The sequence below is a fragment of the Streptomyces xanthophaeus genome (assembly GCF_000725805.1).
GTDB lineage: Bacteria > Actinomycetota > Actinomycetes > Streptomycetales > Streptomycetaceae > Streptomyces > Streptomyces xanthophaeus.
In genome coordinates this window covers 107,887-163,545 of sequence record NZ_JOFT01000014.1, presented here as the reverse complement: position 1 = coordinate 163,545, position 55,659 = coordinate 107,887, and the positions used below count along the sequence as shown (strand labels likewise).

52 protein-coding genes, 3 tRNA genes and 2 pseudogenes (2 of these 57 cut by a window edge) are annotated in these 55,659 nt (G+C 71.6%); 34 read left to right on the top strand and 23 right to left on the bottom strand.

Annotated elements, in window-relative coordinates:
* The 9 genes and pseudogenes from gnd to IO30_RS0109585 form a co-directional block, all read left to right on the top strand.
* Window positions 1-644, top strand: the 3' portion of a protein-coding gene (gene gnd, locus IO30_RS0109625; RefSeq protein WP_031141287.1) for a phosphogluconate dehydrogenase (NAD(+)-dependent, decarboxylating). It extends 232 nt beyond the left edge of the window; 644 of the gene's 876 nt are visible here — the last part of the coding sequence; its start codon lies beyond the left edge, outside the window; the stop codon is at window positions 642-644.
* Window positions 645-737: 93 nt separating this feature from the next.
* Window positions 738-1,874: a DNA replication/repair protein RecF gene (gene recF / locus IO30_RS0109620; RefSeq protein WP_031141285.1), complete on the top strand. Its 1,137-nt coding sequence runs from the start codon at window positions 738-740 to the stop codon at window positions 1,872-1,874.
* Entirely contained in the window at window positions 1,871-2,395 is a 525-nt protein-coding gene (locus tag IO30_RS0109615) for a DciA family protein (RefSeq protein ID WP_031141283.1), read from the top strand. The genes recF and IO30_RS0109615 overlap by 4 nt, the downstream gene beginning before the upstream one ends.
* A 544-nt stretch (window positions 2,396-2,939) precedes the next feature.
* Window positions 2,940-4,786 (top strand): annotated as a pseudogene (locus IO30_RS40320) (ATP-binding protein).
* A gap of 145 nt (window positions 4,787-4,931) precedes the next feature.
* Window positions 4,932-7,457: a DNA gyrase subunit A gene (gene gyrA, locus IO30_RS0109605; RefSeq protein ID WP_237403515.1), complete on the top strand. Its 2,526-nt coding sequence runs from the start codon at window positions 4,932-4,934 to the stop codon at window positions 7,455-7,457.
* An 87-nt stretch (window positions 7,458-7,544) separates the two neighbouring features.
* On the top strand, window positions 7,545-8,093 hold the full coding sequence (locus tag IO30_RS0109600) for a DUF3566 domain-containing protein (protein WP_031141279.1): 549 nt from the start codon (window positions 7,545-7,547) through the stop codon (window positions 8,091-8,093).
* Between the two features lie 95 nt (window positions 8,094-8,188).
* Window positions 8,189-8,262, top strand: a tRNA-Ile gene (locus IO30_RS0109595).
* Window positions 8,263-8,417: 155 nt separating this feature from the next.
* A complete protein-coding gene (locus IO30_RS43230) occupies window positions 8,418-8,552 on the top strand; it encodes a DLW-39 family protein (RefSeq protein WP_208809277.1) in 135 nt (44 codons plus the stop codon).
* 123 nt (window positions 8,553-8,675) lie between these two features.
* Window positions 8,676-10,010 (top strand): hypothetical protein, encoded by a 1,335-nt coding sequence (locus IO30_RS0109585; protein WP_031141276.1) that lies wholly within the window; start codon window positions 8,676-8,678, stop codon window positions 10,008-10,010.
* Here the strand turns inward: IO30_RS0109585 and IO30_RS0109580 are convergent.
* A complete protein-coding gene (locus tag IO30_RS0109580) occupies window positions 9,997-11,313 on the bottom strand; it encodes a serine/threonine-protein kinase (RefSeq protein WP_031141274.1) in 1,317 nt (438 codons plus the stop codon). The two genes, IO30_RS0109585 and IO30_RS0109580, sit on opposite strands and share 14 nt — an antisense overlap.
* Before the next feature lie 44 nt (window positions 11,314-11,357).
* On the bottom strand, window positions 11,358-11,906 hold the full coding sequence (locus IO30_RS0109575) for a transcriptional regulator (RefSeq protein WP_031141273.1): 549 nt from the start codon (window positions 11,904-11,906) through the stop codon (window positions 11,358-11,360).
* Between the two features lie 161 nt (window positions 11,907-12,067).
* Here IO30_RS0109575 and IO30_RS0109570 point away from each other — a divergent pair.
* A tRNA-Ala gene (locus IO30_RS0109570) sits at window positions 12,068-12,140 on the top strand.
* Between the two features lie 87 nt (window positions 12,141-12,227).
* Here the strand turns inward: IO30_RS0109570 and IO30_RS0109565 are convergent.
* Complete coding sequence (locus tag IO30_RS0109565) at window positions 12,228-13,583, bottom strand: MFS transporter (RefSeq protein ID WP_031154576.1); 1,356 nt, start codon at window positions 13,581-13,583, stop codon at window positions 12,228-12,230.
* Window positions 13,584-13,832: 249 nt separating this feature from the next.
* On the opposite strand from IO30_RS0109565, the gene IO30_RS0109560 reads away from it, so the two are divergent.
* Window positions 13,833-14,312, top strand: a complete 480-nt coding sequence (locus IO30_RS0109560) for a MarR family winged helix-turn-helix transcriptional regulator (protein ID WP_031141269.1) — start codon at window positions 13,833-13,835, stop codon at window positions 14,310-14,312.
* Between the two features lie 115 nt (window positions 14,313-14,427).
* The gene (locus IO30_RS46860; protein ID WP_037893569.1) at window positions 14,428-14,976 is read left to right on the top strand and encodes a LysM peptidoglycan-binding domain-containing protein; all 549 of its coding nucleotides are present in this window, start codon (window positions 14,428-14,430) and stop codon (window positions 14,974-14,976) included.
* 79 nt (window positions 14,977-15,055) lie between these two features.
* On the opposite strand, the gene IO30_RS0109550 is transcribed toward IO30_RS46860, so the two are convergent.
* Window positions 15,056-15,760, bottom strand: coding sequence for a DUF5324 family protein (locus IO30_RS0109550; RefSeq protein ID WP_037893635.1), 705 nt, complete (start codon window positions 15,758-15,760; stop codon window positions 15,056-15,058).
* Window positions 15,761-15,935: 175 nt separating this feature from the next.
* Between IO30_RS0109550 and IO30_RS0109545 the strand changes: the two genes are divergently transcribed.
* Window positions 15,936-16,478, top strand: a complete 543-nt coding sequence (locus IO30_RS0109545) for a peptidylprolyl isomerase (RefSeq protein ID WP_031141264.1) — start codon at window positions 15,936-15,938, stop codon at window positions 16,476-16,478.
* An 82-nt stretch (window positions 16,479-16,560) separates the two neighbouring features.
* A complete protein-coding gene (locus tag IO30_RS0109540) occupies window positions 16,561-17,442 on the top strand; it encodes a rhomboid family intramembrane serine protease (protein WP_031141262.1) in 882 nt (293 codons plus the stop codon).
* 115 nt (window positions 17,443-17,557) lie between these two features.
* Here IO30_RS0109540 and crgA read toward each other — a convergent pair whose 3' ends face one another.
* Window positions 17,558-17,812 carry a cell division protein CrgA gene (crgA, locus tag IO30_RS0109535; RefSeq protein ID WP_030225155.1) on the bottom strand — a complete coding sequence of 85 codons (255 nt, stop codon included), beginning with the start codon at window positions 17,810-17,812 and terminating at the stop codon, window positions 17,558-17,560.
* Window positions 17,813-17,903: 91 nt separating this feature from the next.
* Between crgA and IO30_RS0109530 the strand changes: the two genes are divergently transcribed.
* From IO30_RS0109530 to IO30_RS0109505, 6 genes and pseudogenes are all read left to right on the top strand, one after another.
* Window positions 17,904-18,677, top strand: coding sequence for a DUF881 domain-containing protein (locus IO30_RS0109530; RefSeq protein WP_031141259.1), 774 nt, complete (start codon window positions 17,904-17,906; stop codon window positions 18,675-18,677).
* Window positions 18,649-19,410, top strand: a complete 762-nt coding sequence (locus IO30_RS0109525; RefSeq protein WP_051859360.1) for a class E sortase — start codon at window positions 18,649-18,651, stop codon at window positions 19,408-19,410. The genes IO30_RS0109530 and IO30_RS0109525 overlap by 29 nt, the downstream gene beginning before the upstream one ends.
* A gap of 89 nt (window positions 19,411-19,499) precedes the next feature.
* The gene (locus IO30_RS45900; protein ID WP_031141255.1) at window positions 19,500-19,676 is read left to right on the top strand and encodes a hypothetical protein; all 177 of its coding nucleotides are present in this window, start codon (window positions 19,500-19,502) and stop codon (window positions 19,674-19,676) included.
* Window positions 19,673-20,311 (top strand): aminodeoxychorismate/anthranilate synthase component II, encoded by a 639-nt coding sequence (locus IO30_RS0109515; protein WP_031141253.1) that lies wholly within the window; start codon window positions 19,673-19,675, stop codon window positions 20,309-20,311. Before IO30_RS45900 ends, IO30_RS0109515 begins: the two co-directional genes overlap by 4 nt.
* Window positions 20,290-21,135: pseudogene (locus tag IO30_RS0109510) on the top strand (class E sortase); the annotation flags it as partial. The gene IO30_RS0109515 and the pseudogene IO30_RS0109510, both read left to right, overlap by 22 nt.
* A 22-nt stretch (window positions 21,136-21,157) precedes the next feature.
* Window positions 21,158-21,892, top strand: coding sequence for a class E sortase (locus IO30_RS0109505; RefSeq protein ID WP_031141250.1), 735 nt, complete (start codon window positions 21,158-21,160; stop codon window positions 21,890-21,892).
* A 110-nt stretch (window positions 21,893-22,002) separates the two neighbouring features.
* On the opposite strand, the gene pknB is transcribed toward IO30_RS0109505, so the two are convergent.
* From pknB to IO30_RS0109475, 6 genes are all read right to left on the bottom strand, one after another.
* A complete protein-coding gene (gene pknB, locus IO30_RS0109500; protein WP_031141248.1) occupies window positions 22,003-24,051 on the bottom strand; it encodes a Stk1 family PASTA domain-containing Ser/Thr kinase in 2,049 nt (682 codons plus the stop codon).
* A gap of 206 nt (window positions 24,052-24,257) precedes the next feature.
* Window positions 24,258-25,724, bottom strand: coding sequence for a peptidoglycan D,D-transpeptidase FtsI family protein (locus IO30_RS0109495; RefSeq protein ID WP_031141246.1), 1,467 nt, complete (start codon window positions 25,722-25,724; stop codon window positions 24,258-24,260).
* Window positions 25,721-27,157 (bottom strand): FtsW/RodA/SpoVE family cell cycle protein, encoded by a 1,437-nt coding sequence (locus IO30_RS0109490; protein WP_031141244.1) that lies wholly within the window; start codon window positions 27,155-27,157, stop codon window positions 25,721-25,723. Before IO30_RS0109490 ends, IO30_RS0109495 begins: the two co-directional genes overlap by 4 nt.
* Before the next feature lie 31 nt (window positions 27,158-27,188).
* The gene (locus IO30_RS0109485) at window positions 27,189-28,652 is read right to left on the bottom strand and encodes a PP2C family protein-serine/threonine phosphatase (protein ID WP_031141243.1); all 1,464 of its coding nucleotides are present in this window, start codon (window positions 28,650-28,652) and stop codon (window positions 27,189-27,191) included.
* 147 nt (window positions 28,653-28,799) lie between these two features.
* On the bottom strand, window positions 28,800-29,303 hold the full coding sequence (locus IO30_RS0109480; RefSeq protein ID WP_031141241.1) for an FHA domain-containing protein FhaB/FipA: 504 nt from the start codon (window positions 29,301-29,303) through the stop codon (window positions 28,800-28,802).
* A gap of 10 nt (window positions 29,304-29,313) precedes the next feature.
* The gene (locus IO30_RS0109475; protein ID WP_031141239.1) at window positions 29,314-30,147 is read right to left on the bottom strand and encodes an FHA domain-containing protein; all 834 of its coding nucleotides are present in this window, start codon (window positions 30,145-30,147) and stop codon (window positions 29,314-29,316) included.
* Window positions 30,148-30,439: 292 nt separating this feature from the next.
* Between IO30_RS0109475 and IO30_RS0109470 the strand changes: the two genes are divergently transcribed.
* From IO30_RS0109470 to IO30_RS0109445, 6 genes are all read left to right on the top strand, one after another.
* Window positions 30,440-30,522: transfer RNA gene (locus tag IO30_RS0109470), tRNA-Leu, on the top strand.
* 190 nt (window positions 30,523-30,712) lie between these two features.
* The gene (locus IO30_RS0109465) at window positions 30,713-32,386 is read left to right on the top strand and encodes a sensor histidine kinase (protein ID WP_031141238.1); all 1,674 of its coding nucleotides are present in this window, start codon (window positions 30,713-30,715) and stop codon (window positions 32,384-32,386) included.
* 20 nt (window positions 32,387-32,406) lie between these two features.
* Window positions 32,407-33,054, top strand: coding sequence for a response regulator (locus IO30_RS0109460; protein WP_031141236.1), 648 nt, complete (start codon window positions 32,407-32,409; stop codon window positions 33,052-33,054).
* 52 nt (window positions 33,055-33,106) lie between these two features.
* Window positions 33,107-34,507, top strand: coding sequence for a DUF2252 domain-containing protein (locus IO30_RS0109455; RefSeq protein ID WP_031141234.1), 1,401 nt, complete (start codon window positions 33,107-33,109; stop codon window positions 34,505-34,507).
* Between the two features lie 69 nt (window positions 34,508-34,576).
* On the top strand, window positions 34,577-35,434 hold the full coding sequence (locus IO30_RS0109450; protein ID WP_031141232.1) for a J domain-containing protein: 858 nt from the start codon (window positions 34,577-34,579) through the stop codon (window positions 35,432-35,434).
* 58 nt (window positions 35,435-35,492) lie between these two features.
* Window positions 35,493-35,837, top strand: a complete 345-nt coding sequence (locus tag IO30_RS0109445) for a rhodanese-like domain-containing protein (protein ID WP_031141230.1) — start codon at window positions 35,493-35,495, stop codon at window positions 35,835-35,837.
* A 27-nt stretch (window positions 35,838-35,864) separates the two neighbouring features.
* On the opposite strand, the gene IO30_RS0109440 is transcribed toward IO30_RS0109445, so the two are convergent.
* From IO30_RS0109440 to paaA, 6 genes are all read right to left on the bottom strand, one after another.
* Window positions 35,865-37,013, bottom strand: coding sequence for an acyl-CoA dehydrogenase family protein (locus IO30_RS0109440; protein ID WP_031141228.1), 1,149 nt, complete (start codon window positions 37,011-37,013; stop codon window positions 35,865-35,867).
* 100 nt (window positions 37,014-37,113) lie between these two features.
* Complete coding sequence (locus tag IO30_RS0109435; protein ID WP_078904619.1) at window positions 37,114-38,283, bottom strand: 2Fe-2S iron-sulfur cluster-binding protein; 1,170 nt, start codon at window positions 38,281-38,283, stop codon at window positions 37,114-37,116.
* A complete protein-coding gene (paaD, locus tag IO30_RS0109430) occupies window positions 38,284-38,787 on the bottom strand; it encodes a 1,2-phenylacetyl-CoA epoxidase subunit PaaD (protein ID WP_031141224.1) in 504 nt (167 codons plus the stop codon).
* On the bottom strand, window positions 38,781-39,533 hold the full coding sequence (gene paaC, locus IO30_RS0109425) for a 1,2-phenylacetyl-CoA epoxidase subunit PaaC (protein WP_051902103.1): 753 nt from the start codon (window positions 39,531-39,533) through the stop codon (window positions 38,781-38,783). Before paaC ends, paaD begins: the two co-directional genes overlap by 7 nt.
* A 26-nt stretch (window positions 39,534-39,559) precedes the next feature.
* Window positions 39,560-39,844 carry a 1,2-phenylacetyl-CoA epoxidase subunit PaaB gene (gene paaB, locus IO30_RS0109420; protein WP_031141220.1) on the bottom strand — a complete coding sequence of 95 codons (285 nt, stop codon included), beginning with the start codon at window positions 39,842-39,844 and terminating at the stop codon, window positions 39,560-39,562.
* On the bottom strand, window positions 39,841-40,878 hold the full coding sequence (gene paaA / locus IO30_RS0109415) for a 1,2-phenylacetyl-CoA epoxidase subunit PaaA (protein WP_031141218.1): 1,038 nt from the start codon (window positions 40,876-40,878) through the stop codon (window positions 39,841-39,843). The genes paaB and paaA overlap by 4 nt, the downstream gene beginning before the upstream one ends.
* A gap of 225 nt (window positions 40,879-41,103) precedes the next feature.
* Between paaA and IO30_RS0109410 the strand changes: the two genes are divergently transcribed.
* From IO30_RS0109410 to IO30_RS0109400, 3 genes are read left to right on the top strand one after another with little or no spacing between them, the layout of a single operon-like run.
* Entirely contained in the window at window positions 41,104-41,712 is a 609-nt protein-coding gene (locus IO30_RS0109410; protein ID WP_324617552.1) for a DUF5819 family protein, read from the top strand.
* Window positions 41,697-42,899, top strand: a complete 1,203-nt coding sequence (locus IO30_RS0109405; protein ID WP_411572701.1) for an HTTM domain-containing protein — start codon at window positions 41,697-41,699, stop codon at window positions 42,897-42,899. Before IO30_RS0109410 ends, IO30_RS0109405 begins: the two co-directional genes overlap by 16 nt.
* A 56-nt stretch (window positions 42,900-42,955) precedes the next feature.
* A complete protein-coding gene (locus tag IO30_RS0109400; RefSeq protein WP_031141212.1) occupies window positions 42,956-43,714 on the top strand; it encodes a TrmH family RNA methyltransferase in 759 nt (252 codons plus the stop codon).
* A 45-nt stretch (window positions 43,715-43,759) separates the two neighbouring features.
* On the opposite strand, the gene paaN is transcribed toward IO30_RS0109400, so the two are convergent.
* Window positions 43,760-45,442, bottom strand: a complete 1,683-nt coding sequence (gene paaN / locus IO30_RS0109395) for a phenylacetic acid degradation protein PaaN (protein WP_031141211.1) — start codon at window positions 45,440-45,442, stop codon at window positions 43,760-43,762.
* A gap of 166 nt (window positions 45,443-45,608) precedes the next feature.
* Here paaN and IO30_RS0109390 point away from each other — a divergent pair, with 166 nt between their 5' ends.
* Complete coding sequence (locus IO30_RS0109390) at window positions 45,609-47,129, top strand: 3-hydroxyacyl-CoA dehydrogenase (protein ID WP_031141209.1); 1,521 nt, start codon at window positions 45,609-45,611, stop codon at window positions 47,127-47,129.
* A complete protein-coding gene (locus IO30_RS0109385) occupies window positions 47,126-47,713 on the top strand; it encodes a TetR/AcrR family transcriptional regulator (protein WP_031141207.1) in 588 nt (195 codons plus the stop codon). The genes IO30_RS0109390 and IO30_RS0109385 overlap by 4 nt, the downstream gene beginning before the upstream one ends.
* A 94-nt stretch (window positions 47,714-47,807) precedes the next feature.
* On the opposite strand, the gene IO30_RS0109380 is transcribed toward IO30_RS0109385, so the two are convergent.
* Window positions 47,808-48,413 carry an Lrp/AsnC family transcriptional regulator gene (locus tag IO30_RS0109380; RefSeq protein ID WP_234321724.1) on the bottom strand — a complete coding sequence of 202 codons (606 nt, stop codon included), beginning with the start codon at window positions 48,411-48,413 and terminating at the stop codon, window positions 47,808-47,810.
* A gap of 177 nt (window positions 48,414-48,590) precedes the next feature.
* Here IO30_RS0109380 and pdhA point away from each other — a divergent pair, with 177 nt between their 5' ends.
* The 3 genes from pdhA to IO30_RS0109365 are packed head-to-tail and all read left to right on the top strand — an operon-like array spanning window position 48,591 to window position 52,086.
* Complete coding sequence (pdhA, locus tag IO30_RS0109375) at window positions 48,591-49,727, top strand: pyruvate dehydrogenase (acetyl-transferring) E1 component subunit alpha (RefSeq protein ID WP_031141203.1); 1,137 nt, start codon at window positions 48,591-48,593, stop codon at window positions 49,725-49,727.
* A gap of 47 nt (window positions 49,728-49,774) precedes the next feature.
* Window positions 49,775-50,743 (top strand): alpha-ketoacid dehydrogenase subunit beta, encoded by a 969-nt coding sequence (locus IO30_RS0109370; protein ID WP_107065116.1) that lies wholly within the window; start codon window positions 49,775-49,777, stop codon window positions 50,741-50,743.
* Window positions 50,743-52,086, top strand: a complete 1,344-nt coding sequence (locus IO30_RS0109365) for a dihydrolipoamide acetyltransferase family protein (protein ID WP_031141199.1) — start codon at window positions 50,743-50,745, stop codon at window positions 52,084-52,086. Before IO30_RS0109370 ends, IO30_RS0109365 begins: the two co-directional genes overlap by 1 nt.
* A gap of 78 nt (window positions 52,087-52,164) precedes the next feature.
* Here the strand turns inward: IO30_RS0109365 and IO30_RS0109360 are convergent, their stop codons facing one another.
* The 4 genes in view from IO30_RS0109360 to IO30_RS0109345 are tightly spaced (at most 45 nt apart) and all read right to left on the bottom strand, a layout consistent with a single transcriptional unit that may run on beyond the window.
* On the bottom strand, window positions 52,165-53,142 hold the full coding sequence (locus tag IO30_RS0109360) for an NAD(P)H-quinone oxidoreductase (RefSeq protein WP_031141197.1): 978 nt from the start codon (window positions 53,140-53,142) through the stop codon (window positions 52,165-52,167).
* Window positions 53,143-53,187: 45 nt separating this feature from the next.
* Window positions 53,188-54,288, bottom strand: coding sequence for a potassium channel family protein (locus IO30_RS0109355; protein WP_199921046.1), 1,101 nt, complete (start codon window positions 54,286-54,288; stop codon window positions 53,188-53,190).
* Window positions 54,276-55,571: a molybdopterin molybdotransferase MoeA gene (locus IO30_RS0109350; protein WP_078904046.1), complete on the bottom strand. Its 1,296-nt coding sequence runs from the start codon at window positions 55,569-55,571 to the stop codon at window positions 54,276-54,278. Before IO30_RS0109350 ends, IO30_RS0109355 begins: the two co-directional genes overlap by 13 nt.
* Window positions 55,568-55,659, bottom strand: the 3' end of a protein-coding gene (locus IO30_RS0109345; protein WP_031141190.1) for an NTP transferase domain-containing protein. It continues 775 nt past the right edge of the window; only the last 92 of its 867 coding nucleotides appear in the window; its start codon lies beyond the right edge, outside the window; its stop codon occupies window positions 55,568-55,570. The genes IO30_RS0109350 and IO30_RS0109345 overlap by 4 nt, the downstream gene beginning before the upstream one ends.

Here is a 55,659-nt window from a genome sequence, read left to right as displayed (position 1 = left end):
GCGACGTCGTCGTCGACGGCGGCAACTCCCGCTGGACGGACGACGAGAAGCACGCCGCGGAGCTGGCCGCCAAGGGCATCGGCTTCGTCGACTGCGGTGTCTCCGGCGGCGTGTGGGGCCTGGAGAACGGCTACGCGCTGATGTACGGCGGCGCCAAGGACCACGTCGCGCGGGTCCAGCCGGTCTTCGACGCCCTCAAGCCCGAGGGCGAGTTCGGCGCCGTACACGCCGGCAAGGTCGGCGCGGGCCACTTCGCGAAGATGGTCCACAACGGCATCGAGTACGCCATGATGCAGGCCTACGCCGAGGGCTGGGAGCTCCTGGAGAAGGTGGACTCGGTCACCGACGTCCGCGAGGTGTTCCGCTCCTGGCAGGAGGGAACGGTCATCCGCTCCTGGCTGCTGGACCTGGCCGTGAACGCCCTCGACGAGGACGAGCACCTGGAGCAGCTGCGCGGCTTCGCGCAGGACTCGGGCGAGGGCCGCTGGACGGTGGAGGCGGCGATCGACAACGCCGTGCCGCTGCCCGCGATCACCGCCTCGCTGTTCGCACGCTTCGCGTCGCGCCAGGACGACTCCCCGCAGATGAAGATGATCGCCGCGCTGCGCAACCAGTTCGGCGGCCACGCGGTCGAGAAGAAGTAGCAGCAGCGCGAACCAGCAGCACGAACCAGCGGTACGAGAAGTCAGCAGTACAGAAGTCAGCAGAAGAAGGAAGCCGGGGGAGGTCGGCGCCGCATGCACGTTTCGCATCTCTCATTGGCCGACTTCCGCTCGTACGCCCGGGCCGAGGTTCCCCTCGACCCGGGCGTCACGGCTTTCGTGGGCCCCAACGGCCAGGGCAAGACCAACCTCGTCGAGGCCATCGGCTACCTCGCGACGCTGGGCAGCCACCGGGTCTCCTCGGACGCCCCGCTCGTCCGCATGGGCGCGGACCGGGCGATCGTCCGCGCCGCGGTGACCCAGGGCGAGCGCCAGCAGCTGGTCGAGCTGGAGCTCAACCCGGGGCGGGCGAACCGCGCCCGGATCAACCGCTCCTCGCAGGTCCGGCCGAGGGACGTGCTGGGGATCGTACGGACGGTCCTGTTCGCCCCCGAGGACCTGGCCCTGGTGAAGGGCGACCCCGGGGAGCGGCGCCGCTTCCTGGACGAGCTCGTCACCGCGCGCTCGCCGCGGATGGCCGCGGTCCGCTCCGACTACGAGCGGGTGCTCAAGCAGCGCAACACCCTGCTGAAGTCGGCGGCGATGGCCCGCAGGCACGGCGGCCGCTCCATGGACCTGTCCACGCTCGACGTGTGGGACCAGCACCTGGCGCGCGCAGGCGCCGAGCTGCTGGCGCAGCGACTGGACCTGATCGCGACCCTGCTGCCGCTGGCGGACAAGGCCTACGAGCAGCTCGCACCCGGCGGCGGCCCGCTGGGGCTCGCGTACCGCTCCTCGGCCGGCGAGCCGGTGGACAGCGGCGAGGCGCGCACCCGCGAGGCGCTGTACGAGGCGCTCCTGGCGGCCCTGGCCGAGGTGCGCAAGCAGGAGATCGAACGGGGCGTGACCCTGGTCGGCCCGCACCGCGACGACCTGCTGCTGCGGCTGGGGGAGCTCCCGGCCAAGGGGTACGCCAGCCACGGCGAGTCCTGGTCGTACGCGCTGGCGCTGCGGCTGGCCTCGTACGAGCTGCTGCGCTCGGAGGGCAGCGAGCCGGTGCTGATCCTCGACGACGTGTTCGCGGAACTGGACGCGCGGCGCCGGGAGCGGCTGGCGGAGCTGGTGGCTCCCGGCGAGCAGGTCCTGGTGACGGCGGCGGTGGACGACGACGTCCCGGGCGTGCTCGCGGGGGCGAGGTTCGGGGTGTCCGGCGGTGAGGTGACCCGGCTGTGAGCGAGCAGGACAAGGAGCCGCGCAAGGCCCCGGAGGTCTCCGGGGTGGACCTCGCACGGCAGGCGCTGGCGGCGGCGCGGGAGCAGGCCCGGGCCCGCGGGAACGCGGCGGCCGGGAAGAAGCGGCAGCAGCCGGGGCTGCGCTCCGGCGCCCGTGCGGACGGCCGCGACCCCATGCCGCTGATGGCCGCCCTGGACCGGCTGCGCACCGAGCGCGGCTGGGAGATGCCGATGGCGGTGGCGGGCGTGATGGAGCGCTGGCCGGAGATCGTCGGCCCGGACATCGCGGCGCACTGTGAACCGGAACGCTACGAGGACCGTGAACTTGTCGTCCGGTGCGATTCCTCGGCGTGGGCCGCACAGCTGAAGCTGCTGGCCCCGCAGCTGGTCGCGCGACTGAACGCGGATCTGGGGCAGGGCACGGTGCGGTTGATCAAGGTGCAGGGACCGGGCGGCAGGCCCAAGGGGTACGGGCCCTGGCGGGCGCCGGGCAGTACGGGCCCGGGGGACACGTACGGCTGAGCGGGACAGGACCGGGCGCGTACGGGTCCCCGGATCCTCCCCGGGCGGACCCGCGATTGTCCTCGGGCAAACCCGCGATCCTCCTCGGGCAAACCCGCGATCCTCCTCGGGCGGACCCGTGATCCTCCCCGGGCAGCCTTCCGGCCCCTGGAAGGACGGACTTCCGGCCCTTCGCGGACCGGCTTCCGGTCCTTCGGGGACGGTCCGGAGATCCCTTCGCGGACGGTCCGCCGCCGCCCTCGGCACGACGATCACGGGTGGTGTCCCTCACGGTAGCCGGAGGTTGACAGGCCGAAGCGCTGGATGCCCGCGTGAGCCTCTTTGAGCCCCTTCCCGGATATGGGGGAGTCGGAGAGAGGAGGTTCAGGGCGGCACATGCGGACTCAGGTACCGGCAAACCCCCATTCATGTCGGTGGTACCGGTAGACTGAAGCGAATCCCGCCCACTAGCGGGATCACCTGTTCAGTACCGCTGACAAAAGCTGACAACGCAGATCGACGCAGCCGCTCCTGCTTGCATGCCTGCTGGCCCGGAGTACGGCCTGTGCTGTGCCAGAAAGGGCGCTTCGTGGCCGATTCCGGCAACCCCAACGAGAAGAACGAGTCCACAGTCGACGGCGAGGCCGGGGAGGCGAACCAGTCCTCGTACACCGGCAGCAACATCCAGGTCCTCGAGGGCCTGGATGCGGTCCGCAAGCGGCCCGGCATGTACATCGGATCGACGGGTGAGCGCGGTCTGCACCACCTCGTCTACGAGGTGGTCGACAACTCGGTCGACGAGGCGCTGGCCGGGCACGCGGACACCATCGACGTGACGATCCTCGCCGACGGCGGCGTGCGCGTGGTCGACAACGGCCGCGGCATCCCCGTCGACATCGTGCCGTCCGAGGGCAAGCCCGCCGTCGAGGTCGTGCTGACGGTCCTGCACGCGGGCGGCAAGTTCGGCGGCGGCGGCTACGCGGTCTCCGGCGGTCTGCACGGTGTGGGTGTCTCCGTCGTGAACGCCCTGTCGACGAAGGTCGCGGTCGAGGTCCGGCGTGACGGCTACCGCTGGACCCAGGACTACAAGCTCGGCGCCCCGACCGCTGCCCTGCAGCGGAACGAGGAGACCGACGCGAGCGGCACCACGGTCACGTTCTGGGCCGACGGCGACATCTTCGAGACGACCGAGTACTCCTTCGAGACGCTCTCGCGGCGCTTCCAGGAGATGGCCTTCCTGAACAAGGGCCTGACCCTGTCGCTGACGGACGAGCGCGAGTCGGCGAAGGCCACGATGGGCGCGGACTCGGCCGACGAGACCGACGACGACAAGGCGCGCACCGTCAAGTACTACTACGAGGGCGGCATCGTCGACTTCGTGAAGTACCTCAACGCGCGCAAGGGTGAGCTCATCCACCCGACCGTCATCGACGTCGAGGCCGAGGACAAGGAGCGGATGCTCTCGGTCGAGATCGCGATGCAGTGGAACTCGCAGTACACGGAGGGTGTCTACTCCTTCGCGAACACGATCCACACGCACGAGGGCGGTACCCACGAAGAGGGCTTCCGCGCCGCGCTGACGGGTCTGGTCAACCGCTACGCGCGCGACAAGAAGCTGCTGCGCGAGAAGGACGACAACCTCGCCGGCGAGGACGTCCGCGAGGGTCTGACGGCGATCATCTCGGTCAAGCTGGGCGAGCCCCAGTTCGAGGGCCAGACGAAGACCAAGCTGGGCAACACGGAGGCCAAGACCTTCGTGCAGAAGGTCGTCCACGAGCACCTCAACGACTGGTTCGACCGCAACCCGGTCGAGGCCGCGGACATCATCCGCAAGGCGATCCAGGCGGCCACGGCCCGCGTCGCGGCCCGCAAGGCCCGTGACCTGACGCGCCGCAAGGGCCTCCTGGAGAGCGCATCGACAAGATCCTCCAGAACACCGAGGTCCAGGCGCTGATCAGTGCCTTCGGCACGGGCGTGCACGAGGACTTCGACATCGAGAAGCTCCGCTATCACAAGATCATCTTGATGGCGGACGCCGACGTCGACGGCCAGCACATCAACACCCTGCTGCTGACCTTCCTCTTCCGCTTCATGCGGCCGCTGGTCGAGGCGGGTCACGTGTACCTGTCCCGCCCGCCGCTGTACAAGATCAAGTGGGGCCGGGACGACTTCGAGTACGCGTACTCGGACCGCGAGCGCGACGCGCTGGTGGAGCTCGGCAAGCAGAACGGCAAGCGGATCAAGGAAGACTCGATCCAGCGCTTCAAGGGTCTGGGCGAGATCGGCCAGGTCACCCTGGACGACGCCGCGCAGGCCGACGACCTGTTCTCGGTGCTGATGGGTGAGGACGTCGAAGCCCGGCGCTCCTTCATCCAGCGCAATGCCAAGGACGTCCGCTTCCTCGACATCTGAGTCGGCTCAGCTGACCGCCTGAAAGGACTTCTGACCAGCAATGGCCGACGAAATCACCCAATCCGCAGAGAACGCCGAGAACGCAGAGAACACCGCCGAGGAGCAGCCCGTGCTGCGCATCGAGCCCGTCGGGCTCGAGACGGAGATGCAGCGCTCCTACCTCGACTACGCGATGTCCGTCATCGTGTCCCGCGCGCTGCCCGACGTACGGGACGGCCTCAAGCCGGTCCACCGTCGTGTGCTGTACGCGATGTACGACGGCGGCTACCGGCCCGAGAAGGGCTTCTACAAGTGCGCCCGCGTCGTCGGCGACGTCATGGGCACGTACCACCCGCACGGTGACTCCTCGATCTACGACGCCCTGGTCCGCCTGGCCCAGCCGTGGTCGCTGCGCATGCCGCTGGTGGACTCCAACGGCAACTTCGGCTCCCCGGGCAACGACCCGGCCGCCGCGATGCGCTACACCGAGTGCAAGCTCATGCCGCTGGCCATGGAGATGCTCCGGGACATCGACGAGGAGACCGTCGACCTCACGGACAACTACGACGGCCGCAACCAGGAGCCGACGGTCCTGCCGGCGCGCTTCCCGAACCTGCTGGTCAACGGCAGCGCCGGCATCGCGGTCGGTATGGCCACCAACATCCCGCCGCACAACCTGCGCGAGGTCGCGGCCGGCGCCCAGTGGGCGCTGGAGCACCCGGAGGCCTCGCACGAGGAGCTCCAGGACGCGCTCATCGAGCGGATCAAGGGCCCGGACTTCCCGTCCGGCGCCCTGGTCGTGGGCCGCAAGGGCATCGAGGAGGCGTACCGGACCGGGCGCGGCTCCATCACGATGCGCGCGGTGGTGGAGGTCGAGGAGATCCAGAACCGCCAGTGCCTGGTGGTCACCGAGCTCCCGTACCAGACCAACCCCGACAACCTCGCGCAGAAGATCGCGGACCTGGTCAAGGACGGCAAGGTCGGCGGGATCGCCGACGTCCGCGACGAGACGTCCTCGCGGACGGGCCAGCGCCTGGTCATCGTCCTGAAGCGGGACGCGGTCGCCAAGGTCGTGCTGAACAACCTGTACAAGCACACCGACCTGCAGACGAACTTCGGCGCGAACATGCTGGCGCTCGTGGACGGCGTGCCGCGCACGCTGTCGATCGACGCCTTCATCCGCCACTGGGTGACGCACCAGATCGAGGTCATCGTCCGGCGCACCAAGTTCCGCCTGCGCAAGGCGGAGGAGCGCGCGCACATCCTGCGCGGTCTGCTCAAGGCGCTGGACGCGATCGACGAGGTCATCGCGCTGATCCGGCGCAGCAACACCGTCGAGATCGCGCGCGAGGGCCTGATGGGCCTCCTGGAGATCGACGAGATCCAGGCGAACGCGATCCTGGAGATGCAGCTGCGGCGCCTGGCGGCACTGGAGCGGCAGAAGATCGTCGCCGAACACGACGAGCTCCAGGCCAAGATCAACGAGTACAACGCGATCCTGGCCTCCGAGGAGCGCCAGCGCCAGATCGTCAGCGAGGAACTCGCGGCCATCGTCGAGAAGTTCGGCGACGACCGGCGCTCCAAGCTGGTGCCCTTCGACGGTGACATGTCCATGGAGGACCTGATCGCCGAAGAGGACATCGTCGTCACGATCACGCACGGCGGCTACGTCAAGCGGACCAAGACCGAGGACTACCGCTCGCAGAAGCGCGGCGGCAAGGGCGTGCGCGGTACGAAGCTGAAGCAGGACGACCTGGTCGACCACTTCTTCGTCTCCACCACGCACCACTGGCTGCTGTTCTTCACGAACAAGGGCCGGGTCTACCGGTCCAAGGCGTACGAGCTCCCGGACGCGGGCCGCGACGCCCGCGGGCAGCACGTGGCGAACCTGCTGGCCTTCCAGCCGGACGAGAAGATCGCCCAGATCCTCGCGATCCGCGACTACGAGGCCGCGCCCTACCTGATCCTGGCCACCAAGGGCGGCCTGGTGAAGAAGACGGCGCTCAAGGACTACGACTCGCCCCGTTCGGGTGGCGTCATCGCCATCAACCTCCGGGAGACGGAGAACGGGGGCGACGACGAGCTGATCGGCGCCGAGCTGGTGTCCGCCGAGGACGACCTGCTGCTGATCAGCAAGAAGGCGCAGTCGATCCGCTTCACGGCGACCGACGACGCGCTGCGCCCGATGGGCCGCGCCACTTCGGGCGTGAAGGGCATGAGTTTCCGCGAGGGTGACGAACTGCTCTCCATGAGCGTGGTCCGGCCCGGTACGTTCGTCTTCACCGCGACCGACGGCGGCTACGCCAAGCGGACGCCGGTCGACGAGTACCGCGTGCAGGGCCGTGGCGGTCTGGGCATCAAGGCTGCCAAGATCGTGGAGGACCGCGGGTCCCTCGTCGGGGCGCTCGTGGTGGACGAAACGGACGAGATTCTCGCCATCACGCTCGGCGGTGGTGTGATTCGTACGCGCGTCAACGAAGTCAGGGAGACCGGCCGTGACACCATGGGCGTCCAGCTGATCAACCTGGGCAAGCGCGATGCCGTGGTCGGCATCGCTCGCAACGCCGAGGCCGGTCAGGAAGCTGACGAGGTCGACGAGATCGAGACAGAGACCGGGACCGAGGCGGCCGACGGACAGGCCGCCGAGGCCGCCGAGGGCACTGAGCCCTCGGCCGGGGAGCACGAGGAGTAAGTCGTGAGTGGAGCCACGGGCGCCGGACCGGCCAAGACTGGAGCGAACGGTGCCCGTGGCACCGCCGCGGACTCCCAGGGGGGAACCGTGACGGACACCCGAGGGCCGCAGTCCCAGGCCGGCGCAGGCGCCGACCAGGACCGGCCCGCGCAGCCCTACCAGCCGCCGCAGGCCTATGCCGCGCCCTCGGGCCCGGGGGCGCCGCGCGGCGGCTCCGCGGCCTCCGCGCAGCGCAAGCCGCGTACGGGGGCCCGTACGGCGCCCCGGACGCGCAAGGCGCGGCTGCGGGTGGCGAAGGCCGACCCGTGGTCGGTGATGAAGGTCAGCTTCCTGCTGTCGATCGCGCTGGGCGTGTGCACCGTCGTGGCGGCCGCGGTGCTGTGGATGGTCATGGACGCGATGAGCGTCTTCTCGACCGTCGGCGGCACCATCAGCGAGGCGACCGGGTCGAACGAGAGCAACGGCTTCGACCTCCAGTCGTTCCTTTCGCTGCCCCGGGTGCTGATCTTCACCTCGGTGATCGCGGTGATCGACGTGGTGCTGGCGACGGCCCTCGCGACGCTCGGCGCGTTCATCTACAACCTGTCGGCAGGGTTCGTCGGCGGCGTGGAGCTCACGCTGGCCGAGGACGAGTGACCTGCTGATTGACCTGCGGGGAAGCCCCCGGGGAACGGATTTTGGCTGTACCCGCTCTGTGCGCTAATCTTCAGGAGTCAGCGCGCAGCGCGGATGGGGCTATAGCTCAGTTGGTTAGAGCGCATCCCTGATAAGGATGAGGCCACAGGTTCAAATCCTGTTAGCCCCACAGTGTCGAAGACCCCCAGGCCAAGGCCTGGGGGTCTTTGTCGTAGGGCCAGTTGACGGGCCGGGTAGCGGTCGCCAGGGCACCGATCGATAACGACCGGTGTGTATTGTTGGGCGCCAGAAGTCCCCTACGTCAACGAAAGACGAGGTCGCGCGGTGAAGAAGCTGCTCCTGGTCGCACTGGCCGCCATCGGCGGGCTCCTCGTGTACCGCCAGATCCAGGCGGACCGCGCCGAGCAGGACCTGTGGACGGAGGCAACTGACTCCGTGCCCTCTGGTTCCGGTGTGTGAGACCGAAGGCTGATCCTCATGAAGCCCCGGCTGCCGCTGCGGCCGGGGCTTTGTGCTGTTCTGTGACAAAAAGTTACGTTATGCAAAGATTTGGCTTGCGCGAGCAAAGTCGGGGTGGACGTGATGGGTCGGGTACGGACGGCAGTGCGGGCGGGAGCCGTGGCGGGGGCGGCGGCCCTGGGCCTGGCGGCCGGTGCACCGGGGACGGCCGGCGCGGCGAGCGCGGCTGAGACGGCGCCGCAGCCGGCCCCGACGTACCGGGCCGCGGACGGCGCGAAGGCGGTCGAGGGCGGGTCCTCCTCGGCGGACGCCCCGCAGATCGACCCGGGCAGCGCCTACGCGGACACGATCGCCCCCGGGGAGCGCGTGTACCGGCTGGTCCTGGAGAAGGACGAGTCCAACGTCTACGTCTCTGCCGTGGTGCGGCCCCCCGCGGGCGCGAAGGTCACCGGCAGCGACGGCATCGAGGTGGAGCTCATGACCACCGCCGGGCGCTCCTGCCCGGGCAGTACCGGCCGGGCGAGCTTCGGCTACGACGCGGTGCCCATCAGCGCCGCCGGCGTCCGCTGGGGCGCGGAGGACAAGGACTGCGCGCCCGCCGGGGTCTACTACGCCAAGGTCACCCGCACCGCGGTCAAGGGCTCGGACCAGAGCCCCTGGCCGCTGGAGCTCAAGGTCCAGCGGGAGCCGGGGCGGGGCGCGGGCGGCCCCACCGCCGCGCCCAGCAGCTGGCCTTCGGGTGCTCCGGCGCTGCCCGGCACCGAGCCGGTGGCCCGTACCGGCGGCACCGGCTTCAACGACGCCCGTGCCCTGGGCGCCGGGGTGTGGCGCGACGAGATGCGGCCCGGGCAGACCCGCTTCTACCGGGTCCCGCTCGACTGGGGCCAGCAGTTGGGCGTCGGCGCCGAACTCGCCGCCGCCAAGCTGACCAAGGAGTACGGCTCCGCCTCCAACGGGCTCACCGTGTCCCTCTACAACCCCTACCGCGGCCTGGTCTCGTACGAGGACGTCTCCTACGACGGCAAGCAGGCCGGGATCACCCTGGAGAAGACCCCGCCCGTCGCCTACGAGAACCGCTTCTCCAGCGACCGGGACGTCCAGCCCGCGGCGGTGGCCGGCTGGTACTACGTCGCGGTCACGATGGGCGCGAAGGTCTCCGACTTCACCGAGGACGCCGTACCCGTGCCGCTGACCCTGCGCCTCGACCTGGTGGGCACGCCCGCCAAGGCGCCCGCGTACAAGGAGAGTCCGGCCGCCGCCGGCTTCGCGGTCGGCGCCGAGGAGCGGGCCGCCGCGAAGGAGGGCCTGACCGCGCCGGAGGCCGCCGCGGCCGCCGACGAGCGCTCCGTGATGCGGGTCGTGGCCGGAGCGGGCTTCTCCGCCGGGGCGCTGCTGCTGCTCGTCCTCGGCGGCTGGATCCTGCTGGCGAGGCGCGGCCGGGGTGCTACAGCTGCGTGAGGGCCCAGGTGCCCACGGCGAAGCAGAGCAGCGCCAGGGCGAGGATCCCGGCCGTCACCTTGGCCGGGGGCGGGGCGATGGAGCCCGTACGGGCCGCCGGGTGCGCGGCGGTGACGGGCTCGGGCAGCGGGCCGGTCGGGACGGGGGGCGGCAGGTGGAAGCTGCCCGTCTCGGAGGGCCCGTACCCGGAGGGGCCGTACGCGGACACCGGGGCCGGGGCGCCGACCGGAGCGGCGGCTGCCGGGACGGGCGGGGCTGCCGGGGTGGCAGGGCCCGGGAACGGCATCGGCACGGTGCCGCGCGGATCGGTACGGGAGGCCTCGGCTGTGGCGCCCGGGGTCCCCGAGAGGCCCGAGGCGGCTGTGGGGGCGCCCGGTACCGGCGCGGCGGCCGTGGGTGCCTCGGGCGTCACCGCAGCCGTGCTCTGGGGCCCCTGAGGGCCGAAACCGGCCGGGAGCGGTCCCAGTTGGTCGAACACCTCCACCGGGTCCTCGTCCGGGGCGGCCGGCGGCAGCAGCTCCACGGCCTCGGCAAGGGCCTTGCGTGCCCCCGTGGCCGTACGGAACCGGCTCTGCGGGTCGGGCTGGAGGAGACCGGCGAGGACGTCCCACAGGGGCGCGGGAACGCCTTCCGGGGCGCCGGGGGTCCCGTGGGCGAGGAAATGCTCCACCAGGGCCTGGGAGTCGGGTTTGCGGCCCTGGAGCAGGTACAGGGCGACCAGTCCGACGGCGAACAGGTCGGCCGGGAAGTCGGGCTCGGCGCCCATGAGTTGTTCGGGGGCGAAATAACCCGGCGTGCCGACCACGTAGTTGGTCTCGGTCAGCCGGGGCTCGCCCTTGCGCATCGAGATGCCGAAGTCGGACAGCCGCAGGTGCGGCCGTCCGGTCCCGGTGGCCTCCATCAGGATGTTGGCCGGTTTGATGTCGCGGTGGACGACGCCCTCCGCGTGCACCGCCGCCAGCCCCGACAGCAGCTGGTCGAGCAGCGCGCACACGAAACGGGGCGGCAGCGGCCCGTAGTCCCCGATCACGTGGGCGAGGGAACCGCCGCCGACGAGGTCCATCGTGAAGAGGACCTTGTCGTCGTCGGCCGCCCAGCTGGCCGGGGCCAGCACGTGCGGGTGGTCGATGCGCAGGGCCTGCTCCCGCACGAAGCGCAGGAGCGTGTGGGCGTCGCTCTGCAGGAGCACCTTGGCCGCCACGTACCGGCGGCGCCGGTGGTCCCAGGCGCGCCAGACGGCGCCCGCGCCACCGCGCCCGATCGGATCGATCAGCTCGTACCGACCGGCGAAGACCTCACCCATCGCTGTGCCCGTCCCCCGTCACCCGTTGTCCGCCGCCGTGCGTGTCAGTTCTGGTGGGCCTCGTAGTGGGCGACCGCGTCGGCGGTGCGGCCCGCGCCGTACACCCGGAGGAACTCTGCCAGTTCCGGGTGGCTGGGGGCGAGGGAGTCCGCCGCGTCGATGATGTCGCCGGCCGCCGAGACCGAGCGCAGCAGCGACTGGATCTCCCGGACGACGCGCTTGACGGTGGGGGCGCCGGAGCTGGTGGTGGTCTGCCCGCTGCTGCTGAGCACGGATCCGCCCTGGGTCTTCTTGATCTCGTCCATCCGGTCGGTGGCCTCCGCCGCGCTGACGCTCCCGTCGGCCACCTGGCCGGCGAGGTCCTGGAGGGCCTGTACGCGCTGGACCACGGCAGGATTGCCGATCTTGGCGCGCTGGCCGCTCATCAGCTGGGACAGCATGGGCGCCGACAGTCCGAGGACGGCAGCGAGGCGAGCCTGGTTCAGACCGAGATCATCTATGAGCCGACGGAAGAGCGCTCCCAGCGGCTCCCCGTACCAACTGCGCTGAAGTTCTCTGGCTCTGGCCGTAGCCTCTTGCTGTACTGCGTCCACGCTTACTACTCCCCTTCGCTGGTGCGAACCTCGCGAGCATCTTACGGAGCGTGGTCGCGGGGCGGGAGTCCCTATCATTTTGCGGGATGAGGGGGTACACCCGGTACTCTGTTCTGCGGAACGACCGCTCCCCGTCCGGGGTACGGTCATACCCGTTTCACGGGGCCTTAGCTCAGTTGGTAGAGCGCTGCCTTTGCAAGGCAGATGTCAGGAGTTCGAATCTCCTAGGCTCCACACGTAAAGCCCCCTGTGACCTGCGAAAACGCAGATCACAGGGGGCTTTTTGCGTATCCCGTCACCTCAACGCTGCACGTCGGGGCGTCAGTTCTGCGGGGTGCGGGTGGGGCGCAGGAGGGTGGCCGTCAGGGTGATCGCCGTCAGGAGGAGGGCGGCGCCGAGGGCGAAGGCGAGGTGGTAGCCGCCGGTGAGGGCTTCGGCCGGGGTGGCGCCCCGGTCGGTCAGGGACTCGGTGCGGGAGGCCGCCAGGGTGGAGAGGACGGCCACGCCGAGGGCCATGCCGATCTGCTGGGTGGTGTTGAACAGGCCCGAGGCGAGTCCCGCGTCCCCGTCGCCGGAGCCGGACATGCCCAGGGTCGTGAGGGCGGGCAGGGCCAGGCCGAAGCCGGCGGCCAGGAGCATCACCGGGAGCAGGTCGGTGACGTAGTCGGCGTCCACCGGCAGCCGGGTCAGCAGGCCGAGGGCGAGGGCGAGCAGGGCGAGACCGGCGAGCAGGACCCGGCGTTCGCCGAAGCGGGCGTTCAGGCGGGCCGAGACCCCGAGGGAGACCGCGCCGATCACCAGCGCCGCGGGAAGCATGGCGAGGCCCGTCCCGGCGGCTCCGTAGCCCTTGACCTTCTGGAGGTAGAGGGCGACCAGGATCTGGAAGGAGAAGAGCGCGGCCACCATCAGCATCTGGACCAGGTTCGCCCCGACGACGGTCCGCGAGCGGAAGATCCGCAGGGGTACCAGCGGGGTCCGGGCCCGGGCCTGGCGCAGGATGAAGGCGGCCAGCAGGGCGAGGGAGAGGGCGCCGAGGCCGAGGGTGTGCGGGGAGGTCCAGCCGTACTGCTCCACCTCGACGACGGTGTAGATGCCCAGCATCAGCCCGGCGGTGACCAGGACCGCACCGATGACGTCGGCGCCGGCGCGCAGTCCGAGGCCCTGGTCGGAAGGGAGTGCGGGGCGGGCCAGCAGGAGGGCGGCGAGCCCGATCGGCAGGTTGATGAAGAAGATCCAGTGCCAGTCGAGGGCGTCGGTGAGGACCCCGCCGAGCACCTGGCCCAGGGAGGCCCCGGCCGCCCCGGTGAAGGAGAACACGGCGATGGCCTTGGCGCGTTCGCGGGGCGCGGTGAACAAGGTGACCAGGATGCCCAGGCCGACGGCGGAGGCCATGGCGCTGCCCAGTCCCTGGAGGAAGCGGGCGGCGATCAGGACGCCGGGGGAGGCGGCGAAGGCGGCGAGCACCGAGGCGCCGGTGAAGACGGTGGTCCCGGCCAGGAACATCCGCTTGCGGCCGATCAGGTCGCCGAGCCGGCCGGCGAGGAGCAGCAGGCTGCCGAAGGCGATCAGGTAGGCGTTGACCACCCAGCTCAGGCCGGCGGGGGTGAAGCCCAGGTCGTCCTGGATAGCGGGCATCGCGACGGTGACGATGCTGCCGTCGAGGATCGTCATCAGCATGCCCGTGGAGAGCACGGTGAGGGCGGTCCAGCGGGAGCGCAGTCCGCGCGGGGCGGCGCTCGCACCGGCCCCGGCGGCGGTGGACGCCGCCTCGCCGACGGCGGTGGACGCGGGATCGGTGGACGCGGGGGCGGTGGAGGGGGAAGCGGCAGGCATCGGTCTCTCCAGTCAGTGAGGGCGACTGGTGTGACCGTAGCAGATAGTTTCGTTGCAGACTATTTTCTTCGGAACAAAGATTAGGGTGGAGTCATGACTGCGATGGCGCCCACCCGGACCGAGCCCGACCTCTCCTTCCTCCTGGACCACACCAGCCATGTGCTGCGCACCCGTATGGCAGCTGCACTGGACGAGATCGGGCTCACCGCCCGGATGCACTGCGTCCTCGTGCACGCCCTGGAGGAGGAGCGCACCCAGATCCAGCTGGCGGAGATCGGCGACATGGACAAGACGACGATGGTCGTCACCGTGGACGCCCTGGAGCAGGCCGGACTGGCCGAGCGCCGGCCCTCCGGCAAGGACCGCCGGGCCCGGATCATCGCCGTCACCGACAAGGGCGCGGCCGTCGCGCGGCAGAGCACCCGGATCGTCGACCGGGTGCACGCGGACGCCCTCGCCGCCCTTCCCGAAGCCGACCGCGCCGCCCTGCTGCGGGTCCTCGGACTCCTGGCCGAAGGGGACCTGGGCACGCCCTCCGACAGCCCCCGCCCGGCGCGCCGCGCCCGGCAGTGACCCGGCCGTCGTGTCCCCCGGACGGCCCAGTCACTGGGCCGCCCGGCGCCCGGTGTCCGACAGTGGGGGAAGGCATCGCGCCGAGGGGGAAACACCACGCCGGAGGCGTACAGACATGGGAATCTTCGACTTCCTGAAGTCCGACAAGAAGAAGCACGAGGCCGCCGAGAAGGCGAAGGAGCAGGTCCAGGAGCAGGCGTCGGCCGGGACGAAGCCTGCTGCGAGTCCGGCGTCCGACGCCGCCTCGGCCACCCGTGCGGCCGCCGAGCGCATGGCGGCCGCAGCGCCGCCCAAGCCCGCGCCGAAGGCCGCGCCCGCGATGCCGAGCCCCTCGTCGGCCGCGCACAAGGCCGTCCCCGCCGCCCCCAGGCCGGCCGGGATGCCGCCGAAGCCCTCCGCGGCTGCCAGCCGACCCGGGGCCGCGCACACCCCGACGCCCGGCTCGGCGGCGCACAAGGCCGTGCCCGCGTCTCCGATGAAGCCCGCGCCCGCGGCCAAGAAGCGCACGTACACGGTCAGGCCCGGCGACTCGCTGTCCCTGATCGCCCGCCGCGAGCTCGGCAACGAGGGCCGATGGCGCGAGCTCTACGCCATGAACAAGGGCGTCGTGGGCCCCAACCCCGACCTGATCCGCCCCGGCATGATCCTCACCCTTCCCTCCTGACAGGGCGGAAGCCGACAGGGCGAGAAAGACGAAGGGGCCCGGATCCGTTCCAGGATCCGGGCCCCTTCGTCCACAAGCCTCAGAACTGCTTGTCGTCCGTGGCAGATCCCGGCCCGGGGTCCGCCTCGCGCTCCTTCTCCGCCAGCTCGTCGTCGAAGCTCGCCGGTCCGGAGTCGTGCGCCGACAGCTCGGTGGCCGCCGGCGGTTCGACGAGCCAGTCCGGGTTCGACTGCTGGTCCCACCACTTCCAGACCACGAACGCGCCGCCGGCCACCAGCCCGACCAGGGCCACCGCCTTGAGCACCCGGCCCGTACGGGCCCGCCGCTCGTGACGGCGCACCAGGCGCTGGATCTCCTTGGGCGTCACCTGGCCGCGCAGCGCAGCGAAGGCGGCCGTCGAGCGGGACGCGGCCTCCTCGGCCACCGGCTGAGCCGCCGCGAACGCGCTCTCGATCCGCGGCTGCGTGTACTCGGCCGCCTGCCGGGCCGCCTCGCGCGTCTGCCTCACCGCCTTCGTCGCCGCCCGGTCCACATTCGGCGGCACGTGCGTGCGCGCCGCCTTGAGCCGTGGGTGTACGTGGCAGTCGTAGGTGGTGCGCGCCTGCCGTGCGGCCTCGTTGGCCGCGTACGACACCCGGGGCGCCAGCCGCTCGTTCGCCTCATGCGCGTAGTGCACCGCGGCATCCTTGGCGGACTCTGCGTACGGCGCCACCACTTCCGCCGCGTGCCTCACACTCTCCCTGGCGCTCTCGGCTGCCAGGCGCACGCTGTCCTTGCCGGTCACGGGATCCTCCTCCTCGGTGGCGGACACAGTTCACCTTTCCACCCTTTGTCGGATCATGCCTGCCCTACCGCCACCGGGCATGCGTGACAGGGCATACGGGTGGACGATTTTCTGTGCCGTGCTGCGCTCCGTGGGAAGATCTGGACCGACAGTGATGACTATGGAAGGCAGATCCGTGGCCGAGAAGCTCTACGCCACCCTGAAGACGAACCACGGCGACATCGAGATCGAGCTGCTGCCCAACTTCGCGCCGAAGACCGTCCGGAACTTCGTGGAGCTGGCGACGGGTGCCCGCGAGTGGACCCGCCCCACCGACGGCCAGAAGACCACGGACCCGCTGTACGACGGCACCGTCTTCCACCGGGTCATCAGCGGCTTCATGATCCAGGGCGGCGACCCGCTCGGCAACGGGACCGGCGGCCCCGGCTACCAGTTCGCCGACGAGTTCCACCCCGACCTGGCCTTCACCAAGCCCTACCTGCTGGCCATGGCCAATGCCGGGCCGGGCACCAACGGCTCGCAGTTCTTCATCACCGTCGCCCCCACCGCCTGGCTGACGCGCAAGCACACCATCTTCGGCGAGGTCACCGACGCGGCCAGCCGGAAGGTCGTGGACGCCATCGCCGGCAGCGCCACCAACCCGCGCACCGAGCGCCCCCTCGACGACGTGGTCATCCAGTCCGTCGTCGTGGAGAAGCGCGCCGTCGACAAGCGCTGACCCCTCGGCCCGGCCGGCCGCCGGGAACCTTCCGCCCTGCCCGTCCGTCCTGGATACATACCGGACCTGACCGAGGGGACCGATGGACACCGACCGTCTGCCGCGCTGCTACCGCCACCCGGACCGTGACACGGGGATCAGCTGCACGCGCTGCGAGCGCCCGATCTGCCCCCAGTGCATGATCAGCGCGTCGGTGGGCTTCCAGTGCCCCGAGTGCGTACGGGACGGGTCGGGGACCGGGCACCGTCCGGTCGCCAATGCGCCGCGCACCCTGGCGGGCGGGGTGGTCGCCGATGACCCTCAGCTCGTCACCAAGATCCTGATCGCGATCAACGTCGCGGTGTTCTTCGTGAGCCTGCTCGCCCCGGCCGTCGTGATCCATCTGGAGCTGCTCGGCCGCTACCGGGAACTCGGCCGCCCCGTCGAAGGGGTCGCCACCGGCGAGTACTACCGCCTGCTGAGCTCGGTGTTCCTGCACGTCGACTGGTGGCACATCATCGGCAACATGATCGGCCTGTGGGTCATCGGCGGCCCGCTGGAGGCGGCGCTGGGCCGGTCCCGCTACCTCGCCGTGTACCTGCTGTCGGGCCTGGGCGGCAGCGCCCTCGTCTATCTGCTGACCGCGCCCAACACGCCGACCCTCGGTGCGTCCGGGGCCGTCTTCGGCCTGCTCGGCGCCACCGTGGTGCTGGCCCGCCGCCTGCGGTACGAGATGCGGCCGGTGCTGATCATGGTCGCGCTGATGCTGGTGCTGACCTTCGTGCCGCTCGGCGGGTCGCTGTCGGTGTCCTGGCAGGCCCACGTCGGCGGCCTGATCACCGGTGCGCTGGTGGGTCTGGGCATGCTCGGGCCTTCCGCAGGAAGGAACCGGGCGCTCGTGCAGTGGGGCACCTGTGTGGTGGTGTTCCTGCTGGTGACCGCGGTGATCCTGGTCCGCACGGCGGATCTCACGGCACTCACCTGATCACACCGGCGTCAACTCTCCACAGAGTTATCCACAGATCTTCTGTCTTTTCCTCAGGTGTGGATGACGCTGTGGATAACTCTTGGGGAGAGCTTCCGTCAGAGACCGGTTACTGCTACTTCCACTGCGTGGAGACGCCGAATCCCGCCGCGATGAAGCCGAAACCGACCACGATGTTCCAATTGCCCAGCGCCTCGACGGGCAGCTGGGTATCGGTCACGTAGAAGACGACGATCCAGGCCAGTCCGATGAGGAAGAACGCCAGCATCACCGGGGCGACCCAGCTGCGGTTCGTCAGCCTGATCGTCTGCGCCTGCTTCGCCGGCGGCGGCGTGTAGTCGTCCTTCTTGCGGATACGTGACTTCGGCACGAGGGGCTCTCCTGTCGATGCGCTGGGGACCTTGCCTGCCCCGGGCGTCCGTTAGCGTAGTGGACCTGTGGCGTTGAAGGAGAAGGGTACGTTGAGCAATTCCGACGACTCCTCCGCGGGTCCCCGTCGCCGTGCCAGACCGGTCCGGCTGCTGACGGCCGCCGTCTTCGCCCTGGCAGGCCTCATCTTCGTCACCAGTTTCAACACCTCCAAGGGTACGAACATCCGCACGGACGCGTCACTCCTGAAGCTGTCCGACCTCATCGAGGAGCGCAGTCAGAGCAACGCGGAGCTGGAGCAGAGCCTCGGGCCGGTCCGCAGCCGGGTGGACACCCTCGCCGAGCGCGACGACGGCCGGACCAAGGCCGAGGACGCCGAGCTGGCCGGCCTGCGCGCCGCCGCGGGCACCGAGGAGCTGTCGGGCAAAGGACTGACGGTCACCCTCAACGACGCGCCGCCGAACGCCACCGCCCGCATCCCCAACGTGCCCGAGCCGCACCCGAACGACCTGGTGATCCACCAGCAGGACCTCCAGGCCGTGGTGAACGCGCTCTGGCAGGGCGGTGCCCAGGGCATCCAGGTCATGGACCAGCGGCTCATCTCCACCAGCGCCGTGCGCTGCGTGGGCAACACCCTGATCCTCCAGGGCCGGGTCTACTCGCCCCCGTACAAGATCTCGGCGGTCGGCGACCCGGGCGTGCTGCGCAAGGCGCTCGCCGCCTCCCCGGCCCTGCAGAACTACCAGCTGTACGTGAACGCGTACGGCCTCGGCTGGAAAGTGGACGAGCACAAGGCGCTGACACTTCCCGGCTACTCCGGCACAGTGGACCTCCACTATGCGAAGCCGGTGGCGCCCACGCCCTGACCACGTCCGTCCTGACGTCGTACTGCGCCTGGTGGTACGGACGTTCAGCGAGGTGTGCCTGACGGCGGGCACGCTGATCGTGCTGTTCGTGGCGTACGTCCTGCTGTGGACCGGGGTCAAGGCTGACCGGGCCATGGACGGGGAGATGGAGCGCCTGCGCGACGGCTGGTCGGCGGCGGCGCCCGCGGCCGCCCCGCAGCCGCCCCCCACCCGGCCCGAGGCGCAGCCGCAGCCCCAGCCCGCGCCGGAACCGGAGGCCTACCCGGCGGGCCGGGCCTTCGCCGAGATGTACGTCCCGCGCTTCGGGAAGGACTGGAACAAGCCGGTCCTTCAGGGCACGGGCACCGAGCTGCTGAAGAAGGGCCTGGGCCACTACGAGGGCACCGCCCGGCTCGGCGCCACCGGGAACTTCGCGGTCGCGGGCCACCGGCGGACCTACGGAGACCCCTTCAAGGACTTTCCCCGGCTGCGGACCGGCGACGAGGTGATCCTCAAGGACGCGGACACCTGGTACACGTACACGATCCGGGGCGGCCCGCTGCGCACCCTGCCGACCGACGTCGCCGTGGTCGACCCGGTGCCGGCCAGATCGCCCTTCACGACGCCCGGCCGCTACCTGACGCTGACCACCTGCGATCCCGAATGGGGCCACAGCCACCGGCTGGTCGTCTGGGCGGAGCTGACCGCCACCCGGCCTGCGGCGCAGGGCAGACCTGAGGGTTTGCCGAGCTGACCCCCCTGGTCGGGCCGCTGCCTTTAGTCTGTTCGCGTACCGCCCCTGCGGTGCGGGAACGATCGTGGACGAAAAGGGAAACAGACGGAATGTACGGCTGGATCTGGCGGCATCTGCCGGGAAACGCGTGGGTCCGCGCGCTGATCTCACTCGTACTGGTCCTCGGGGTGGTGTTCGTACTGTTCCAGTACGTCTTCCCGTGGGCCGAGCCGCTCCTTCCGTTCAACGATGTGACGGTGGACGAGGGATCGGGAGTCACTCCGTGAGCGCGCGCATTCTGGTTGTGGACAACTACGACAGCTTTGTCTTCAACCTGGTCCAGTACCTCTACCAGCTCGGCGCCGAATGCGAGGTGCTGCGCAACGACGAGGTGGAGCTCGCGCACGCGCAGGACGGCTTCGACGGGGTCCTGCTCTCCCCCGGCCCGGGTACCCCGGAGGAGGCGGGCGTCTGCGTCGACATGGTCCGGCACTGCGCGCAGACGGGCGTTCCGGTCTTCGGCGTCTGCCTCGGCATGCAGTCGATGGCGGTCGCGTACGGCGGGGTCGTGGGCCGGGCCCCCGAACTGCTCCACGGCAAGACCTCGCCGGTGGTGCACGAGGGGCTGGGGGTCTTCGAGGGACTGCCCTCGCCCTTCACCGCGACCCGCTACCACTCCCTGGCGGCCGAGCCCCTGACCCTCCCGGACGCGCTGGAGGTCACGGCGCGGACCGAGGACGGGATCATCATGGGGCTGCGCCACCGGGAGCACGACGTGGAAGGCGTGCAGTTCCACCCCGAGTCGGTGCTGACCGAATGGGGTCACCGGATGCTCGCGAACTGGCTGGTGCGCTGCGGTGACGCGGGTGCCGTGGACCGCTCGGTGGGGCTGGCCCCGGTGGTGGGCAAGGCCGTCGCGTGACGGCGGTCGCGCCGTCCGCGCCCACCCAGGGCCGGGCCGCGCGGCGCAGGGCGGCCCAGGAGGCCGCGAAGCAGGCTGCCAGGGCGGCGCGCAGGCGGGGCGGCCGGCGCCGCAGGCGGCCGGCGTCGGGCGGACCACTGGTCGTCGCGAGCCGCCTGGGCGGTGAGCTGTTCATCACCCTGGGCCTGGTGATGCTGCTGTTCGTGGCCTACCAGCTCTGGTACACGAACCTCCTGGCGCAGCGGACGGCCGACGGGGCGGCCGGATCGCTGGAGCAGACCTGGCAGCGGGACACGAGCGGCGGCGGCGCGGCCGCTCCGCCGGTGTCTGCGTTCGAGCCGGGGCAGGGCTTCGCGATCCTGCACATCCCGAAGCTGGACGTGAAGGTGCCTGTCGCGGAGGGCATCAGCAAGCCGAAGGTGCTGGACCGGGGGATGGTCGGGCACTACGGCGAAGGTGCGCTGAAGACCGCGATGCCCTCGGACCCGCAGGGCAACTTCGCGGTGGCGGGACACCGCAACACGCACGGCGAGCCCTTCCGCTTCATCAACCGGCTGGTGCCGGGGGACCCCGTGGTGGTCGAGACCCGGGACGCCTACTACACCTACGAGATGACCTCGTCGCTGGCGCAGACCCCGCCGACCAACGTGGCGGTGATCAAGCCGGTTCCGGAGGGTTCCGGTTTCACGTCCCCCGGCCGGTACATCACGCTGACGACCTGCACCCCCGAGTTCACCAGCACCTATCGGATGATCGTATGGGGCAGGATGACCGACGAACGCCCCCGCAGCCAGGGCCCTCCGCCCGCGCTGGACAGCCCGTAGCCGCCCGAAGGACGAATCAGCAGTGTCTCGTGCCCGCCGCCGCCGCGCCGCCGCGCCGCCTCCCCACCGCAGTGTGCTCGCCGGGTTCCTGAGCCTGCTGGGCGAGGTCCTGATCACGGTGGGCCTCGTGCTGGGCCTCTTCGTGGCCTACTCCCTGTGGTGGACGAACGTGCTCGCCGACCGGCAGGCATCGGCCCGGGGCGACGAGATCCGCCAGCAGTGGCAGACCCCCTCCCCCGGCTCCTCCGAGCCCGCCCAGCCGGGGGCCCTGGACACCAAGGACGGGGTCGGCTTCCTGCACGTGCCGGCCATGAAGAACGGCGAGGTGCTGGTCAAGCCGGGCACGTCGCCGGAGGTCCTCAACGACGGCGTCGCGGGCTACTACACGGAGCCGGTGAAGTCGGCGCTGCCCTGGGACGAGAAGGGGAACTTCTCCCTCGCCGCGCACCGGGACGGGCACGGCGCGAAGTTCCACAACATCGACAAGGTGAAGAACGGCGACGCGATCGTCTTCGAGACCCGGGACACCTGGTACGTCTACAAGGTCTTCGCCGAGCTGCGCCAGACCTCCAAGTACAACGTGGACGTGATCAACCCGGTCCCGAAGGAGTCGGGCAAGACCGCTCCGGGGCGCTACATCACGCTGACGACCTGCACCCCGGTGTACACCTCGAAGTACCGCTACATCGTGTGGGGCGAGCTCGTACGGACCGACAAGGTGGACGCGCAGCGCACGCTGCCCCCGGAACTGCGCTGACCACACCTGCCACAGGGGCCGCGGAAGGCCCCTGGAGGCCGCTGTACCGCCGAACGCGGAAGGCCCGGCACCCCAGGGGTGCCGGGCCTTCCGCGTCTGCGGGACGAGCGTCAGCGGCCGCGGCCGCCGGTCAGGCCTCCGAAGAAGCCTCCGCCGTTGTTGCCGCCGTTGTTGTTGCCGCCGTCCTGCTGGCCGCCGCCGCCGAAGGTGGTGACGTTGACCGTCCCTCCGGTGGCGATCGGCTGGCCTGCGGCCGGGTCGGACAGGACGACGATCGCGTTGTCGTCCGTGGGGCCGGTGACGACCCGGCCGAAGACCAGACCCTTGGCGGTCAGTTCCTGCTTGGCCTGGGCGACGGTCTTGCCACCCAGGTTCGGCACCTGGACCTGCTGCGCGGCCTTGGCGATCGTGATGTTGACCGTCTTGCCCACCTCGAGCTGCTCGCCCGCGGCGAACTGCTGCGCGATGACCGTCTTGGGCGTGGCCCCGGGGGACTCGGTCTCGGTGGTGCTGCCCAGCTTGAGCTTGGCGTCGGTGAGCAGCTTGGACGCCTGCTCCTTCGTCTTGCCCATCAGGTCCGGGACCTGTGCCTTCGACTGCTCCTTGGCGACGGTCAGCGTGACGAGGGAGCCCTCTTCCGCCTCGCTGCCGCTCTTGGGGTTCTGGTCGAAGACGGTGCCCGGGGTGCGCTCGGACTCCTGGAGCTTGCGGTCGACCTGGAAGCCCTTGTCCTTCAGGGCCTTCTCCGCCTCTTCGTACTTGAGGTTCAGCACGTCGATGACCGAGACCTTGGGCGAGCCCGAGGAGACCTTCACCTTGACCGAGGAGCCCTCGTCGACCTTGGTGCCGGCCTCCGGGGACTGCGAGCAGATGTTGCCCTTGGGCTGGCCCTTGCAGGCGACGTCGGCTTCCTTCTCGACCTTGATCCCGACGTTGTCGCCGCTCTTCTGCGCCTGTTCGAGGGTCTGGCCGACGAACTTGGGCACGGCGGGCCGGTTGTCGGCGTTCCCGCTGAAGAGGGAGCGGCCGATGAGGATCGCGCCGACGAGGACGAGGATGCCGGCGGCCACGAGCAGGATCGTGGAGGCCTTGCTCTTCTTCTGCCGCCGGTGCGGGCCCTGGTCGTAGCCGCCGTGGCCCTGGTCGCCGTACCCGTACCCGCCGTCGCCGGGGGGCATGGGCGGCATCATCGAGGTCTGGCCGGAGTCGGCCGTGCGCAGGGCGGTGGTGGGCTGGTCGTAGCCCTGGTGTCCGTAGCCGTGGCCCTGGTCGGGGTAGCCGTAGCCGGCCGCGCCCATGGAGGCGGTGGCGGCGACGGGCTGGCCGTCGAGGCAGGCCTCGATGTCGGCCCGCATCTCGTCGGCGGACTGGTAACGGTAGTCGGGGTCCTTGACCAGGGCCTTGAGGACGATGGCGTCCATCTCGGGCGTGATCTCGGAGTCGAAGTTCGACGGCGGCTGCGGCTCTTCCCGTACGTGCTGGTAGGCGACGGCCACGGGGGAGTCGCCGACGAACGGGGGCCGGACGCTGAGGAGCTCGTACAGCAGGCAGCCCGCGGAGTACAGGTCGGAGCGCGCGTCGACCTGCTCGCCCTTGGCCTGCTCGGGGGAGAGGTACTGCGCCGTGCCGATGACGGCGGCGGTCTGCGTCATGGTCATGCCGGAGTCGCCCATGGCGCGGGCGATGCCGAAGTCCATGACCTTGACCTGGCCGGTACGGGTGAGCATGACGTTGGCCGGCTTGATGTCACGGTGGACGATGCCGGCGCGGTGGGAGTACTCCAGCGCCTGGAGGATGCCGATGCACATCTCCAGGGTGCGCTCGGGCAGCAGCTTGCGGCCGGAGTGCAGGAGCTCGCGCAAGGTGGAGCCGTCGACGTACTCCATCACGATGTAAGGGATGGAGATGTTGTCGACGTAGTCCTCGCCGGTGTCGTAGACAGCGACGATCGCCGGATGGTTCAGCGATGCGGCCGACTGGGCCTCGCGGCGGAACCGGGCCTGGAAGGACGGGTCGCGGGCGAGGTCGGCGCGCAGGGTCTTGACGGCGACGGTACGGCCGAGCCGGGTGTCGTGGGCGAGGTAGACCTCGGCCATGCCACCACGGCCGAGCACGTGGCTCAGCTCGTACCGGCCGCCGAGGCGACGCGGCTCTTCCATAACGTTGCAGCCCTCTCCGTCAGTCCCGACCGCACCTGTGTGTGGTCCGGCGGTGTGCTGTTCGCGCAAAGGCTACCGGCCGATCGTCAGTGATCGGCTCGCGACCACAGGCTGATGCCGGACCGGTACCGTACGCTCGGATCCGGACGGGAGCAGTGACGCAGCTCACTTGTGTGCCGCCCCACTGCTCGCCCCCGGTCCCTCGGTCATCCCTGGTTCTTGAGTACGGCTTCCATGACGGCCTTGGCGACGGGTGCGGCGAGGCCGCCGCCGCTGATGTCCTCGCGGTCCGCGCCGCTGTCCTCGATGACGACGGCGACGGCGACGGGCGAGGTGCCGTCCGGGTTCTCGGCGTAGGAGATGAACCAGGCGTACGGGCGCTTCTTGTTGCCCTCGCCGTGCTGGGCGGTGCCCGTCTTGCCGCCGACCTTGGTGTCCTTGATCTTGGCGTTGGCGCCGGTGCCCTTCTCGACGACGTTGACCATCATCTCCTGGACCTTCTGCGCGTTGGCGGCGCTCAGCGGCCGGCCCATCTCCTGCGGATCGTGCTTCTCGATCACGTCCAGGTTCGGTGCGGTGAGCTGGTCCACCATGTACGGCTTCATCAGCTTGCCGTCGTTGGCGATCGCGGCGGTGACCATGGCCATCTGGAGCGGGGTGGCGGCGGTGTTGAACTGCCCGATGGAGCTCTGGGCGTTGCCGTCCCTGTTCATCTTCTTGTCGTAGACGCTGGCGAAGGCGCGGACCGGAGTGTCGATCTTGTCGTTGTTGAAGCCGAACTTCTCGGCGGTCTGCACCATCTTGTCGCGGGTGACCTTGTCGCCCAGGTTCGCGAAGACGGAGTTGCAGGAGACGCGCATGGCCTCGTTGAGGCTGGCCTTCTCGCAGCCGGACGCGTGGTTGACCATCGGGGTCTGCGTGCCGGGCAGGATGTACGGCTCCGGGGTGTCCGTCGGCGCGTTGATGTCGGAGACCGCGCCGTGCTCCAGGGCCGCGGCGGCGGTGACCACCTTGAAGGTCGAGCCGGGCGGGTAGGTCTCGCGCAGGGCCCGGTTGACCAGGTTCTTGTCCTCGCTGTCCTTCAGCGAGACCCAGGCCTTCTCGTCGTCCTTCGAGTTGCCCGCGAAGCTGGAGGGGTCGTACGAGGGGGTGGAGACCAGGGCCAGGATGGCCCCGGTGCGCGGGTCGATCGCGGCGACCGCGCCCTTCTTGTCGCCGAGCTTCTCGAACGCGGCCTTCTGCGCGGCCGGGTTGAGCGTGGTGACGACGTTGCCGCCCTGCTTCTTCTCGCCGGTGAACATGCCGATCGTGCGGTCGAAGAACAGCCGGTCGTCGTTGCCGGTGAGGATCTGGTCCTCGAGCGATTCGAGCTGGGTGGAGCCGTAGGCCTGCGAGGCGTAGCCGGTGACGGGTGCCCACAGGGGTCCGTCCAGGTACGTCCGCTTGAACTTGTAGTCGCTGCCGTTGGTGACCGCCGAGCCGGTGATCGGCTCGCCCCCCTTGACGATGATGTTGCCGCGTTCGGTGGCGTACTGGGCGATCTGGACCCGGCGGTTCTCCTTGCGGGTGCTGAGGTCCTCGGCCTGGACGTACTGGATCCAGTTGGTCCGGATCAGCAGCGCGAGGACGAGCAGCCCGCAGAACAGCGAGATGCGGCGCAGGGGCTTGTTCATGACGGGCGGACCACCTGGGTCATCTCGGAGTCGGGGGACGGAGCGGGAGCCGGGGCAGGTCGGCGTGCGGTGTCGCTGATCCGGATGAGTACGGCGATGAGGATCCAGTTCGCGAGGACGGAGGAACCGCCGGAGGCGAGGAAGGGCATCGTCATGCCGGTGAGGGGGATGAGGCCCATGACTCCGCCGGCGACGACGAAGATCTGGAGGGCGAAGGCACCGGAGAGGCCGATGGCGAAGAGCTTGCCGAAGGGGTCACGGGCGGCGAGGGCGGTGCGGACGCCCCGCTCGATGATCAGCCCGTAGATCAGCAGGAAGGCCATCACGCCCGTGAGGCCCAGTTCCTCGCCGACGGTGGAGAAGATGAAGTCGGAGTTGGCGGCGAAGCCGATGAGGTCGGAATTGCCCTGTCCCCAGCCCGCGCCGAGGACCCCGCCGGAGCCGAAGCTCATGATCGACTGGGCGATCTGCTCGCAGGCACCGGCGTCGGCGCCGTTGCGCTGCCAGCAGCCGAAGGGATCCAGCCAGGCGCTGACGCGGGCCCCGACGTGGCTGGAGAAGGAGGCGACGACGACGGCGCCGCCGACCGACATCAGCAGGCCGATGACGATCCAGCTGGTCCGCTCGGTGGCCACGTACAGCATGATCACGAACATGCCGAAGAACAGCAGCGAGGAGCCGAGGTCGTTCTCGAAGATCAGGATCAGCAGGCTCATCGCCCAGATCACCAGGATCGGGCCGAGGTCGCGGCCGCGCGGCAGGTAGAGGCCCATGAACCGGCGGGAGGCCAGGGCCAGGGCGTCGCGCTTGACCATCAGGTAGCCGGCGAAGAACACCGCGAGGACGATCTTCGCGAACTCGCCGGGCTGGATGGAGAATCCGGCGACGCGGATCCAGATCTTGGCGCCGAAGACGTCCGCGCCGAGGCCGGGGACGAGCGGCAGGAGGAGCAGCACCAGGGCGGCGACCATGGAGATGTAGGTGAACCGCTGCAGGACGCGGTGGTCCTTGAGGACCAGCAGCACGCCTGCGAACAGGGCGATGGCCATCGCCGTGTACATCATCTGGTTGGGCGCGGAGGGGGAGAACGCGCCGAAGGAGCGCTTGGCCAGGTTCTGCAGCCGCTCGGACTGGTCGAGCCGCCAGATCAGGACGAGGCCCAGACCGTTGAGCAGCGTGGCCAGCGGCAGCAGCAGCGGGTCGGCGTACTTGGCGTACCGGCGCACGACGAGGTGCGCGACCCCGGCGAGGGCAGCGAGGGCGAGGCCGTACAGCACCATGCCGGGAGGCAGGGTGCCGTCGATCGCGAGGCCCACGTTGGCGTAGGCGAAAATCGGGATGACCACGGCGAAGCCGAGCAGCATCAGCTCGGTGTTCCGCCGGCTCGGCGCCTCGATGGCGCCGATGGTGGTCGTGTTGGTGACAACGCTCATGGTGTGGCAGGCCCCCTGCGCCCGCGGGTGTCTACTGCTTTCCGCAGAAACTGACCACTTGCTGCTCCTGGGGAGTCAGAGTGGTGCTGGGTGTCTGGTTCTGCGCCTCGGCGTTGCGGCGTTCCTCGTCCTTCTTGCACGCGGAGACCTGGAGGCCGAGGTCGTCGAGCTTCTCGCGGGCACCGTTGAGGCTGCTCTCGCTGATGGTGGCCTCGACGAGCTTGCGCTTGAAGGGCGGCAGGTACTTCAGTTCGATCTCGGGGCGGTCGGTCTCCACCTTGGAGAGCTCCAGCGGACCGAGCTTCTGGCTGATGCCGCGGAAGAGCGCCACGTGCTCGCCCTTGACCCCGACGTAGAACTGCGTCTGGGTCCAGCGCCAGCCCGCGTACAGACCGCCGCCGACGACGCCGACGACGAGGAGCAGGGTCAGCGTACGGGTGGTCCACTTGCGCCCCTTGCCGCGGCGCCGGCGGGGGTGGTCGTACGTGTCCTCGTACCCGGAGTCGGGGTCGTAGGACTGCGCGTCGGCGTCGCCGAAGCTGCCGTAACCGCCGCCGCCCTGACCCTGGTCGCCGTATCCGTAGCCGGGGGCCTCACCGCTGCCGGGAGGTCCGAAGGCGCCGGCGGGCGGCGGGGCCTGGCGGCCCAGGCCCGAGGCACGGCCGGCCGGGGTCTGCATGGCATTGCCGTCGAAGAGCTGGTGCTGGTTCTCGGCGACCGCTCCGACGACCACCGGGGTGTCGTTCAGCTGAGCGGCCAGGGTGTCGCCGCTGTCGGTGTTGAGGACGTCCGCGACGATGCAGGTGATGTTGTCGGGGCCGCCTCCGCGCAGGGCGAGCTGGATCAGCGCCTGCACGGTCTCGTGGGGGCCGTGGTAGTCGGCGAGGGTCTCTTCCAGGGTCTGGTGGGAGACGACGCCGGACAGCCCGTCGGAGCAGATCAGGTAGCGGTCACCGGCGCGGACCTCGCGGATGGAGAGGTCGGGCTCGACGATGTCGCCGCTGCCCAGCGCGCGCATCAGCAGGGACCGCTGCGGGTGGGTGGTGGCTTCCTCTTCCGTGATGCGGCCCTCGTCGACGAGCCGCTGCACCCAGGTGTGGTCCTGGGTGATCTGGGTGAGGACGCCGTCGCGGAGCAGATAGGCACGGGAGTCGCCGACGTGGACGAGGCCGAGGCGCTGGCCGGTCCACAGCAGGGCGGTCAGGGTGGTGCCCATGCCTTCGAGCTGGGGGTCCTCCTCCACCATGACGCGCAGCTGGTCGTTGGCGCGCTGCACTGCCGTGGCGAGGGAGGTGAGGATGTCGGAGCCCGGGACGTCGTCGTCGAGCTGCACCAGGGTGGAGATCACCTCGGAGCTCGCGACCTCGCCGGCGGCCTGGCCTCCCATGCCGTCGGCGATCGCGAGGAGACGGGGACCGGCGTAGCCGGAATCCTCGTTGCCCTCGCGGATCATGCCCTTGTGCGATCCGGCGGCGAACCGCAGGGACAGACTCATGTGTACCTGCCCTGTCGACGCTGCTGCCTCCGGGTACAACCGGTCTCGAGCCACACTGCCCACCCTCCGGTCGGGAGCGCGCTCGGGTCCGTGTCCTCGGTGGGACGGATCGCCGCGGCTCGCTCGCTCCGCTCGCTCATTCTCGTACTACTTCCGCAGCTCGATGACGGTCTTGCCGATGCGGATCGGGGCGCCCGGCGGAATGGGCGTCGGAGTGGTCAGCCGGGTCCGGTCGAGATACGTGCCGTTGGTGGACCCGAGATCCTCGACGATCCACTGGCCGTCACGGTCGGGATAGATCCTGGCATGGCGGCTGGACGCGTAGTCGTCGTCCAGCACGATCGTGGAGTCGTGGGCCCGGCCCAGCGTGATCGTCTGGCCGGCGAGGGCCACCGTGGTTCCCGTGAGGGTGCCCTCGGAGACGACCAGCTTGGTGGGCGCACCGCGGCGCTGGCGCTGCTGCGGCGGGGCCGCGCTCTGGCGGCCCGTCTGCTGTGGTGCGGTGCCCGCGGCGCCCCCGCGGCGCGAGCCGCGCTGGGTGACTCGCGTTCCGAAGAGATCGCTGCGGATGACCTGAACGGCCACGATGACGAACAGCCACAGAACGGCTAGGAAACCCAACCGCATGACCGTCAGGGTCAGCTCTGACATTGCCCCCGCTTCACCCTTCGGCTTGCCGGTAAATGATGGTCGTGCTGCCCACGACGATCCGCGAGCCGTCGCGGAGCGTAGCGCGGGTGGTGTGCTGCCCGTCCACCACGATGCCGTTGGTGGACCCGAGATCCTGGATCGTCGAGGGCGTTCCGGTCCGGATCTCACAGTGCCGGCGGGATACGCCGGGGTCGTCGATCCGCACGTCGGCTTCGGTGCTTCGGCCGAGTACGAGCGTCGGGCGCGAGATCTGGTGGCGGGTGCCGTTGATCTCGATCCAGTGGCGCCGGGTGGCACCCGGGCCGGACGCTGGTGCGGGGCCGGCGGGAGCCGGCCTGCGCCCTGCGGGACCGCCGGGAGGCGGGCCCGCGGGCATCGGCGGGGCGGCGACCGGGGGGTACCCGTATCCGCCCTGCGGGTTCGGGGGTGCCTGGCCGTGGCCCGACTGAGGCGCCTGCGGCTGGGAGGTGCTGGAGGCGAGCGTACGGCTGCGGACCCGGTAGAGACCGGTGTCGAGGTCGTCGGCCTTCTCCAGGTGGACCTTGATCGGGCCCATGAAGCTGTAGCGCTGCTGCTTGGCGTAGTCGCGGACCAGGCCCGCGAGCTCGTCGCCGAGCTGGCCCGAGTACGGGCTCAGGCGCTCGTAGTCGCCGGTGCTGAGCTCGACGATGAAGTCGTTGGGGACGACGGTGCGCTCGCGGTTCCAGATGGTGGCGTTGTTGTCGCACTCGCGCTGGAGGGCGCCTGCGATCTCCACCGGCTGGACCTCGGACTTGAACACCTTGGCGAAGGTGCCGTTCACCAGACCTTCGAGTCGCTGCTCGAACCGCTTCAGGACTCCCATGGGGCACCTCCTCCGTCGTTGTCGCCCTGTACTGCTTACTGATCGTATCCACGCGTGGCGGATTCGGCTGGTTCCCCATCGGTCCCGTGCTGAGGAGTGTTGGTCCTCACAAGCGATCGTAGGGGCGCTCCAGGGACAGTGTCCCGCACCCGGGGCGGAGTGCGGGAGGGGCCGTCGTGACCGGGGTGAGGGGTGCGGGGAAAGCGATGTGAATCCACCCCGTCTGGCGTGCTAATGTTTCGACGTCGCCAGGGGAACGGCCCGAAAGGGAAGAACCACTGGGGCGCTGCTCGGGCGAGTGGCGGAACGGCAGACGCGCTGGCTTCAGGTGCCAGTGTCCTTCGGGACGTGGGGGTTCAAATCCCCCCTCGCCCACATCGACGAAACGGTCGTCATCGCGAAAGCGATGGCGGCCGTTTCGCTTTGTCCGTCTGGCTTTGTCCTCTTCCTGTTCCTGCGCCGGTGACGGCGCCGTCCGACTTTCGTCGCGGTGGGCGCGACGAAAGAGGGCGGCCGGGGGCACGGACGGGTGTCTAGGGTCGGGTGCGTGGATGTGACGGCGAAGATGCGTGCGGGCTGGGACTGGCTGAGGGGGCCGGAGCCCTGGACGCGGCGGATGCTGGCGGGGGACCTGCTGATCGCCGCGGTGCTGGCCCTGCTCGGCCTGGGTCTGGAGGAGCTCGACAACGGATCCGGGGCGCGGATGGCGGCGGGCGCCGTGGCCGTGTTCGTCCTGACCCTGCTCCGCCGCAGGCTCCCGGCGACGCTGCTGGTCGTGGGTCCCGCGGTGGGCGTGTACCTGCCCGGCGCGTTCCTGGTCACGACCCTGCTGGGCTGGTCCGCGGGGCGCCGGATCGTCGGTGTGGGACGGGCCCTGGGCGCCTTCGTCCTGTCGTTCCTCGCGATGGTCGGCTTCAGCGCCCTGCACGAGTGGGGACAGACGCGGCTCCTGCTGATGGTGGTCTTCTCCACCCTGATGTTCCTGGCCACGACGGTCATGCCCGGTCTGGCCAGCCGCTACTGGCACCAGCGCCGTACGCTGCTGCGCGCGCTCCAGGAGCGCAACGGGCAGCTGATGCGGGAACGGGCGATGGTCGCCGGGCAGGCCCGGCTGCGCGAACGGCAGCGGATCGCCCAGGACATGCACGACAGCCTCGGCCACCAGCTGGCGCTGATCGCGGTGCACACCGGCGCGCTGGAGGTGGATCCGCAGCTCACGGACCGTCAGCGCGAGGGCGTGGGCGTGCTGCGGCAGGCCTCGGTGGCGGCCATGCACGAACTGCGGGAGGTCGTGGGGATCCTGCGGGACGGGGTCGAGGCACCGGACCCCGTGGAGGAGGCGGCGCAGCCCGCGGCGCGCGGGGTGGCCGGGATCGCGGCGGTCGTCGAGGCGGCGCGGAGCGCGGGTACCGACGTACGGCTGACGAGTTCGGGGCAGCCGAGGCCGCTGGTGGCCGCCTGTGACCACGCGGCGTACCGGATCGTGCAGGAGGCGCTGACGAACGCGTACAAGCACGCGCCGGGATCCGCGATCACCGTGGAACTGCGCTACGAGGACGACTCGCTGGTGGTGGAGATCGCCAACGGGCCGGCGGCGGGCCCCGGCGCCGGCGAGGTGGTGTCGGGCGGCCAGGGGCTGACAGGGCTGCGCGAGCGCGCCCGGCTGGTCGGCGGCATGGTGCACACCGGCGCCACCGAGGAGGGCGGGTTCCGGGTGGCGGGTGTCCTGCCGTACGGGGCCGAGCCCGCCGGGGTGGAGGACGTGGCGGACGACTTCGGCCAGCAGGCCCGGGGGCAGGCGGCGGCGCTGCAGGGCGGGCCGCCCATGGACTGGGCCGCGGTGGACAAGGAACTGGCGGTGCGCAGGCGCAGCCGGACCGGGGGCGTGGCGCTGGGCTGCGGGATCGCGGTGGCGGCGGTGGTCTTCCTCGTGGTCGTGCTCGGGGCGGTCATCGTGCTGATGGTGGGCTCGGTGGACGACTCGATGCTCGACCCGGCCGACTACGACTCCGTGAACGTCGGGGAGACCGAGTCCGAGGTGCGCGGCCGGCTGCCCGACGGGGACAGCATCCTGACCTCGGGCCTGGACCGCAAGGGCCCGCTCCGGCCGCAGGGGTCGCAGTGCCTGGCCCTCATGTCGTCCGGCACCTCGGGGGCGTTCACCAGCGACACCGTTTTCCGGTTCTGCTTCAAGGACGGCAAGCTCGTCGACAAGCAGGCTTACGAGGTCAAGCAGTAGGAGCACGGGTGACGGCCAGAATGATCAGAGTGGTGATCGCCGACGACGAGCCGCTGATCCGGGCCGGGATCAGGATGATCCTGACCTCGGCGCCGGACATCGAGGTCGTCGCGGAGGCGGCGAACGGCCGGGAGGCGGTGGAACTCGCCCTCGCGCACGCCCCGGACGTGGTGCTGCTGGACATCCAGATGCCGGTCATGGACGGGCTGACCGCCCTGGGGGAGCTGAAGCGGGCCGCGCCCGAGTCCCGGGCGCTGATCCTGACCACCTTCGGGGAGCGGGAGAACGTCCTGCGGGCGCTGGGCCAGGGCGGTGCGGGCTTCCTGCTGAAGGACTCGGCGCCGGGAGAGCTGATCGGCGCGGTCCGCGCCGCCATGGCCGGGGACGCCTACCTCTCCCCCGCGGCGACCCGGCACGTGGTGGACCTGCTGGCGTCGGGGAAGGCCGCGGCACGCGGTGAGGAGGCCCGGCGGCAGGTGGCGGAGCTGAGCGAGCGCGAGCGCGGGGTGCTGGCGCTGCTGGGGGAAGGCCTGTCCAACGCGGACGCGGGCCGGCGGCTCCACATGAGCGAGGCGACGGTGAAGACGTACGTGAGCCGGATCCTGGCGAAGCTGGGCTGCGAGAACCGGGTACAGGCGGCGCTGCTGGCCAGGGACGCCGGGCTGTAGATACGGTCACCCCGTTCGGCAGGTGTTCGATCCACAGGTGGGGGCGGCGTCGATGGCGGCGGTAGCGGTTCAGCGGATTCCGGAGGTGGCGGGCTTCGGGCCGCGCGTGGCGGCCGGCTCGCCCCGGCAGGAGGGGAAGGCCCTGCGGGCACGCGTGCCCCGGGCGGCGCACGCCGGCTTCCTGGCCCCGTCCGGCAGGCCGGACGCGGTGCGAGCGGTCGAGGAGTCCAACGTCGGGCGGGTCGCCGAGCTGACTCCGATACGCGTGGGCCGGATGGCCGCGAACCCCTTCGCGTTCCTGCGCGGGGCCGCCGGTCTGATGGCCCACGACCTGTCCGGCGGTCCGGTGACCGGGATCGGCGCCCAGCTCTGCGGGGACGCGCACGCGGCGAACTTCGGGCTGTACGGGGATGCGCGCGGCCGCCTGGTCATCGACCTGAACGACTTCGACGAGACCGTCTTCGGGCCGTGGGAGTGGGACGTGAAGCGGCTGGCGACCTCGCTGGTGCTCGCCGGGCGGGTGGCGGGCGCGGACGAGGACACATGCCGGGAGGCGGCGCGGGACGCGGTGGGCGCGTACCGGCGGACCATGCGCCTGCTGGCCAAGCTGCCGGCCATAGACGCGTGGAACGCGATCGCCGACGAGGAACTGGTCTCGCACACCGACATGCGGGACCTGGTGGGCACCTTGCAGCGGGTCATGGACAAGGCCCGCAACAACACTTCCGCGCGGTTCGCGGCCAAGTCGACCGAGCCCTCGCCGGACGGCGGCCGGCGCTTCGTGGACGCGCTGCCCGTGCTGCGCCGCGTCGGGGACGGGGAGGCGGCGGCCGTGGCCGCGTCCCTGGGCCCCTACCTCCAGACGCTCCAGCCCGACCGGCTGCCGCTGCTGGCCCGGTACGCGATCCACGACGTGGCCTTCCGCGTGGTGGGCACCGGGAGCGTCGGCACCCGTTCGTACGTGGTGCTGCTGCTCGACCACCGGGGCGAGCCGCTCGTGCTCCAGGTGAAGGAGGCGCGGCCCTCGGTGCTGCTGCCCTACCTGCCCGCGCTGGGCTTCGCCTCCCCGCCGCCGGAGCACGAGGGGCACCGGGTGGTGGCCGGGCAGAAGCAGATGCAGGTGGTCTCGGACTTCATGCTGGGCTGGACCACGGTGGAGGGACGGCCCTTCCAGGTGCGGCAGTTCCGCAACCGCAAGGGCAGCGTGGACCCGGCCGCGCTGGCCGCCGGGGAGTTCGACGACTACGGGCGGATGACCGGGGCACTGCTGGCCCGGGCGCACGCGCACAGCGCCGATCCGCGGCTCCTGGCGGGGTACTGCGGCAAGAGCGACGAGCTGGACGAGGCGATGGCCGGCTTCGCGGTGGCCTATGCCGACCGGAGCGAGGCCGATCACGCCGATCTGGTGGCGGCGGTGCGCTCGGGGCGGATCGCCGCGGAGTCCGGGGTCTGACCGCCCCAGCGCCGGGTCGATGTTTCACGTGAAACATCGACCCGGCGCGGACGGCCGTAGGCTGGCCGGGTGAGCGAGCAGACCGAGCAGCCCGAACAGCCCGAGCCGACCGTCCTCGGCGACACCGGTGCCCCCGGCGCGTCCGGCGAGGAACGTCCCGAGGCCCGCCTGGAGCGGGCCGTACGGGCCGCGGAGCAGGCACTGATCGAGTTCGAGATCGCGGTGGAGACCTTCCGGGTGGAGGTGGAGAACTTCTCCCGCCTGCACCACCAGAAGCTGGGCCCGATGTACTCGCGGCTCGACGAGCTGGACGCGCTGATCGCCGAGGCGAAGGCGGCGCGCACCGGCGATCCCGAGGACGTGCGGCGGGCGCGGGAGGCGCGCGCGCTGGTCATGCCGATGCCCGGGGTGGAGGAGCTGTTCCACGACTGGCTGGGTTCCGACGGGATCTCCGACGACGCGTCCGCGATGCTCACGGACCGGCCGGTGCGTCCGCCGGAGCGGGTGCGGCCCTCGGAGGAGGTGCGCCGCCTCTACCGCGAGCTGGTCCGCAAGGCCCATCCCGACCTCGCCCAGGACGAGACCGAGCGTGCGCGGCGGGACGCCTTCATCGCGCGGGTCAATGCCGCGTACGGGCGGGGCGAGGAGCAGCTGCTGCGCGAGCTGGCCGAGGAATGGGCGGCCGGTCCGGCGCCCGAGGCGGCGCCGGAGAGCGAGAGCGAGGAGCTGTACGCGCGGCTGGAGTGGCTGGCGCGGCGCAAGGAGCTGCTGTCGGTCGTGGCCCGGGATCTGGAGGAGAGCGCCATCGGTTCCATGCTGCGGATGGCGCCGGAGGACCCGGACCGGCTGCTGGAGGAGATCGCGGAGCAGCTGCTGGCGCAGGTGTCCGAGCGTGAGGCGCAGCTGGCGGCCCTGGCGACCCCCTGAGGGGCGTGCCGTTTCCTATAGGTTGGGCCGCAGACTGCGAAGAGAGAAGGCGACAGCTATGAACTTCGGACTGCTTCCCTCGGTGGACGCCGCCGCGGTGCCCTCCGAAGGCTTTGTCCTCGACGTCCGTGAGGACGACGAATGGGCGGCCGGCCATGTCGAGGGCGCCCTGCACATCCCGATGAGCGACTTCGTCGCCCGGTTCGGTGAGCTGACGGAGGCCGTCGAGGACGGCCGCCGGGTGCACGTGATGTGCCGGGTGGGCGGGCGTTCCGCGCAGGTCACCCAGTACCTGGTCCGCCAGGACATCGACGCCGTGAACATCGACGGCGGGATGCAGGCCTGGGAGCGCGCCGGCCGCCCGATGGTCACGGACAACGGCACCCAGGCCTTCGTGCTCTGAGCCGTCTGCCGGGCTCGGCTCGCCGTCTCAGGCGAGGGGGTGGGCGGCCAGCAGGTCGCCCAGGGCCTCCTCGTGCGCCGCGGCCGGGCCGAGCTGGAGCTCCAGCTGTTTGGCCCAGGCGTGGTAGCGGTGCAGCGGGTAGTCGGTGTCGGCGCCGAAGCCTCCGTGCAGGTGGTGGGCGGTCTGCACGACCCGGCGTACGCCCTCCGCGGCCCATATCTTGGCGACGGCGACGTCCCCCGTGCTCGGCAGCGGGCCACCCGCGCCGCCGGTGGCGGCATCGAGCCGCCAGGCGGCCTGCCAGAGGGTGACCTCCATGGCGCGCAGGTCGATGTAGCGGTCGGCGGCCTGGACGGCGACGGCCTGGAAGGTGGCCACCGGGAAGCCGAACTGCTCGCGCTTGCTCGTGTACTGGCTGGTCATGGTGAGGACGCCCTCGCCGAGTCCGAGCGCGAGGGCGCAGGTGCCGGTGGCCAGGAGCTGGCGCAGCCGCTCCCAGGCGCCGGGGGCGTCGATGAGGTGCGCGGCCGGGACCCGTACGGCGTCCAGGGTGAGTTCGGCGAGGCGCTCCCCGGTGGTGGAGTACTGCTCGGCGAGGGTCAGCCCGCCGGTGGTGCGCGGGACGAGCGCGAGGACGGCCTCGCCCTCGCCGCTGTGGGCCGGTACGGCGATCCAGTCGGCGTTGTGGGCCCAGGCGACCGCGGTCTGCGTGCCGTCCAGCACCCAGTCCCCGCCGGAGCCCTCGCGGCGGGCGGTGACGGAGAGTTCGGCCGGGTCGTGCCCGCTGCGGCCGTGTGCGGCGGCGGTGAGCACGAGCGTCCCGCGTCCGGCTCCGGGCAGCAGGGCGGCGGTCAGTGCGGGGCTGCCGTGGGCCTGGACGGCCATGGCGGTGGCGCAGTGCTCCAGGAGCGGTACCCGGGCCAGTACCTTGGCTGCCTCGCGCAGCACCAGGCACAGGGCGATGGTGTCCAGGCCCGCGCCGCCGTGCTCCTCGGCGAGGACCAGGCTCAGCAGGTCGGAGGCGGCGAGCTTGGCCCACAGCGGGCGGTCGAAGTCCTCGGCGACGGCCCCCGGGGTGAGTGCCGGGCTGGGCACGCTGTCGGGTGCGACGTCCGCGAACACGGCCCGCGCCGCCTCGACGGCGGCCTGCTGCTCCTCGGTGAAGGTGAAGTCCACTTCCTGTCCTCCCGCGCGCACCCGGTCCATCCTGTCCTGACGGTGCGTCAAGATAGAACACGTTCCTGAAATTGGACAGGGGGCGGGGAGGGCAGCCGGCTCAGCGGTCGAAGTCGATCTCCACTTCCTCGGTGACCGGGTGCGACTGGCAGGCCAGTACGAACCCGGCCTCCGTCTCCTCGGCCTCCAGCGCGAAGTTCCGGTCCATCCGGACCTCGCCCGTCACCAGGAAGGCCCGGCAGGTGCCGCAGACCCCGCCCTTGCAGGCGTACGGGGCGTCGGCGCGGTTGCGCAGCACTGCGTCCAGCAGGGATTCCCCGTCCTGGACGGGCCAGGTGCCCGAGCGGCCGTCGAGCCGGGCGGTGACCCGGCCGTGCGTGGCGGCGGCGGTGGCCGTGGCGCGGACCGGGGGCGCGGTGTCCTCGACGTGGAAGACCTCCTCGTGCACCCGGGTCCTGACGACGCCGAGGGAGCTCAGGGCCCGCTCCGCCCCCTGGACCAGGCCGTAGGGCCCGCACAGGAACCAGCCGGTCACCTCCGCGACGGGCAGCAGGGCGGGCAGCAGGGCGGCCAGCCGGTCCTCGTCGAGCCGCCCGGACGGCAGCCCGGCCTCCTGTTCCTCCCGGGACAGGACGGTGACCAGCTGGAACCGCGCCGGATAGCGGTCCTTGAGGTCGGCGACCTCGTCGAGGAACATCGTCGACGCCGCCGTACGGTCGCTGCGCACCAGGCAGAACCGCGCGTCGGGGCGGGCGGCGAGCAGGGTCGCGGCGATCGACAGCACGGGGGTGATCCCGCTGCCGCCGACGACGGCCGCGTAGTGCCCGGCGGCCGGGGCGGCCACCGGGTCCAGGACGAACCGGCCGGCGGGGACCATCACGTCGAGCACGTCCCCGGCGGCGACCTCCTTGTGCGCGAAGGTGGAGAACTCGCCGCCCTCCACGAGGCGCACGCCGACCCGCAGCAGCTCCGGGCCCGGGCCGTCCGCCGCGGGGGCGGGCGAGCAGATCGAGTAGGTGCGGCGGATCTCGGTGCCCTCAGGGGTGGACCGGCGCAGGGTGAGGTGCTGGCCGGGGGCGTGGCGGTACTCGTCGCGCAGCTCCGGCGGTACCCGCAGGGTCAGCGCCACCGCGTCGTCGGTGAGCCGGTCGACCGCCGCCACCGTGAGCGGGTGGAAGGCGCCGTGGCGCGGGGCGCGCGCGGGACGCCCGGAGGCGGACACCGAGGACACCGACGGCACCGACGGCACAGACGGCGGGGACACGGCCATCTACAGCTCCTTGAAGTGGTCGAACGGCTCGCGGCAGGCGATGCAGCGGCGCAGGGCCTTGCACGCGGTGGACGAGAACCGGCTGAGCAGCTCGGTGTCGGTGGAGCCGCAGTTCGGGCAGCGGACCGACAGGGTGAGCGGGACGGGTCCGCCGGCGGCGTGGGGGCGCGGCGGGGCGATGCCGAACTCGGCCAGCTTGCGGCGGCCTTCGGCGCTGATGTCGTCGGTGGACCAGGCGGGCGCCAGCACGGTGGTCACCCGCACCTCGCGGATGCCGTGGGCGGTCAGGACCCGCTCGATGTCGGCGGACATGGCCTCGATGGCCGGGCAGCCGGTGTAGGTCGGGGTGAGGGTGACCTCGGCGTGGCCGTCCTCGTGCACCCGGACCCCGCGCATCACGCCGAGCTCGGCGAGGGTGAGCACGGGCAGCTCCGGGTCCGGGACGGAGCCGGCGAGCTCGGCCAGCTCCGCCTCCAGGCGGGTCGTCCCGGCATCGGTCACCATGACGCCCCCGGGTGGCTGCGGTGCAGGTGCTGCATCTCGGCGAGCAGCCGGCCGAAGGGCTCGGTGTGCAGGCCCTGGCGTCCGGCCCCGGCGGCCCAGGCCCCGGTCCGCGGCCCCGTGGGCAGGGCGAGCCCGGCCCGCTCCAGTACGTCGGTCACCGCGGCCAGCCAGCGCCCTTCCAGGGCGGCCCAGGCGGCCTGGTCGAGTCCTTCGAGGCCCTCCACCGGCTGGAACATCTCCCCGGTGTACTTCCACAGGGCGTCCAGGCCCGCCCGCATGCGGTCGTGGCTCTCCGGGGTGCCGTCGCCGAGCCGCAGGGTCCACTGTTCGGCGTGGTCGCGGTGGTAGGCGGTCTCCTTGACGGCCTTGGCCGCCAGGGGAGCGAACGGGCCGTCCCCGCGCGCCAGTTCCCCGTACAGCTCGTGCTGGTAGAAGGAGAAGAAGAGCTGCCGGGCGATGGTGTGGGCGAAGTCGCCGTTGGGCTGCTCGACCAGCTGGAGGTTGCGGAAGGACCGCTCCTCGCGGAGGAAGGCCAGCTCGTCCTCGTCGCCCGCCAGGGACAGCAGGACGCGGGCCTGGCCGAGCAGGTCGAGGGCGATGTTGGCGAGGGCGACCTCCTCCTCCAGCACGGGTGCGTGCCCGGCCCACTCGCCGAGGCGGTGGGAGAGGATCAGCGCGTCGTCGCCGAGGGCGAGGGCGGCCGCCGTGAAAGCGGCGGTGGTGGTGGTGGCGGTGGTGTCCGCCATGGTGTCCGCCGTGGTGTCGGTGCCGGTCACAGGTGGTTCACCCCCTCCGGGATGTCGTAGAAGGTCGGGTGGCGGTAGGGCTTGTCCGCGGACGGGGCGAAGAACGGGTCCCGCTCGTCCGGCGAGGAGGCGGTGATCTCCGTGGACGGCACCACCCAGATCGAGATGCCCTCGCTGCGCCGCGTGTAGAGGTCACGGGCATTGCGCAGGGCCATCTCCGCATCCGGGGCGTGCAGGCTTCCCGCATGCGTGTGCGAGAGGCCGCGCCGCGAGCGCACGAACACCTCCCACAGGGGCCAGTTCTGCGTCATACCCGTGCCTCCTCGTTCTTGGCGGTGTGCTGTGCCGCCTGCTTCTCGGCGTACGCGGCGGCCGCGTCACGCACCCAGGCGCCTTCCTCGTGGGCGGTGCGCCGCTGGCTGATCCGCTGTTCGTTGCAGGGGCCGTTGCCCTTGAGGACGTCCCAGAACTCGGCCCAGTCGATGGCGCCGAAGTCGTGGTGCCCGCGCTCCTCGTTCCACTTCAGGTCGGGGTCGGGCAGGGTCAGGCCCAGGGCCTGCGCCTGCGGGACGGCGATGTCCACGAACCGCTGGCGCAGTTCGTCGTTGGAGTGGCGCTTGATCCGCCAGGCCATGGACTGCGCCGAGTGCGCCGACTCGTCGTCCGGGGGGCCGAACATCATCAGCGAGGGCCACCACCACCGGTTCACCGCGTCCTGGGCCATGGCGTGCTGCGCCTCGGTGCCCTTGGACAGCGTCATGAGGAGCTCGAAGCCCTGGCGCTGGTGGAAGGACTCCTCCTTGCAGATGCGGACCATGGCACGGGCGTACGGGCCGTAGGAGCAGCGGCAGATCGGTACCTGGTTGGTGATCGCCGCGCCGTCCACGAGCCAGCCGACGGCGCCGACGTCCGCCCAGGTCAGGGTGGGGTAGTTGAAGATCGAGGAGTACTTCTGCTTGCCGGCGTGGAGCTTGTCGAGCAGCTCGTCGCGGCTGGTGCCCAGGGTCTCGGCGGCGCTGTAGAGGTAGAGCCCGTGACCGGCCTCGTCCTGGACCTTGGCCATGAGGATCGCCTTGCGGCGCAGCGAGGGCGCGCGGGTGATCCAGTTGGCCTCGGGCTGCATGCCGATGATCTCGGAGTGGGCGTGCTGGGCCATCTGCCGGACCAGGGAGGCGCGGTACTCCTCGGGCATCCAGTCGCGCGGTTCCACGCGCTCGTCCGCCGCCACGGCGGCGTCGAAGGCCGCCGCGAGCTGTGCGCCCAGGTCGGCGGGCGTGCCGGGCCCGCCCGTCCCGTCTGTCCCGAGGGCCGTGTCCGGCCCCGTCTCCGGAGTCACTGCCACCATCGCGGTCCCCTGTCAGAGTGTGTCGGCCGGCCTTCCGGCTGCCCGACCGACCGATCGTTCGGTTCGTCCTCTTCAATGGTGAGACGACGGCCCGTAGGGTGTCAACCTCTGTGGTCAACCCTGTGGACGCCGGACGATCGGGGCGGGATGGATTCGAACGAGCACGAGCCCGCGGAAGGGGGCGCCGGAACGGCTGCGGAACACGCTGCTCCACCGCCTGCGCGCGTGCCCGGGATAGCCGGTCTGTCCGCCCCGTACCGCGTCCTGGCCGCCCTGGCACTGGGGGCCGTCGCCGTGGCCGCCTGCGCTCACCTGGCGTTCGTCTTCCTGCACGTGGCCCCGTCGAACACGGTCAGCAAGCAGCACGCGCGGACCGTGGACGACTGGATCTACCCGGAATTCGAACAGAACTGGAAGCTCTTCGCTCCGAACCCGCTCCAGCAGAACATCGCGGTCCAGGTGCGCGCGCAGGTCCGCACCGCCGCGGGCGAGCTGGTCACCAGCGACTGGCGGGACCTGTCGGCCGAGGACGGCGCGGCCATCCGGCACAGCCTGCTGCCCAGCCACACCGAGCAGAACGAGCTGCGCCGGGCCTGGGACTTCTTCACCGGCTCCCACGACGAGGACAACAAGGCGAACGGCGAGCGCGGCGCGCTGTCCGAGGCGTACCTGCAGCGCATCGCCGTGGACCGGCTCGCCCCGCGCTACCCGGGCGGGCACCTCCTGCGGATCCAGCTGCGCTCGGCGACGACGGCGGTGGCCGCGCCCGGCTGGAGCAACGAGACCACCGACACCCAGACCTACTACCGGGAGCTGCCGTGGTGGACGGTCTGACCCGCGCGCGCCGGGCCGCCGGACGGGCACTGGCGCAGGTCACCGGACAGGCACTGGGCCCGTACCAGAGCGCCGTGATCCGCATCGGTTTCGCCGGGACCTGGCTGTTCTTCCTGCTGCGGGAGTTCCCGCACCGGCGCGAGCTGTACGGCCCCGACGGACCGTGGAGCTGGGAGCTCGCGGAGCGGCTGATCGCCTCGAACCGTGCCTTCACGGTCCTGATGTGGTCCGACTCCACGCTGTGGTTCGAGACCGTCTACGCCGTGGCCGTGCTGGCGAGCGTCGCACTGCTGCTCGGCTGGCGCACCCGCGCGGTGTCCGTGGTGTTCATGGTCGGGGTGCTGTCGCTCCAGAACCGCAGCGTGTTCATGGGCGACGGCGGGGACAACGTCATCCACCTGATGGCGATCTACCTGGTGCTGACCCGGTGCGCGCAGGTGTGGTCGCTGGACGCGCGCCGGGCACGGCTGCGCGGCGCGGCGACGGCCGGAGCGGCCGGGCCGGTGCTCTGGGCGGTGCTGGGCGCGGTGTTCGCCTATGCGGCGGCGACCGGGAGGTTCAGCGTCGGCTGGCTGGCGGTCTTCGGGGCGCTGTGGGTGGTCGCAGGGCTGTGGTGGACGGCCGACCGGTACGAACCCGAGGGGGAGGGCCGGGCGGCCCTGGACGTCCTGGCGAACCTGCTGCACAACGCGGGGATGCTGGTGATCATGGCGGAGGTCTGCCTGATCTACGCCACGGCGGGCTGGTACAAGATCCAGGGCTCGCGCTGGCAGGACGGGACGGCCCTGTACTACCCGCTGGGCCTGGACTACTTCACCCCGTGGCCGGCGCTGTCGGAACTGGTGGCGAGCAGCGGCACGCTGGTGATGCTGCTGTCGTACGGGACGGTCGCCGTGCAGGTGGCGTTCCCGTTCACGCTGTTCAACCGGCGGATCAAGAACGTGCTGCTGGCCGTGATGATGGCGGAGCACGTCGGGATCGCGGTGCTGCTCGGCCTGCCGTTCTTCTCGCTGGCGATGATCGCCGCCGACGCGGTGTTCCTGCCGACGGTGTTCCTGATGTGGCTCGGGGCCAGGGCTGCCGCGCTCAGGCCCGGGCGGGCGGCCGCCGCGGCCGAGCCCGCGCCGGTCCCGGCGGACGCCGAGCCCCGGCCCGCCCCCGCGGAGCCGAGCCCCGTCTCGTCCTGACGGCGGTCGGCGGCGCCGGTGCCGGAGCCCGGCGGGGGAGCGCCTAGGGTCGGGGCATGAGTGAGTGGGCAGACGCGGACGGGACGGAGCGGCGCTGGCGGGAGGGGGCCCGGCGGGAGGACCTGGTCCTGCTGGACGGGTTCCACGCGCTGAAGCACGCCCTGCGCTTCGGGGCCGAGGTGGAGATCGCCGTGGCCGACGATCCGCAGGCCGTACGGGCACTGGCGCGCGAGCTGGCTCCGGACGTCGAGGCCGAGGTCGCCCGGCTGGTCCGCGGCGGCGTCCCGCTGAGCGGGCTGCTGCCCCGGGTGCACCCCACGGGAGTCGCGGCCCTGGCCGTACGGCCGGGCCCCGACCTGCTCCGGGAACGGCTGCACCGGCAGCCGCGGCTCGCACCCGTCGTGGTGCTGGACAACCCCCGCAACCTCGGCAACGTCGGCGCCGTGGTCCGCCTCGCCGCGGGCTTCGGGGCCACCGGTGTGGTGACCCGGGGGGACCTCGACCCCTGGCATCCGAACGTGGTCCGGGCCGGGGCCGGGCTGCACTACGCCACCACCGTGGACCGGGTGGAGATCGCCACCCTCCCGGCCGGGCCGCTGTACGCGCTCGACCCGGAGGGCGAGGACATCCGCTCCCTCACCCTCCCGGACGACGCCCTGCTCGCCTTCGGCTCGGAACGCCACGGCATCTCGCCCGAGCTGCGCGCCCGCGCCGATCACCTGGTGTCCCTGCCGATGCGGCCGCAGGTCTCCAGCTACAACCTGGCCACCAGCGTGGCCATGACCCTCTTCCACTGGGGCGGGCCCAAGCCCTGAGCCGGGCCCGGCTCAGGCCCGGATCAGGACCGGCTCAGGCCCGGCTCAGGCCTGGCGCCGGACCTCCACCACGCGGAAGCGGTTCGCGACGAACGCGCCGTCGCACAGCGCGGCGTTCGCCGCCGGGTTCCCGCCCGAACCGTGGAAGTCGGAGAAGGCGGAGGTCTGGTTGACGTACACCCCGCCGGTCAGGTTCAGGGAGAGCTGCGCGGACTCCTCCAGGCAGACCTCCTCGACGGCCCGCTCGGTGTCCGCGGAGGTCGTGTACGCGCCCACGGTCATGGCGCCCTTCTCCCGCACCGTGCGCCGCAGCAGCTCCAGCGCATCGGCGGTGGAGTCCACGGCCACCGCGAAAGAGACCGGACCGAAGCACTCCGAGAGGTACGGCGCTTCCGGGTCGCCCTTGGCGGCGTCCAGCTTCACCATCACCGGCGTACGGACCACGGCGTCCGGGAACTCGGGGTTCGTGACCTCGCGGGAGGCCAGCGCGACCTCGCCCAGCGCGGCCGCCGCCTCCAGCCGGGTCCGGACGTCCGGATTGACCAGGGCGCCCAGCAGGGCGTTGGCCCGGGCGTCGTCACCGAGCAGACCGCCGACCGAGGCCGCGAGATCGGCGACGACCTCGTCGTAGCTCTTGTGGCCGGCGTCCGTGGCGATGCCCTCGCGGGGGATCAGCAGGTTCTGCGGGGTGGTGCACATCTGCCCGCTGTAGAGGGAGAGCGAGAAGGCCAGGTTGGCCAGCATCCCCTTGTAGTTGTCGGTGGAGTCCAGGACGACGGTGTTGACGCCGGCCTTCTCCGTGTAGACCTGCGCCTGACGGGCGTTGGCCTCGAGCCAGTCGCCGAACTCCGTGGACCCGGTGTAGTCGATCAGCTTGATCTCGGGCCGCAGGGCCAGGGTCTTGGCGATGCCCTCGCCGGGACGCTCGACCGCGAGCGCCACCAGGTTCGGGTCGAAGCCGGCCTCGGCGAGGACCTCCCGGGCGACCTGCACGGTCAGCGCGAGCGGGAGCACGGCCCGCGGGTGCGGCTTGACCAGCACCGCGTTGCCCGTGGCGAGGGAGGCGAACAGGCCGGGGTAGCCGTTCCAGGTCGGGAAGGTGTTGCAGCCGATGACCAGGGCGATGCCGCGCGGCACGGCCGTGAAGGTCTTGCCGAGCTCCAGCGGGTCCTTCTTGCCCTGCGGCTTGGACCAGTCGGCCTGGCCCGGGACCCGGGTCTGCTCCTCGTAGGCGTAGGCCACCGCCTCCAGGCCGCGGTCCTGCGCGTGCGGGCCGCCCGCCTGGAACGCCATCATGAAGGCCTGGCCGCTGGTGTGCATGACCGCGTGCGCGAACTCGTGGGTGCGGGCGGAGATGCGGGACAGGATCTCGATGGAGACCAGCGCCCGGGTCTCGGGACCCGCGTCGCGCCAGGCGGCGATGCCGGCCTTCATGGCGGGCAGCAGCACCTCCGGGTCGGCGTGCGGGTACTCGACGCCCAGCTCGGGGCCGTACGGGGACACCTCGCCGCCGGTCCAGCCGTCCGTACCGGGCTGCCCGAGCTCCAGCCGGGTCCCGCGCAGGGCCTCGAAGGCGGCCAGCCCGTCGGCCGGGGCGCTCTCGCCGTACGCCTTGGGGTGCTCGGGATGCGGGGACCAGTAGGCGCGGCTGCGGATCGCCGACAGCGCCTGGTCCAGGGTGGGCCGGTGCTTGGCGGACAGCTGGGGGACGGTGAGCTCGGCGGACATCAGGGACCAACTCCTCGTTGAGCCGGGCGGGATCGCGCGGGATCGGCAGGCGGTTCAGGCAAGGCAGGGCGAGAAAGAGCAGACTGGAGTTAGAGTAACCGAACGATCGGTCGGGACAAGAGGGCCCGGCAGACCTGTGGATAAGTCGGTGCGGGAGGATCGGGTCATGACAGCAATCGAGCGGTCCCGCACTGTGGCGGTCGTCGGCGCCGGCACCATGGGACAGGGCATCGCCCAGGTCGCCCTTCTCGCAGGTCACCGGGTGCTGATCTACGACATCGACGCCACCCTCGCCGCCGACGGGGCCGGCTTCGTGCAGGACCGCCTGGAGCGGATGGCCGCGAAGGGCCGCCTGGACCGCGCCGAGGCCGAGGACGCGATCGGCCGGATCGCTGCAGCCGGCACCCTCGCGGACCTCGCCGACGCCGCGCTCGTCATCGAGGCGGTCGTCGAGAACGTCACCGTCAAGCAGGCCCTCTTCGCCGCGCTGGAGGAGGTGGTCGCCCCGGACGCCCTGCTGGCCACCAACACCTCCTCCCTCTCCGTCACCGAGCTCGCCGGGGGCCTCGCCCGCCCGGGCCGCTTCCTCGGCCTGCACTTCTTCAACCCGGCCCCGCTGCTCCCGCTCGTCGAGGTGGTCAGCGGTTTCGCGACCGACCCGGCCGCCGCCGAGCGCGCGTACCGCACCGTCCTCGGCTGGGGGAAGACCCCGGTCCGCTGCGCCGACACCCCGGGCTTCATCGTCAACCGGATCGCCCGCCCCTTCTACGCCGAGGCCTTCTCGGTCTACGAGGAGCAGGGCGCCGACCCCGCCACCATCGACGCCGTCCTGCGCGAGTGCGGCGGCTTCAAGATGGGCCCCTTCGCCCTGACCGACCTGATCGGGCAGGACGTCAACGAAGCGGTGACCCGCTCCGTGTGGGAGTCCTTCTTCCGGAGCCCGAAGTTCACGCCCTCCCTCGCCCAGCGCCGGCTGGTCCAGTCGGGCCGCCTGGGCCGCAAGTCGGGGCACGGCTGGTTCCCGTACGGCCCGGGCGCCGTACTGCCCGAACCGCACACCGCCGCCCCGCAGGAGGCCCCGGCCAAGGTCACCGTCGTGGGCGACCTCGGCCCCGCCGCCGAGCTCGCCGACCTGCTGGAGGAGGCCGGGATCGCCGTCACGGCCACCGAGCACGGGGGCCCGTACATCCAGCTGCCCGGCGAGGGCCAGCTGGTCCTCGCGGACGGCAAGACCTCGGTCGAGTTCACCGACGTCGTCTACTTCGACCTGGCCCTCGACTACCGCGGCGCCACCCGGATCGCGCTCTCCGCCAGCGAGGACGTCAGCGAGCGCACCCTCGCCGAGGCCGTCGGCCTGTTCCAGAAGCTCGGCAAGAAGGTCTCCGTCATCGGCGACGTCCCCGGCATGATCGTCGCCCGGACCGTGGCCATGCTGATCGACCTCACCGCCGACGCCGTCGCCCGCGGCGCGGCCGGCGCGCAGGACATCGACACCGCGATGCGGCTCGGCGTCAACTACCCGCTCGGCCCGTCCCAGTGGCACGAGCGCCTCGGCCCGGACTGGGCGTACGACCTGCTCCACAACCTCGACGAGCGCTGTCCCGGCGGCCGGTACGCGCCCTCGCTGGCGCTGTTCCGGCTCGGCTACGCGGCGGGCGACGAGGACGGGGCGGAGGAGACGGGATGACCACGGTCAGGCGGGACACCTACACGCCGGAATCGCTGCTGTCGGTCGCGGTCCAGGTCTTCAACGAGCGCGGCTACGACGGCACCTCCATGGAGCACCTCTCCAAGGCCGCGGGGATCTCCAAGTCCTCGATCTACCACCACGTCACCGGCAAGGAGGAGCTCCTGCGCCGGGCCGTCAGCCGCGCCCTCGACGGGCTCTTCGCGGTGCTGGAGGAGCCCGGTGCGGTGCGCGGCCGGGCGGTCGAGCGCGTCGAGTACGTCACCCGGCGCACGGTGGAGGTCCTCGTCGGCGAGCTGCCGTACGTGACCCTGCTGCTGCGCGTACGGGGCAACACCCGCACCGAGCGGTGGGCGCTGGAACGCCGCCGCGAGTTCGACCACCAGGTCGCGGACCTCCTCAAGGCCGCCGCGGCCGACGGGGACCTGCGGGCCGACGTGGACATCCGCCTCGCGACCCGGCTGCTCTTCGGCATGGTCAACTCGCTGGTCGAGTGGTACCGCCCGCACCCGGTCACCACCTCCGACCAGCTCGCCGACGCGGTCGTCAGCATGGCCCTGGACGGCCTGCGCACGGCCCGCTAGGACGCGCCGGAGCGCCGCCGGGCACATCCGGTACGACGGGGACGACGGGGACGACGCCGGGATCCCCCGGTGGCGTCCCCGTCCCCCGTTCGGCCTACTCCTCCGTGAGGGAGGAGGACGGGCCGCCCGCCGGGCCCGGGTCCAGGAGGTCCGTCTCCTCGAACACCAGCAGGGTGCGCGTGGACAGGACCTCCGGGATGGACTGGAGGCGGGTCAGCACCAGCTCGCGCAGGGTGCGGTTGTCCGGCGTGTGCACCAGCAGGAGGACGTCGAAGTCCCCGCTGACCAGCGCGATGTGGGCCGCGCCCGGCAGCTCGCGGAGCTGTTCGCGCACCGTCCGCCAGGAATTCTGGACGATCTTCAAGGTGATGTACGCCGAGGCGCCCTGGCCTGCGCGTTCGTGGTTGACGCGGGCGGTGAACCCGCGGATCACCCCGTCGTCGATGAGCCGGTTGATGCGGGCGTAGGCGTTCGCCCGGGACACGTGGACCTGCTCCGCCACCGAGCGTATCGACGCACGGCCGTCCGCCTGGAGCAGTCGTACGATCGAACGGTCGATCGGGTCCAGGGCGCGGGGCGGGACCACCGGGACCGACGGGACCGCCGGTCCGGAAGGCGCGGGCGGGGCCGACGGGACCGCGGCGCCGCTCCCCGGCGGTACCGGGCCGGAACCCGGTGCGGCCATTTGTTCATCCGGCATTGCCCGATGCCTCCCTCTCCTGGACGTCCTGCATCCATCCCAGGCCCCCGACGCCCGTTTGTCCACAGCCTGGAGTCGCCTGTAGCCAAATTGCGCAGACAACCGAACAATCGGTTGGTGAGGCGCCTCACACCCGGGGCACCCCTGCCCGCTTCCCACGAGGAGGTGTACGCCGCCATGACGGTCCAAGAGCTGCCCGGTGCCGGTGCGTCCCACCGTCCGACCCCGCCGCCCGCCTGGAGGCCCCGTACGGATGCCGCCCCGCTGCTCCCGGACCCCGAGCCCTACCGGGTACTGGGCACCGAGGCGGCCGACCGGCTCGACCCCGCGCTGATGCGCCGCTGCTACGCCGAGCTGGTCCGCGGCCGTCGCTACAACGCGCAGGCCACGGCGCTCACCAAGCAGGGCAGGCTCGCCGTCTACCCCTCCACCGTGGGCCAGGAGGCCTGCGAGATCGCGGCCGCGCTGGTCCTGGAGGACCAGGACTGGCTGTTCCCGAGCTACCGCGACACCCTGGCGGCCGTGGCGCGCGGACTGGACCCCGTCCAGGCGCTGACCCTGCTGCGCGGCGACTGGCACACCGGGTACGACCCGCGCGAGCACCGCATAGCCCCGCTCTCGACCCCGCTCGCCACCCAGCTGCCGCACGCGGTGGGCCTGGCGCACGCGGCCCGGCTGCGCGGTGACGACGTCGTCGCGCTCGCCATGGTCGGCGACGGCGGCACCAGCGAGGGCGATTTCCACGAGGCGCTGAACTTCGCCGCCGTCTGGCAGGCCCCGGTGGTCTTCCTGGTGCAGAACAACGGCTTCGCGATATCCGTCCCGCTCGCCAAGCAGACCGCCGCCCCGACGCTGGCCCACAAGGCCGTCGGCTACGGAATGCCCGGCCGGCTGGTCGACGGGAACGACGTCGCCGCGATGCACGAGGTGCTGTCCGAGGCGGTCCGGCGCGCCCGGTCCGGTGGCGGCCCGACCCTGATCGAGGCCGTCACCTACCGGATGGAGGCCCACACGAACGCCGACGACGCGACCCGCTACCGCGGTGACGCCGAGGTCGAGGCCTGGAAGGCGCACGACCCGATCGATCTGCTGGAGCGTGAGCTGACCGCCCGCGGCATCATCGACGAGGCGGCGATCCAGTCGGCGCGCGACGAGGCCGAGACGATGGCCGCGGCGCTCCGCGAGGGGATGAACGCGGACCCGGTGGTGGACCCGATGGACCTGTTCGCGCACGTGTACGCGGAGCAGACGGACCGGCTGCGCGAGCAGGCGGCCATGCTCCGTGCAGAGCTGGAAGCCGAGGACCAGGCGTGACGACGGTGGCGGCGAAGTCCGCGAAGTCGGGGGTCAAGCCCTCGACGATGGCGCAGGCCCTGACGCGGGCGATGCGCGACGCGATGGCCGAGGACCCGACGGTCCACGTCATGGGCGAGGACGTCGGGACGCTCGGCGGGGTCTTCCGGATCACGGACGGGCTCGCCAAGGAGTTCGGCGAGGAGCGCTGCACGGACACCCCCCTCGCGGAGGCGGGCATCCTGGGTGCGGCGGTCGGCATGGCCATGTACGGGCTGCGGCCGGTCGTGGAGATGCAGTTCGACGCCTTCGCGTACCCGGCGTTCGAGCAGCTCATCTCGCACGTGGCGAAGATGCGCAACCGCACCCGCGGCGCGATGCCCCTGCCGATCACGATCCGGGTGCCGTACGGCGGCGGGATCGGCGGCGTGGAGCACCACTGCGACTCCTCCGAGGCGTACTACGTGGCCACGCCCGGCCTGACGGTGGTGACCCCGGCGACCGTCGAGGACGCGTACGGGCTGCTGCGCGCCTCGATCGCCAGCGACGACCCGGTGGTCTTCCTGGAGCCGAAGCGGCTCTACTGGTCGAAGGCCGACTGGCGTCCCGAGGCGCCGACGACCGTGCCCGGCATCGGGAAGGCGCTGGTCCGGCGGGCAGGCACGAGCGCCACGCTGATCACCTACGGGCCCTCGCTGCCGGTGTGCCTGGAGGCGGCCGAGGCGGCCCGCCAGGAGGGCTGGGACCTGGAGGTCGTCGACCTGCGCTCGCTGGTCCCCTTCGACGAGGACACGGTCGTGGAGTCCGTACGCCGCACCGGGCGCGCGGTGGTGGTCCACGAGGCGGGCGGCTTCGGCGGACCGGGCGCGGAGATCGCCGCCCGCGTCACGGAGCGCTGCTTCCACCACCTGGAGGCGCCGGTGCTGCGCGTGACGGGCTTCGACATCCCCTACCCGCCGCCGATGCTGGAGAAGTACCACCTGCCGGGTGTGGACCGGATCCTGGACGCCGTGGCGCGCCTGCAGTGGGAGAACTGATGCCGCAGGTAATGGAATTCAAGCTTCCCGATCTCGGGGAGGGCCTGACCGAGGCCGAGATCGTCCGCTGGCTCGTGGCGGTGGGCGATGTCGTCGCCATCGACCAGCCGGTGGTCGAGGTCGAGACGGCCAAGGCGATGGTGGAGGTGCCGTGCCCCTACGGCGGTGTCGTCACCGCCCGGTTCGGGGAGGAGGGCACGGAACTGCCCGTCGGAGCACCGCTGATCACCGTGGCGGTGGGGGCGTCGTCGCTTCCCGCCGAGGCTCCGGCCGCCCAGGCGGCCGAGGCCGAGGGCGCCGGCAACGTACCCCGGCCCCTGATCGGTTACGGCGAGGACCACTCGCGCCCGGCGCGTCGGCGACGGGTGCGACCCGTCACCGCCGCGGTGTCGGCGCCCGCCGTCGCCGCTCCGGTGGCTCCGGTGGCTCCGGCGGTCCCCGTGGCGGCACCGGCTCCCTCCGGGCCGGTGCCGGTGATCTCGCCGCTGGTGCGCAAGCTGGCCAAGGACGGCGGGGTCGACCTGCGCGCGCTCACCGGTTCCGGCCCCGACGGGCTGATCCTGCGGGCGGACGTCGAGGCGGCGCTGGCCGCGCTGCGCGCACCCGAGCCGGCCCCGGCCGTCGCCGCCGCGGCGGCGCCGACGGCGGCCGCGCAGGGCGAGCGGATCCCGCTCAAGGGTCTGCGCGGGCTGGTCGCCGACAAGCTCTCGCGCAGCCGCCGGGAGATCCCCGACGCCACCTGCTGGGTCGACGCGGACGCCACGGAGCTGATGGCGGCCCGGGCCGCCATGAACGCCGTGGACGGACCCAAGATCTCCGTGCTCGCCCTGCTGGCGCGGATCTGCACGGCCGCCCTCGCCCGCTACCCGGAGCTCAACTCCACGGTGGACCTGGAGGCGAACGAGATCGTCCGGCTCCCGGCCGTCCACCTCGGCTTCGCCGCGCAGACCGAGCGGGGCCTGATGGTCCCGGTGGTCCGGGACGCCCAGCACCGCAGCCCCGAGTCCCTGTCGGCGGAGTTCGCCCGCCTGACCGAGCTGGCGCGGACGGGGAAGCTGACGCCCGCCGATCTGACGGGCGGCACGTTCACCCTGAACAACTACGGGGTGTTCGGGGTCGACGGGTCCACGCCGATCATCAACCACCCGGAGGCGGCCATGCTCGGCGTGGGGCGGATCGTCCCCAAGCCGTGGGTGCACGAGGGCGAGCTGGCGGTCCGCAAGGTCGTCCAGCTGTCGCTGACCTTCGACCACCGGGTGTGCGACGGCGGGACGGCGGGCGGCTTCCTGCGCTACGTGGCCGACTGCGTCGAATCCCCCGCGGTGCTGCTGCGCAGCCTGTAGCCGTACGGCGCCGGCGCCGGGCGGGCCGGGGCGCGTCCTGCGCAGAGCGGAGGCAGCCCCCGGCCCGCCCGCGTCCGCTCAGGCCGTGAGGAGCAGCTTGCCCACGTGGGCGCTGGACTCCAGCACCCGGTGGGCCTCGGCGGCCTCCGCCATCGGGAAGGTGGCGTGCACCACCGGGCGCACCCGGCCCGTCTCCACCAGCGGCCACACGTGTTCGCGCACCGCCGCGATGATGGCCGCCTTCTCGTCCAGCGGCCGCGCCCGCAGGGAGGTCGCGGTGATCGCGGCCCGCTTGGCCAGCAGGGCGCCGAGGTTCAGTTCGGCCTTGACCCCGCCCTGCAGGCCGATGACCGCGAGCCGGCCGTTCACGGCCAGGGCGTCGAGGTTCCGGGCGAGGTACTTCGCCCCCATGATGTCCAGGATCACGTCCGCGCCGGCGCCGCCCGTCGCCGCCCGCAGCTCCGCGACGAAGTCCTGCTCGCGGTAGTCGATCAGGATGTCGGCGCCCAGCTCCTTGCACCGGGCCAGCTTCTCCGGGCCGCCCGCCGTCACCGCGACGGTCGCGCCCACGGCCTTCGCCAGCTGGACCGCCATCGTCCCGATACCGCTGGATCCGCCGTGCACCAGCAGGGTTTCACCGGGCCGCAGTCCGGCCACCATGAACACGTTCGACCACACGGTGGCGACGACCTCGGGCAGCGCGGCCGCCGTGACCAGGTCCAGCCCCGCCGGGACGGGGAGCAGCTGCCCCGAGGGGACGGCCACCCGCTGCGCGTACCCGCCTCCGGCCAGCAGTGCGCACACCTCGTCGCCCACCGACCAGCCGGCCACGCCCGGGCCGATCGCGGTGATCCGGCCCGAACACTCCAGGCCGGGGTGGGGCGAGGCGCCGGGCGGCGGGTCGTAGAACCCCTGCCGCTGGAGGACGTCGGCGCGGTTCACGGCGCTCGCCGCCACCTCGACGAGGACCTCGCCCTCGCCCGCCACCGGATCGGGTGCGTCGGTCCAGACGAGGGCCTCGGGGCCGCCTGGCTGCTCGATGGTGATCGCCTTCATGGCCCGGAGGCTACGCGAAGAGGCCTCGGGGACACAGCACGCCTGCTATTCGGCGGGGCCCAGGGTGACCGGCGGCGAGTGCGGCGGAGCCGCCCGCACGATGGTGATCACACGGTCCGTCAGCTGGAGCGGGCTGGCGTGCGGGTCGTCGTACGGCAGGAGCCGGTGCCCGCGCAGCACGCTCACCACCAGGTCGCCCGTCTCCCGCACCGACTTGCCGGCCTCGGCCCGGGTGACGGGCCGTTCGATGAGGTCGAGACCGCTGCCCTGCTGGATCAGGTCCTCCATGACGGTGCCCGCGCTCGGGCTGAGGACCGACAGGCCCAGCAGGCGTCCGGCCGCGCTCGCGCTCGTGATGACCGCGTCCGCGCCCGACTGGCGCAGCAGCGGGGCGTTCTCCTCCTCGCGGACCGCGGCGACGATCTTCGCTCCGCGGTTGAGCTGGCGCGCCGTCAGGGTGACCAGCACCGCGGTGTCGTCCCGCTGCGTGGCGATGACGATCTGCCGGGCCTTCTGCAGTTCGGCCCGCAGCAGTACGTCGGAGCGGGTGGCGTCGCCGACCACCCCGGTGAACCCCTCCGCATTGGCCATGTCGATGACCTTGGCGCTGGGGTCGACGATGACGACCTGCTCCTTCTGCAGGCCGGTCGCCAGCAGCGTCTGCAGGGCCGAGCGGCCCTTGGTACCGAAGCCGACGACGACCGTGTGCTCACGCAAGTTCTTCCTCCAGCGGTTCAGCCGCCATTCTTCCCTCGTCCGTTCCGTGAGGACTTCCAGGGTGGTGCCGACCAGGATGATCAGGAACAGCACGCGCAGCGGGGTGATCAGCAGGATGTTCATCAGCCGCGCGCTGTCGCTGTACGGGACGATGTCGCCGTAGCCCGTCGTCGAGAGGGTCACCGTGGCGTAGTAGACGCAGTCGAGGAAATCGACCGAGCCGTTGGCGTTGTCGTGGTAGCCGCCGCGGTCCAGCCAGACGATCATGACCGTCAGCCACAGCACGAACAGGGCCATCAGCAGGCGTTTGCTGACCTGCGCGAGCGGCCTCTCGACGATCCGTTTGGGCAGTTTGATGCGCCGCGAGACGAGTTTCTCGTCGGCGGCGCGGGCCATTGCGTCCTGGCCGTGAAGTTTCACGTGAAACATCCCCCCGAAGCCCATGGGAGATCGAGGATCTCCAGGTCCTGACCGGACCGCGCCCCGCGCGGGGGTACGACGGCCAGCGCATCGGCGGCCGCCACCCCGCGCAGCATCGCGGGACCGTGGTAGCGCAGCGGCACCGCGTGCTCGTCGGTCAGTACGACCGGGACCAGCCGGGTGTCGTGCGGGTGGCCGGGCACGTCGCCCTGGACCGGCGCCGTGTAGCGCGGGCGGGGCCGGCGCCCGGCGAGGGCGCGCAGCAGCGGTTCGGCGAGGGTGAGCAGCCCGGAGACGGCGGCCAGGGGGTTCCCCGGCAGCCCGACCAGGTGCTTCCCGTCCGCGCGGCCGCCGATGCGGGCCAGCAGCATCGGATGTCCGGGACGCACCGCCACCCCGTCGACCAGCAGCTCGGCGCCTGCCTTGGCCAGTACGGGGTGGACGTGGTCCACGGGACCGGAGGCGGTGCCGCCGGTGGTGATGACCACGTCCGCGGCGGAGCCGGTGACGGCCTCCAGCAGGGCCTCGGCTCCCGCCGGGTCGTCGCCGAGCCGGCGGGTGGCGATGACTTCGGCGCCGATCCGGGCGAGCCAGGGGCCGAGCATGGGGCTCAGGGCGTCCCGGATCAGCCCGTCGTGCGGGCGGCCCTCGGTGAGCAGTTCGTCGCCGAGCACGACGATCTCCACGCGGGGGCGGGGCCGGGTGCTCAGTTCGTCGTACCCGGCGGCCGCGGCGAGGCCGAGGACGGCGGGGGTGACCAGGGAGCCGGCGGGCAGCAGGGAATCGCCGGAGCGGCATTCCTGGCCGCGCGGGCGGATGTCCTGACCGGTCTGGACGGGCCGGTCGGCGAAGAGCTGGGCCCCGCCCTCGTGGCAGTGCTCGCTGCGGATCACGGCGGTGGTGTCGGCGGGGATCCGGGCGCCGGTGGCGATCCGTACGGCCTCGCCGTCCGCGAGCGGGTCGGGGGCGCCGTAGCCGGCGAGGACTCCCTCGCCGCCGCGGACGCTCCAGGGGCCCGGGCCGGCGACCGCCCAGCCGTCCATGGCGGAGGTGTCGAAGGAGGGCAGGTCGGTGAGCGCCTCCAGGGGGGCGTCCAGGACCTCTCCGAGGGCGTCCGCGAGCGGGACCCGGTGGCTACGGGCCTTCACCCCGGCCCCGGCCTGTGCGGCGCTCTCGCGGGCCCGTGGCCAGGGCGCGGCGCGGTGGCCGCCCGGGCCGCCGCCGCCCGCGGGGGCCCGGCTGACCAGGGCCAGGGCCTGGTCCAGGGCGTGGTCGGCGTCGGTGGGGGTCATCCGGAGCCGTTCTGTCGGGCGTCGGCCTCCGCCTCGGCGGCCCAGCGCAGCGCCAGGTCGGCGGCCTTGCGGGAGGCCTCGGCGACGG

Coding starts and splice junctions, on each gene's coding strand:
- recF (WP_031141285.1), top strand. CDS start 738: ATGCACGTTTCGCATCTCTCATTGGCCGACTTCCGCTCGTACGCCCGG.
- gyrA (WP_237403515.1), top strand. CDS start 4,932: ATGCAGCGCTCCTACCTCGACTACGCGATGTCCGTCATCGTGTCCCGC.
- IO30_RS0109585 (WP_031141276.1), top strand. CDS start 8,676: ATGGGTCGGGTACGGACGGCAGTGCGGGCGGGAGCCGTGGCGGGGGCG.
- IO30_RS0109580 (WP_031141274.1), bottom strand. CDS start 11,313: ATGGGTGAGGTCTTCGCCGGTCGGTACGAGCTGATCGATCCGATCGGG.
- IO30_RS0109565 (WP_031154576.1), bottom strand. CDS start 13,583: ATGCTGATGACGATCCTCGACGGCAGCATCGTCACCGTCGCGATGCCC.
- IO30_RS0109560 (WP_031141269.1), top strand. CDS start 13,833: ATGACTGCGATGGCGCCCACCCGGACCGAGCCCGACCTCTCCTTCCTC.
- IO30_RS46860 (WP_037893569.1), top strand. CDS start 14,428: ATGGGAATCTTCGACTTCCTGAAGTCCGACAAGAAGAAGCACGAGGCC.
- IO30_RS0109540 (WP_031141262.1), top strand. CDS start 16,561: ATGGACACCGACCGTCTGCCGCGCTGCTACCGCCACCCGGACCGTGAC.
- IO30_RS0109525 (WP_051859360.1), top strand. CDS start 18,649: ATGCGAAGCCGGTGGCGCCCACGCCCTGACCACGTCCGTCCTGACGTC.
- IO30_RS45900 (WP_031141255.1), top strand. CDS start 19,500: ATGTACGGCTGGATCTGGCGGCATCTGCCGGGAAACGCGTGGGTCCGC.
- pknB (WP_031141248.1), bottom strand. CDS start 24,051: ATGGAAGAGCCGCGTCGCCTCGGCGGCCGGTACGAGCTGAGCCACGTG.
- IO30_RS0109495 (WP_031141246.1), bottom strand. CDS start 25,724: ATGAACAAGCCCCTGCGCCGCATCTCGCTGTTCTGCGGGCTGCTCGTC.
- IO30_RS0109490 (WP_031141244.1), bottom strand. CDS start 27,157: ATGAGCGTTGTCACCAACACGACCACCATCGGCGCCATCGAGGCGCCG.
- IO30_RS0109485 (WP_031141243.1), bottom strand. CDS start 28,652: ATGAGTCTGTCCCTGCGGTTCGCCGCCGGATCGCACAAGGGCATGATC.
- IO30_RS0109480 (WP_031141241.1), bottom strand. CDS start 29,303: ATGTCAGAGCTGACCCTGACGGTCATGCGGTTGGGTTTCCTAGCCGTT.
- IO30_RS0109475 (WP_031141239.1), bottom strand. CDS start 30,147: ATGGGAGTCCTGAAGCGGTTCGAGCAGCGACTCGAAGGTCTGGTGAAC.
- IO30_RS0109465 (WP_031141238.1), top strand. CDS start 30,713: ATGCGTGCGGGCTGGGACTGGCTGAGGGGGCCGGAGCCCTGGACGCGG.
- IO30_RS0109460 (WP_031141236.1), top strand. CDS start 32,407: ATGATCAGAGTGGTGATCGCCGACGACGAGCCGCTGATCCGGGCCGGG.
- IO30_RS0109455 (WP_031141234.1), top strand. CDS start 33,107: ATGGCGGCGGTAGCGGTTCAGCGGATTCCGGAGGTGGCGGGCTTCGGG.
- IO30_RS0109445 (WP_031141230.1), top strand. CDS start 35,493: ATGAACTTCGGACTGCTTCCCTCGGTGGACGCCGCCGCGGTGCCCTCC.
- IO30_RS0109435 (WP_078904619.1), bottom strand. CDS start 38,283: ATGGCCGTGTCCCCGCCGTCTGTGCCGTCGGTGCCGTCGGTGTCCTCG.
- paaD (WP_031141224.1), bottom strand. CDS start 38,787: ATGGTGACCGATGCCGGGACGACCCGCCTGGAGGCGGAGCTGGCCGAG.
- paaC (WP_051902103.1), bottom strand. CDS start 39,533: ATGGCGGACACCACCGCCACCACCACCACCGCCGCTTTCACGGCGGCC.
- paaB (WP_031141220.1), bottom strand. CDS start 39,844: ATGACGCAGAACTGGCCCCTGTGGGAGGTGTTCGTGCGCTCGCGGCGC.
- paaA (WP_031141218.1), bottom strand. CDS start 40,878: ATGGTGGCAGTGACTCCGGAGACGGGGCCGGACACGGCCCTCGGGACA.
- IO30_RS0109400 (WP_031141212.1), top strand. CDS start 42,956: ATGAGTGAGTGGGCAGACGCGGACGGGACGGAGCGGCGCTGGCGGGAG.
- paaN (WP_031141211.1), bottom strand. CDS start 45,442: ATGTCCGCCGAGCTCACCGTCCCCCAGCTGTCCGCCAAGCACCGGCCC.
- IO30_RS0109390 (WP_031141209.1), top strand. CDS start 45,609: ATGACAGCAATCGAGCGGTCCCGCACTGTGGCGGTCGTCGGCGCCGGC.
- IO30_RS0109385 (WP_031141207.1), top strand. CDS start 47,126: ATGACCACGGTCAGGCGGGACACCTACACGCCGGAATCGCTGCTGTCG.
- IO30_RS0109380 (WP_234321724.1), bottom strand. CDS start 48,413: ATGCCGGATGAACAAATGGCCGCACCGGGTTCCGGCCCGGTACCGCCG.
- pdhA (WP_031141203.1), top strand. CDS start 48,591: ATGACGGTCCAAGAGCTGCCCGGTGCCGGTGCGTCCCACCGTCCGACC.
- IO30_RS0109370 (WP_107065116.1), top strand. CDS start 49,775: ATGGCGCAGGCCCTGACGCGGGCGATGCGCGACGCGATGGCCGAGGAC.
- IO30_RS0109365 (WP_031141199.1), top strand. CDS start 50,743: ATGCCGCAGGTAATGGAATTCAAGCTTCCCGATCTCGGGGAGGGCCTG.
- IO30_RS0109360 (WP_031141197.1), bottom strand. CDS start 53,142: ATGAAGGCGATCACCATCGAGCAGCCAGGCGGCCCCGAGGCCCTCGTC.
- IO30_RS0109355 (WP_199921046.1), bottom strand. CDS start 54,288: ATGTTTCACGTGAAACTTCACGGCCAGGACGCAATGGCCCGCGCCGCC.
- IO30_RS0109350 (WP_078904046.1), bottom strand. CDS start 55,571: ATGACCCCCACCGACGCCGACCACGCCCTGGACCAGGCCCTGGCCCTG.